Genomic DNA, 56,525 nt, shown 5'->3' on the forward strand with positions numbered 1-56,525 from the left:
CCGGGTGTCGTCGGCGGCAGCTCCTCCTTGTGCGAGTCGATGTAGATGCACCAGTCGGGACACTCCCGCGCACAGAGCATGCACGACGTGCAGTTCTCCTCCGTGAGCGCGATGACGCCGCGCGACCGCGGGGGCAGCGCCGGCGAGACGTCGGGGTACTCCGCCGTGTGCGTGTGCCGGGTCAGGGACCTCGCGGTCGTCGCGAGCCCCTTGACCAGCCCGGGCAGGATGCCGTCAGCCATGTGCAGTCACCATCCCTTTCGTCGCGTGGGTCATGGGAACACCACCACCCCGACGGCGGTGATCGCGACCTGGAGCAGGGCCATGGGCACGAGCCACACCCAGGCGAGGCGCTGGAGCTGGTCCTCGCGCATGCGCGGCCAGGAGACGCGCAGCCAGATGACGACGACGGCGACGAGGAAGCCCTTGAGCAGCGTCCACAACCAGCCGAACCAGCCCTCGAACGGACCGGCCCACCCGCCGAGGAAGAGCACGGCGAACAGGAGCGACAGCACGACGATGCCGGCGTACTCGGCGAGCAGGAAGAAGGCGAAGCGCAGCCCGGTGTACTCGGTGAAGGCGCCGAAGACGATCTCGGAGTCCGCGAGCGGCATGTCGAACGGCGGTCGCTGCAGCTCGGCGAGCGCCGACACGAGGAAGACGACGGCCCCGGGCGCCTGCCAGAGCAGCCACCACGGCGTCCACGCCTCGGCGATGCCGACGACGGAGAGCGTGCCTGCCGCGAGCGCGACCGATGCCACGGCGAGCACCATCGGCAGCTCGTAGGAGACGAGCTGGGCGGCGGCCCGCATCGCGCCGAGGAGGGAGTACTTGTTGGCCGAGGCCCACCCGGCCATGAGGGTGCCGACGACGCCGACCCCGATCACCGCGAGGACGAGCACGACGCTCGCGTCGACGCGGGCTCCGACGACCCTCGGCGAGAGCGGGATGACGGCGAGCGCCACGAGGTACGGGATCAGGGCCACGAACGGAGCGAGCCGGAAGACCCACCGGTCGGCCCGCGCCGGCGTGATGTCCTCCTTCTGCACGAACTTCACGCCGTCGGCGACGAGCTGCGCCCAGCCGTGGAAGCCGCCGGCATACATCGGCCCGAGGCGGCCCTGCATGTGCGCCATGACCTTGTGCTCGGTCTGGCCGACGAGGAGCGGGAGCACGAGGAAGGCCGCGAGGACGGCAGCCGCGCGCAGCACGACCTCGAGCCACGGAGCGAGGTCGCTCATCGAGGTCCCCATTCGGGGCCCGGCACGCCCGGCGCCTGCACCCGGCGACGGCCCGGGGCGCGCGCGGAGTCGTGGCCCTCGCCCGGCTCCTTGGCACCCGGCCACGCCTTCGACGCCCGCGCGGCGAGGACGAACGACTTGCGAAGCGGCGTCCCCTCGAAGCCGTCGGGCAGCAGGAGCGGACGCAGGCCGAGACCCGTGCCGTCGTCGAAGCCGTCGAAGTCGATGCCGAACATCTCGTGGGTCTCGCGCTCGTGCCACGCGGCGCCGCGGAAGATCCCGGTGAGCGACGGGACGGGCAGGCCCTCGGGGGCGCGCGTGCGCACCAGCACCGACGGCAGGCTTCCGGGCTCGTGCGTGTCGATGAGGTGGCACACGACGTCGAAGCCGGCGTCGTCACCCTCGCGGTCGGTCTCGTCGACCGCCGTCAGCCAGTCGAAGTACGCGTAGCCCTCCTCACGGAGTGCGAGCACAGTGCTCGACCACTCCCCGAAGGGCACGTCACGCACGTCGGTGACCTTCACCTGCCACCGTCCCCGGACCTCGCGCCACGCCGCACCAGCGGACGGCTGACGTCACCGGCGCTCGCGACCCGCGTGCCGGCATACCGGCCGCTCAGCCGGTGCGCCGAGAGCCGCTCGCTCGCGATCTGCTCCTGGAGGCGGATGATGCCGTGCAGCAGCGCCTCGGGGCGGGGCGGGCAGCCGGGCACGTAGACGTCGACGGGGACGATCTGGTCGACGCCCTTCGTCACGGAGTAGGAGTCCCAGTACGGCCCGCCGGAGTTGGAGCACGCGCCGAAGGAGATGACGTACTTCGGCTCGGGCATCTGGTCGTAGAGCCGCCGGATGGCGGGGGCCATCTTGTCGGTGACGGTGCCCGAGACGACCATGAGGTCGGCCTGGCGCGGGCCCGGTGCGAACGGGATGACCCCGAGGCGGATGAAGTCGTGCCGGCCCATCGACGCGGCGATGAACTCGATGGCGCAGCACGCGAGCCCGAAGTTGAACACCCACAGCGAGTAGCGCCGGCCCCAGTTGAGGACGACCTTGACCGGCTTGGGCGCATGGCCACCGAGGACACCCATCGACGCGGGCCCGATGGTGGGCATCGGCAGGCTGACCGGTTGGCTCGTGGGCTGACTCGTCGGCTGACTCGTCGGCTGGCTCGTCGGCTGGTCCATCACACCCACCTCAGCAGGCCACGCCGCGCTGCGTGCGCCAGCCCGAGCACGATGACGCCGATGAAGATGCCCATCTCGACGAGGCTGGCGCCGCCGAGGGCGGCGTCGCGGATCACCGTGGCCCACGGGAACAGGTAGATCGCGTCGACGGCGAAGATGACGTAGAGGAAGGAGAAGACGAAGTACCGGACCTTCGTCTGCGCCCAACCCTCGCCGACGGGGTCGACGCCCGACTCGTACGTCGTCAGCTTCGCCGCGTGCGGGGCGCGCGGAGCCAGCAGCCGTCGGGCGAGCATCGCGGCGGTGACGAGCAGGACGCCCGCCCCCAGCACCGCGGCGACGGCCACGTACCCGGACATGACAGTCAGCCTATCCAGACGCACCTTCCGTATGCCGTGTGGTGCCGTCCCGCTCCTGCGCCGGGACCCAGCGAGCGTCAGCGCCCGCGCGTGGCCTGCGCGGCACCGCGAATTGTCGCCGGGAATTGTCCACGTAATGGCAACCTCCGCAAATGTGAATTCGAGGCGATCTACCATGGAAATTGCCCGCCGCACAGGGCCCCGGGCAGTGAATCGTATGGAAGTTCGAGGACATCGCAGAGCATGAGCACCAAACTGGTCCAGAAGCTCGATCGCGTGGTCATCCGATTCGCCGGGGACTCCGGTGACGGTATGCAGCTCACGGGTGACCGCTTCACGTCGCAGACGGCGCTGCTCGGCAACGACCTGTCCACGCTGCCGAACTTCCCCGCGGAGATCCGGGCACCCCAGGGCACGCTGCCGGGTGTCTCGAGCTTCCAGCTGCACTTCGCCGACCACAACGTGCTCACGCCGGGCGACCGGCCGGACGTCCTCGTCGCGATGAACCCCGCCGCCCTCAAGGCCAACCTCGGCGACCTGCCCCGCGGCGCGACGATCATCGTCAACACCGACGAGTTCACGAAGCGCAACCTGTCGAAGGTCGGCTACGTCGCGAGCCCGCTCGACGACGGCTCGCTCGAGAGCTACCACGTGCACCCCGTCGCGCTGACCTCGATCGCCGTCGAGGCGCTCGCGTCGTTCACGGACCTGACCCGCAAGGAGAAGGAGCGCGCGAAGAACATGTTCGCGCTCGGCCTGCTCTCGTGGCTCTACACGCGCCCCATGGACGGCACCGAGTCCTTCCTCAAGGCGAAGTTCTCCGACAAGCCGGAGATCCTCGAGGCCAACCTCGCCGCGCTGCGGGCGGGCTTCCACTACGGCGAGACGACCGAGGACTTCGCCGTCTCCTACGAGGTCGCTCCCGCGCGGATGGATGCCGGCACGTACCGCAACGTCACCGGCAACGTCGCGCTGTCGCTCGGCCTGGTCGCCGCCGCGCACCGCGCGCACCTGCCGCTCTTCCTCGGCTCCTACCCGATCACTCCGGCCTCCGACATCCTGCACACGCTCGCCGGGCTCAAGCGCTACGGCGTCGCGACGATGCAGGCAGAGGACGAGATCGCCGGCGTCGGCGCGGCGCTCGGTGCGTCCTTCGGCGGTGCCCTCGGTGTGACGACGACCTCCGGTCCCGGCCTCGCGCTCAAGGCCGAGACGATCGGTCTCGCCGTGTCGCTCGAGCTGCCGCTGATCGTCTGCGACATCCAGCGCGGCGGGCCGTCGACCGGTCTGCCGACGAAGACCGAGCAGGCCGACCTGCTCCAGGCGCTCTTCGGCCGCAACGGCGAGTCGCCCGTCGCCGTCATCGCGCCGTCGACCCCGGCCGACTGCTTCGACATCGCCGTCGAGGCCGTCCGCATCGCCACGACCTACCGGACACCGGTCATCGTGCTGTCCGACGGCTACCTCGCCAACGGCTCCGAGCCGTGGCGGCTGCCGCGCACGGCCGAGCTGCCCGACATCACGGTCGAGTTCGCGACGGAGCCGAACGCCGTCGACGGCTCGGGCGCGCCGGTGTTCCACCCGTACCTCCGCGACCCCGAGACCCTCGCACGGCCCTGGGCCATCCCGGGGACGCCGGGTCTCGAGCACCGCGTCGGCGGCATCGAGAAGGCCGACATCACGGGCAACATCTCCTACGACCCCGACAACCACGACCACATGACCCGGCTGCGTCAGGCCAAGATCGACGGCATCGCCGACACGATCGACCCGCTCGGCGTCGACGACCCGACCGGCGACGCCGACGTGCTCGTGCTCGGCTGGGGCTCGACGTACGGCCCGATCGCCGCGGCCGTACGCCTCGCCCGCGCCACCGGTGCCCGCGTCGCCCAGGCGCACCTGCGCCACCTCAACCCGTTCCCGGCCAACACCGGCGACGTGCTGCGCTCCTACCAGCGCGTCATCGTGCCCGAGATGAACCTCGGGCAGCTCGCGATGCTGCTGCGCGCGAAGTACCTCGTCGACATCGAGTCGCACACGTCGGTGCGCGGCCTGCCGTTCCAGGCCGGCGAGCTCGCCGACGTCATCGCCGCCGCCGTGGCTTCCGTGTCGAACGCGCCCCTCGAGGAGGCCGCCAAGTGACCACCGACCTCGGTCTTCCGACCATCGGCCCGGATGCCTCGGGCACCGCGGGCGTCCCCCGACTCGCCGACGGCACCGCCCTGACGAAGAAGGACTTCACGTCCGACCAGGAGGTGCGCTGGTGCCCCGGGTGCGGCGACTACGCGATCCTCGCCGCCGTGCAGGGATTCCTGCCCGAGCTCGGCCTCAAGCGCGAGAACATCGTCTTCGTCTCGGGCATCGGGTGCAGCTCGCGCTTCCCGTACTACCTCGACACGTACGGCATGCACTCGATCCACGGCCGCGCCCCGGCCATCGCGACCGGCCTCGCCGCCACGCGCGAGGACCTCTCGGTATGGGTCGTCACGGGTGACGGCGATGCCCTGTCGATCGGCGGCAACCACCTGATCCACGCGCTGCGTCGCAACGTCAACCTCAAGATCCTGCTCTTCAACAACGAGATCTACGGCCTCACCAAGGGGCAGTACTCCCCCACGTCGCACGTCGGCCAGGTCACGAAGTCGACGCCGCTCGGCTCGCTCGACACGCCCTTCAACCCGGTGTCCCTGGCCCTCGGCGCCGAGGCGAGCTTCGTCGCACGCACCATGGACTCCGACCGCCAGCACCTGACCTCGGTGCTGCGCGCGGCCGCAGAGCACCGCGGTTCGGCGCTCGTCGAGATCTACCAGAACTGCCCGATCTTCAACGACGGCGTGTTCGACGTCCTCAAGGACCGCACCGAGGCGGCCGCCCGCATCCTGCACCTGACCGACGGCGAGGAGGTCGCCGCGGGCGACAACGTCGTGGTCCGCGACGGTCGCGGCTCGCTCGCGGTCGTGCCTCGCGCCGACGCCGACCCGGCACACATCGTCCGTCACGACGTCTCGGCCGACGACCCGTCTGCGGCCTTCGCGCTCTCGCGGCTCGACAGCCCTGACCTCGGCCACGTGCCGATGGGCATCTTCCGCAACGTGCAGCGTCCGACCTACGACGACGCCCTGCGCGACCAGATCGCCTCGGCCCGCACGGGCGAGGTCACCGACGCCGACATCGACGCGTTGCTCGCGGGTCGCGACACGTGGACCGTCGGCACGCCCGCCGGCGCGGGCGGGGTCGCGGAGGCGTGACCTCGACCGACCGCACCGACGCCGTCGTCACCACCGGGGCGCCCTCCGGCCTGCCCACGGCACCACACGGCGAGGTGGGGCGGGGCACCCTGCTCGGGTTCGCGGCATACGGGCTCTGGGGGCTCTTCCCGCTCTACTTCGACGTGCTCCGGCCGGCCGGGCCGTGGGAGATCCTCGCCCACCGCATCCTCTGGACCTTGCTCTGCTGCGTCGTCGTGCTCCTCGTCGTGCGCGACCTCGGCTGGGTCCGGCCGCTGCTGCGCCGGCCCCGGCTGCTGGCCGGCACCGCCGCCGCCGCCGTCCTCATCGCCGTCAACTGGGTCGTCTACGTCGCGGCGGTCACGTCGGGCAACACGTCAGAGGCGGCGCTCGGCTACTTCCTCAACCCGCTCGTCACGGTCGCGCTCGGTGTCGTCGTGCTCGGTGAGCGGCTGCGGCCGCTCCAGTGGGTGGCGGTCGCGACCGGCGTGGTCGCGGGCGTCTACCTCGCCGTCACGGGCGGTCGCGTGCCGTGGGTCGCGCTGACACTCGCCGTGTCGTTCGCGCTCTACGGGCTGACGAAGAAGAAGGTCGGCGTCAGCCTCGACGCCATCCACGGTCTCACCGTCGAGACGGTCGTGCTCGCGCCGGTCGCCGTCGTGCTGCTGCTCGTCGTCGGGGCGCAGGGTGGCCTCGAGTTCGGGCAGCACGGCCCCTGGCACACCTCGCTGCTCGTGCTCTCGGGGGTCGTCACAGCGGTGCCGCTGCTCTGCTTCGCGGCCGCGGCCCGTCGCATCCCGCTCGTCTCGATCGGGCTCATCCAGTTCATCACCCCGGTCATGCAGCTGCTCTGCGCGGTGCTGCTCCTCGGCGAGCACATGCCGCGCGAACGGTGGGTCGGCTTCGGCATCGTGTGGCTCGCACTCGTCGTGCTGACCGTCGACTCGCTCCTGGGCCTGCGCGGCGCCCGCGCCTCCCGCCGCGACCTGCCCGTCGACGACTGCCCGCGCTGAACCGTCGGCCAACAGGCGTGCACCGCGGCTGCGGTGACAGACTGCGGGGGTGAGCGTCATCGCCTCGGGGTCCACCACCGGCCGGTTCATCATCGCGGCCGCCGTGCTCGGGTCGGGGATGGCGCTGCTCGACGGGACCGTCGTCAACGTCGCTCTCGTCCGCATCGGTGAAGACCTCGACGCAAGCCTTGCCGACCTGCAGTGGATCACCAACGGGTACCTGCTCGCGCTCGCGTCGCTCATCCTGCTCGGCGGTTCACTCGGTGACCGGTTCGGCCGGCGCCGGGTCTTCCTGGTCGGCGTCGCGTGGTTCACGCTCGCGTCCGCCGCGTGCGGGCTCGCGCAGTCGCCCGGACAGCTCGTCGTCGCCCGGGTCCTCCAAGGTGTCGGAGGCGCGCTGCTCACGCCGGGCAGCCTCGCCATGATCCAGGCGTCGTTCAGACCGGAAGACCGCGGCAAGGCGATCGGCACGTGGTCGGGGCTCGGCGGGATCGCTTCTGCCATAGGCCCGTTCGTCGGCGGCTGGCTCGTGCAGTACGCGAGCTGGCGCTGGGCGTTCCTCGTCAACGTGCCTCTCGGGGTCGCGACGGTGTGGATCGCGTGGCTGCACGTCCCCGAGACGCGCGACGAGAGTGCCGACCACCACTTCGACGTGGCCGGTGCCTTTCTCGCCACGCTGGCCCTTGGCGTCACGACCTTCGCCCTGATCCAGTACGAGTCGCTCGGGCCGGGCCTGACAGCGGCGGTCAGTGCGGTCGGCCTCGCGATCGGTGCCGCCTTCGTCAACCGCGAGCGCCGCACCCGCCACCCGATGGTGCCTCCGGCGCTCTTCAGGTCACGCCAGTTCAGCGCCGCCAACGCGATGACGCTGCTGGTGTACGCCGCGCTCGGAGCGGTGTTCTTCTTCCTCACCCTGCAGCTGCAGACGGTGCTCGGCTACGGACCGCTGCTGGCGGGAATGGCCTCGCTGCCGGTGACGGTGCTCATGCTCTTCCTCGCGGCGCGCGGCGGGGAGCTGGCCTCACGCATCGGGCCACGCCTGCCGATGGCCGCCGGGCCGGTCGTCTGCGGACTCGGCACGGTGCTGCTCGCCTGGGTCGGCGCCGGCTCGACGTACGTGGCGGGCGTGCTCCCCGGCATCACGGTCTTCGGCCTCGGACTCGTGCTGCTCGTCGCACCGCTCACCGCGACGGTCCTCGCGGCTGCGCCCGACCGGTATGCCGGTGTGGCCAGTGGCGTCAACAACGCCGTCGCCCGCGCCGGCAGCCTTCTCGCGGTCGCCGCTCTGCCGGCCGTCGTCGGGCTCAGCGGCACGGACTACGCACGACCCGAGGCGTTCTCGGCGGCGTACCGCTTCGCGATGCTGCTCTGCGCCGGCCTGCTCGTCGCCGGTGGTGTCGTGTCGTGGCTGCTCATCCGCAACCCGGACGACTCGGAGGCGGTGACGGCCCAGGCGGCGGCCCAGGCGGCGGCCCGTGCGGAGGGTGGCGCCGCGGGCGAGGAGCTCGCGGCTGCCGGCACCGCGCGTGAGGCCGGGTCGGTCGCGAGGCCGGCCACCCGGCATATGCGCTCGGCTCCGGCGGGCTGGTCGTGCGCCGGCTCGGAGGGCTGCCCCGGCACGAGCCACGGCTACCACGACCACGCCGGCTCCCGCTCCTGACGCGCGCGTCGGGCCCGGCTGCCGGCTCGGAGGGTGGCCGCTGCCGGGCTGGCGCATGATGGAGGCATGAGCGACGCCGCCTCCCAGGACTTCCGGACCGAGCACGACTCGATGGGCGAGGTGCAGGTCCCCGCCGACGCCCTCTGGGGTGCCCAGACGGCACGCGCCGTCGAGAACTTCCCGATCAGCGGCCAACCGGTGCCCGCCGGGGTCGTTCACGCGCTCGCCCGGCTCAAGGCCGCCGCGGCTGAGGTCAACGCCGAGCTCGGCGTGCTCGACGCCGACCGCGCCGAGGCCATCGCCCGTGCGGCGGGCGAGGTCGCAGACGGTGACCACGACGACCACTTCCCCGTCGACGTCTTCCAGACCGGGTCGGGCACGTCGACGAACATGAACGTCAACGAGGTCGTCGCCCGGCTCGCACACCTCGCGAGCGACCTCGACGTGCACCCGAACGACCACGTCAACGCCGGCCAGTCGAGCAACGACACGTTCCCGAGCGCACTGCGGATCGCGGCCACGACGGCAGCCGTCACCGAGCTCGTGCCCGCGCTCGAGCACCTCGCGACCGCGCTCGGGCGCAAGGAGTCGGAGTTCGCCGACGTCGTCAAGGCCGGGCGGACCCACCTCATGGACGCCGTGCCGGTGACGCTCGGGCAGGAGTTCGGTGGCTACCGACGCCAGATCGAGCTCGGAGCGAGCCGGGTGCGCACCGCGGCAGACGCGACGAGCGAGCTGCCGCTGGGTGGCACCGCAGCCGGGACGGGTCTCAACGCGGCGCCGGGCTTCGCGCGCAAGGTCATCGAACGGGTGGCCGCCGTCACGGGCATTCCGTTCCGAGAGGCCGTCGACCACTTCGAGGCGCAGTCGGCACAGGACGCCGTCGTCGAGCTCTCGGGCGCCCTCAAGGTGGTCGCGGTCAGCCTGACGAAGATCTGCAACGACCTGCGCTGGATGAGCTCGGGGCCCCGCACCGGCCTCGGCGAGATCCACCTGCCCGACCTGCAGCCCGGCTCGAGCATCATGCCCGGCAAGGTCAACCCGGTCGTGCCGGAGGCGACGCTCATGGCGTGCGCGCAGGTCATCGGCAACGACGTCGTCATCACGACCGCGGGGGCGGCCGGCAACTTCGAGCTCAACGTCATGCTGCCCGTCATGGCCAAGAACGTGCTCGAGTCCATCGGGCTGCTCGCCAGCACGGCCCGACTGCTCGCCGACCGCTGCGTCGACGGCATCACGGCCGAGGTCGAGCACGCCCGGGCGCTGGCCGAGGGCTCGCCCTCTATCGTCACGCCGCTCAACCGCTACATCGGCTACGAGGCCGCAGCGGCCGTCGTCAAGCAGGCCGTCAAGGAGCGCCGGACGATCCGCGAGGTCGTCATCGAGCAGGGTCACGTCTCCGGCGGCAAGCTCACCGAGCAGCAGCTCGACGAGGCGCTCGACGTGCTGTCGATGACCCGGCCCGAGACGGAAGGCCGGCCCGCCGCAGCGACCTGAGCGGCTGGGTTCGTGCCCGGACCCGCGGCTCGGGACACAGGCTGCGGTTCGGGGCAGGGCCCGCCCGGCGCAGCGCAGTCCCCGCCCCGAAGCGCAGTCCCCGCCCCGAAGCGCAGTCCGTGCCCTCGGGCCGCCGGCGTCAGCCGAGAAACTGGCTGGCGGTGAAGACCGCACCCTGCGGGTCGCGCACCAGCGCGGTGCGGGTCCAGTCGCCGTCGTTGGTGCGCAGCACCGTGCCGCCGAGCTCGGCGACCCGGTCGGCGGTCACATCACGGTCGGCCACCGTGAACGTCACGTGCCAGCCCGGAGTCTCGCCGGGAGCCACCGGCCCGACCCAGCCGATCGCGTCGGCGAACCCGGGAGGCACGCCCGCACCGGACTGCCGCTCGTGGATACCGGGATCGACCGTGGCGGCCAGGTGGTCGCCGTATCCGGGCACCCGGATCATCGTCGCGAAGCCGACGTCGGAGAACTCCCAGCCGAAGACGGTCTGGTAGAACGGCTGCGCCGCCTCCGGGTCGTCGACGTGCAGGTCGCTGAAGTTCCACGCCCCGGGCGCGTTGGTGACCTGGGCACCGAGCCGCCGCCTGGCCTCCCACAACCCGAGCTGTCGTCCCTGCGGGTCACGCACGATGACCGATCGTCCGCCCTCCCCCGCGACCGTCGGTGGCTGAACGACGAGGCCCCCGGCCTGCTCGATGCGGGCGGCCGCCGCGTCGGCGTCGTCGACGGCGACGTAGGTGTTCCAGCCCGTCCGCGCCACGTCACCGCCGCCGGGCGAGGCGGGACCGCCGACAGCGCCGACGTCCTTGCCGTCGAGCTGTGCGACGAGGTAGCGGAAGGGCGCGCCCGGGGGCGTCGCCTCGGCGTACGACCAGCCCATGACGCCCCGGTAGAAGTCCGCGGCGGCCTCGACGTCGTGCTGCTCGGTGTCGACCCACGAGGTGACGCCCTCGGGATAGGTCCTCTGCTGGGGCACGGCATCCTCCTCGATCTCGACTGCATCTGCCCCCACGGTAGGGGCGGCCCCCGACACCCCGGCGCGCCCGGGAAGCCTCCCGTTCTGCTCGACGGCGCACGTCAGGCCCGACCGTCAGTCGCCGAGCACCCGCTCGAGGTAGGGGTTGCCGAAGAGACGTCGCGGGTCGACCCGGTCACGCACGGCCACGAAGTCGTCGAACCGCGGGTGGACCGACCGGAGGTAGCCGGCGCCCTGCGTGTGCATCTTGCCCCAGTGCGGGCGACCTCCGTGGTTGACCGCGATGGCCTCGAACGCGTCGAAGTACGCACCGCGCTCCTGCCGGTGGTACTTGTGGATCGCGATGTAGCAGCTCTGCCGTTCGTATGCCGTCGAGAGCCAGACGTCGTCGGCCGCCGCCACGCGGCACTCCACGGGGAACGAGATCCGCTCGTCGTGCGTGTTGACCCACTCGCGCAGCTCGAGCAGCACCTCGGTGAGGGCCGCGCGGGGGAAGGCCCACTCGGACTCCATGAACCGCACCTCGCGGGGGGTGACGAACACCTTGTCAGAGCTGTCGGTGTACTGGCGCTCGGTTAGCGCGCGCGAGGCGACGGCGTTGATGCCGCGCGTCGACCGCGGTAGGCGCGTCGCGACCCGGTTGGTCAGCTCGAAGAAGCGGTTGCTCAGCAGGTCGTCGTCGAGCTTCTCGCGCCACGTCGGCAGCGGCCGCCTGAGCGTGCCCTCGGGGACCCGGTTGTTGCGCTTCGTCTGGGTGCGGTCGGTGTGCGGGTACCAGTAGAACTCGAAGTGGTCGTTGGCCTCGGCCGTGACGTTGACGTGGTCGAGCAGGTCGAGGAGCGGCTCGGGCTTCTCGACGGCGTGAAGCAGGAACGCCGGCACGACTCCGATGGTGATCTCGGTGACGATGCCGAGCGCCCCGAGCCCGAGGCGCGCGGCCTGGAAGAGGTCGGGCTCCTGGGTCGGCGAGCACGTGACGACGGACCCGTCGGCGAGCACCAGACGCAACGCCCTGATGCCCGCCGAGAGTCCGGGCACGCGCAGGCCCGTGCCGTGCGTGCCGGTGGCGGTGGCGCCCGCGAGGCTCTGCCGGTCGATGTCGCCCAGGTTGGGCAGGGCGTAGCCGAACACCGCCAGCTCCTCGTTGAGGACATGGAGCGGGGTACCCGCCCGGACCGTCGCCTCCCCGCGGGTCGAGTCGATCGAGGTGACTCCCGTCAGGGCCCCGAGGCGCAGCTGCACGCCGTCGGTGACGGCAACACCGGTGAACGAGTGGCCGGCGCCGATGGCCTTGACCCGCAGACCGCGCGCGGCCGCGCGCTCGACCTCCTCGACGACCTCGGACTCGCTGCGAGGCGTCGCCACGCGGGCGAGCTTCGAGCGCTCGGTGCCGGACCAGTTGGACCACTCGACGCTGCGCACGACGCCTGCCACGCCATTGACGCGTTCAACCAAAACAGTGCCCTTCTCCACGATAGGTCGCGGCCACCCCGATGACCCGGTCGCCCCCGACCGCGCTGACGAGCGCGAACTGCGTGAAGCGCTCAGCCAGCTCCCCTGCCTTGGCGTGCCGGAACCATACCCGATCTCCCAGTGAGAGCCGGTCGGCGCCTGGGCCCGTGAGCGGCGTCTGGACCTCTCCGGCTCCCTCCCGGCGGATGAGGCCGAGGTCGTGCTCGGGCAGCGGGCTCGGCACGCGTGACCACCCGGGCGGACCGGACGCAACGTAGCCGCCGCCGTATGCCGTCACCATCCCCTCGCCGGGCCGGCGCACGACCGGGGCGGCGAAGTAGGCGGCCGGTCGCAGGGTCAGGTCGTCGTAGCCGTCGAAGAGGGTCGGGGCGAACAGACCCGAGCCGGCGGCGAGCTCGGTGAGGCAAGGGTCGAGGTGGGTGACGTGCAGGCTGCCGGTGCCGCCGCCGTTGACGAGCTCGAGGTCGGCCAGTGCGCGGGCCGCGGCGACGACCTCGCCGCGACGGCCGCTCAGCTCCTTGGCCGAGAACGCCTTCATCCGGCGCACGACCGGTGAGGTGTCAGGCAGTCCGGCGATCTGTGCGTCGTAGAACATCAGGCCGGAGACGACGAGGCCGCGCTCATGCGCGCGGCGAATGACGGCCTCGACGTCGGCGGGTGTGCGCACGGGCGAGCGACGCACGCCCAGGTGCGCCGGGCCGACCCGCAGTGAGGCGTCCACGTCGACCGCGACGCGCAGGCCCTCGTGTCCCGAGACCTCGCGGGCGAGGAAGTCGACGTGCTCGACGCTGTCGATCATGACCATGACGGCTCGCCGCAGGGCCGGGTCGGAGGCGACCTCCGTCAGCGCCGGGACGTCGACGCTGGGGTAGGCGACGAGCAGGTCCTCGTGCCCTTCTCGTGCCCACCACAGCGCCTCGCGTACGGCGTAGCACATGAGGCCCTCGAAGCCGTCGCGGCCGAGCGCGCGCTTGATGAGCGGCCGGCTGCGCAGCGACTTCGTCGCGATGCGGATCGGCAGGCCACCGGCGAGGGAGACGAGCGTGGCGGCGTTCGCGTCGAAGGCGTCGAGGTCGACGACGGCGAGGGGTCCGGGCAGGTCGGCGGTCGCCGCCGAGAGGCGCGCCGCGACGGGCGGCGACAGGCGGCGATGCATGCCCAGCACCCTACTGCCCGCCCTCACCACACCCCTCCCCCAGTCGAGTGGTCACTTCCGCACCGAGCCCCGGCCGCCCCACCGTCGAGTGGTCACTTCCGCACCGAGCCCCGGCCGCCCCACCGTCGAGTGGTCGATTCCGTACGCCATCCCGGCGTACGCAAGTGACCACTCGACGTGGCGGGGCGTACGGGAGTGACCACTCGACGTGACCGGGCGTACCGGAGTGACCACTCGACGTGGCGCTCGGGTGAAGTCAGCCGACGCGGGTGACGACGCTCATCGCGAGGGCCTGCAGGGCCGTCTTCGCGTCGCTGTCGGGCAGCGGGTCGAGCAGTGCCTGCGCCTCGCGGGCGACGGCATACGTCTCCGCGCGGGCCTGCTCGAGCGCCGGGTGGGCGCGAAGCAACGCGACCGCCTCGGCCAGGGCGGCGTCGTCAGCCGACAGGTCGCTGCCCAGCAGCTCGAGCAGACGGGCGTCGGCGGGCACCGTCGGGTCGGCCGAGCCACGGAAGCGCAGCACGGCCAGGGTGTCGACGCCCTCACGCAGGTCGGTGCCGGGAAGCTTGCCGCTGTCGTCGGCGTCGGACGCGATGTCGATCAGGTCGTCGGCGAGCTGGAAGGCCACCCCGACCTTCTCGCCGTACGCCCGCATGATCTCGACCGTCTCGGGCGCGCCGCCGCTGAACATGACGCCGTAGCGCCCCGCCGTCGCGATGAGCACGCCCGTCTTGTCGGCGAGGACGCCGAGGTAGTAGTCGACGGGGTCGACACCCTCCGGACACGGCCGGTCGTCACGGATCTGCCCGGAGCACAGGCGCACAAAGGTCTGCGCCTGGATGAGCACCGCCTCGGCCCCGAGGCCCGCGACGAGCTCGGAGGCCTTGCCGAACAGCAGGTCGCCGACGAGGATCGCCGTCGAGTTGTCGTAGGCCGCGTTGACCGAGGAGACGCCCCGGCGCACGGTCGCCTCGTCCATGACGTCGTCGTGGTAGAGCGAAGCGAGGTGGGTCAGCTCGACACCGGCCGCCGCCGCCACGACCTCGTCGGTGACGCCGTCGCCGAGCTCGGCCGCGAGCAGCGTGAGCATCGGCCGGAACCGCTTGCCGCCGGCCTCGACGAGGTGCCCCGAGGCGCGCGCGATGAACGGGTCGTCGTGATCGACGACCTCGGCGAGGAGCGCATCGACCCGGGCGAGCCCGTCGCGCAGGCGCGCCGACAGCTCCGCGGTGACGCCCGGGATCCCGAGCACCGGCGGGGTGGCGTGCGTCGTCATCGAACCTCGTGACCGTGCAGCGGCGAGCCGGCCGTCATCGGACGAACTGCGAGGCCCGGTCGGCCAGGTCGAGCAGGGCCGACGGCAGGACACCGAGGGCGAGCGTCACCAGCGTGCCGATGGAGATCGAGAACGTCGTCGACACCGACGGCGTGACGACCTCGACGCCGTCGTCGGGAGCCTCGCTGAAGAACATCAGCACGATCACGCGGGCATAGACGAAGACCGTGATCGCGCTGCACACGACACCGACGACCGCGAGCACCGTGCCCGTCGCGCCACCCGTGCCGACCGCTGCCGAGAAGACCGCGAACTTCGAGACGAAGCCAGAGGTCAGCGGGATGCCGGCGAAGGCGAGCATGAGGAAGGCGAACGCCCCGGCGACGACGGGGTAGCGCCTGCCGAGACCCGCCCACTGCGACAGGTGCGTCGCCTCGGCGCCGTTCTGGCGCACGAGGGAGATGATGGCGAACGCCGCGATGGTCGAGAAGCCGTAGGCGACGAGGTAGAAGAGCACAGCGCCGACGGCCTTGCGGTCGAAGGCGAGCACGCCGACGAGGATGAAGCCCGCGTGCGCGATCGAGGAGTACGCGAGCAGGCGCTTCATGTCGGTCTGCGTCACCGACAGGACCGCGCCGACGACCATCGTCAGCAGCGCGACGATGACGAGTGCGTTGGTCCACTCCCAGCGACCCGTGTCGAGACCGACGTACGCCAGGCGCAGGATCGCACCGAACGCTGCGGCCTTCGTGCACGCGGCCATGAAGCCCGTGACCGGGGTCGGGGCGCCCTGGTAGACGTCGGGCGTCCAGGCGTGGAACGGCACCGCGCCGACCTTGAAGAGCAGGCCGACGAAGACGAGGAACGCACCCGGCAGGAGCAGGCCGTTCATGGCGAGCGGACCGCTCGCGATGGCCTTGCTCAGGTCACCGAAGTACACCGAGCCGGCGTAGCCGTAGAGCAGGGCCGTGCCGAAGAGGAAGAAGGCCGAGCTGAAGGCGCCGAGCAGGAAGTACTTGAGCGAGGCCTCCTGCGAGAGCAGGCGCCGACGACGAGCGAGGCCGGACAGGATGTAGAGCGGCAGCGAGAGGACCTCGAGCGCGACGAACATGCCGATGAGGTCGTTCGTCGTGGGGAAGAGCATCATGCCGAAGATCGCGAACATCGTGAGCGGGAAGACCTCGGAGGTGAGCGCACCCGCCCGGACGGCCGCCGACTCGGTCGGCGAGCCCGGCGTCGAGGCACCGCTCGGCGTGAACGCGTCGGGACCCACACCACCGAACCGCTCGGCCATCGTCAGCACCCCTAGCACGCCCATGAGCAAGATCGCGCCCTGCATGAACAGTGCCGGGCCGTCGATGGCGAGGGCGAACAGCTGCCGGTTGGTAGAGCCGTCGGTCAGGCCCATCGTGACGCCCTGGTGCTTCGCCGCGAGGATGAGCGATGCGGCTGCCGCGAGCAGACCCACGACGGCGAGGCCGACCTGGATCGCGTGGCGCTTCTCGCGCGCGGCGAACGCCTCGACGAGGACGCCGACGAGCGCCGTGCCGAAGACGATGAGCAACGGCAGGATCGCGAGGTAGTCGACGTTCGACTGCTGGAACGCTGCGGGAAGAGCGGGCAGCGCCAGCGGAGCGACGGCGGTCACTTCGAGCTCCCTTCGGCCACGGTGCCGGCCGGGTTGAGGTTCGGGATGGCTTCCTGGACGAACGACAGGGTCTTGTCGACGGCCGGGTTGATGACGTCGAGCGCGAGGTTGGGCACGAAGCCGAGCACGAGGAACGCGGCCAGCAGCGGCGCGGCCACGAGCTTCTCCCGAGTCGTCAGGTCACGCACGACGGTGAGGCCGCGTCGGCCCGAGTCGTCGAGCCGGTCGTACTCCCGTGCGCCCACGAGGCCCTCGGGCCTCGGCCCCGTCGCGATCTTCTTGTACATGAGCAGGATGTAGAGCGCCGCGAGGATGATGCCGGACGTCGCGATGACGGCGGCCACTGGCTGCGTCGAGAAGCTGCCGACGAGCACGAGGAACTCCGAGACGAAGCTCGCCAGGCCCGGCAGGGCCAGGCCCGAGAGGCCGGCGACGAGGAAGATGCCGGCGAGAGCGGGCGTGATGCGCTGCCACCCGCCGAAGTCGGGGATGCGCTTGCTCCCGCGACGGCGCACGAGCATGGCCGCGAAGAGGAAGAGCGCCGCGGTCGAGAACCCGTGGTTGACCATGTAGAGGGTCGAGCCCGAGTGGCCGACGCTGGTGAAGGCGAAGATGCCGAGCACGATGAAGCCGAAGTGGCTCACCGAGGTGTACGACACGAGGCGCATCATGTCGGTCTGGCCGATGGCGAGCAGCGCGCCGTAGATGACCGACAGCACAGCGAGGGCGACGACGAGCGGCGTGGCCCACTGGCTCGCCTCCGGGAAGAGCTGGAGGCAGAAGCGGATCATCCCGAACGTGCCGACCTTGTCGAGGACGCCCACGAGGAGCGTCGCCGTGGCGGGCGAGGACTCGGTGGCGGCATCGGGCAGCCAGGTGTGGAACGGCACCATCGGCGCCTTGACCGCGAAGGCGAAGAAGAAGCCGAAGAAGAGCAGCCGCTCGGTGGTCGGGTCGAGCGAGAGGCCGGTGAGGCGGCTGATGAGGAAGCCGTCGGCGCCGCCCGGGCCCTGCAGGTAGAGCGCGATGACGGCGACGAGCATGATGAGCCCACCGGCGAGCGAGAAGAGCAGGAACTTCATCGCGGCGTACTGCCTGCGCGGCCCGCCGAAGCGGCCGATGAGGAAGTAGACCGGGATGAGCATCGCCTCGAAGAAGACGTAGAAGAGGAACACGTCGGTCGCGGCGAAGACGCCGACCATGAACGTCTCGAGCACGAGCAGCAGCGCGAAGTACGTCTTGGCGCGCTGCGCACCGCGCGGCCCGGCCTCCACCGGCACGTCGTGCCAGGCCGCGAGCAGGCAGACCGGTGTCAGGACGAGTGCCATGAGGATGAGCACGAGGGCGATGCCGTCGACGCCGAGGGCGTAGGAGACACCGAACTGCGGGATCCACGAGTGCTGCTCACCGAGCTGGAACTGCGCGCTCGACGCGCGGTCGAACTGCGTCGCCGCGACGATGCCGACGACGAGCGTGACGAGGGAGAACCCGAGCGCCATCCGCTTGGCGTTCTCGGCCGTGCCCGGCACGAAGGCGACGAGGAGCGCGCCGACGAGCGGGATGAGCCCGACAATCGTCAGCCACGGGACGCTGGACATGGTCGTCATCAGGAGATCACCCACAGTGCACCGAGGATGGCGACGACACCGGCGAGCATCGTCAGGGCGTAGGAGCGCGCGAAGCCGTTCTGCAGCCTGCGCAGGCGCGAGCTCGTGCCGCCGACGAGGGCGGCGAGCCCGCCGGCCGCACCGTCGACGCCCTTGCCGTCCGCGAAGACGAGCGAGCGCGTGAGGTGAATGCCGGGTCGCATGAGGAGGGCCTCGTTGACCTGGTCCTGGTAGAGGTCCTGGCGTGCGGCCTGCGTGGCGAGGCTGCCTGCGGGGGCCGTGACCGCGACGTCGTCGCGCCAGTAGCGCATCCACGCGTAGCCGGCTCCGGCGGCGATGAGCACCAGGGTCAGCACGATGAGCAGCCACGGCGGGAGCACCGGGTGCGCTCCCTCCGGCTCTGCCCCGGTCACCGGCTCGAGCCATGTGCTGATGCCGCCGGTGACGCCGAGGACCAGACCGAGGAAGGCCGAGCCGACCGCGAGGACCATCATCGGCACCGTCATCAACAGGCCGGACTCGTGCGGGTGCACGTCGTCGGTCCACCGCTTCTTGCCGTGGAAGGTCATGAAGAACAGGCGCGACATGTAGAACGCGGTGATGCCCGCGCCGACGAGCGCGGCCGTGCCGAACACCCACGGACGCCAACCCTCACCGATGAACGCGGCCTCGATGATCTTGTCCTTGGACCAGTAGCCCGAGAAGGGCGGCACACCGAGGATGGCCAGCCACCCCAGGCCGAACGTGGCCCAGGTGATCTTCATGGCGCCTGACAGGCCACCGAAGCGGCGCATGTCGACCTGGTCGTTCATGCCGTGCATGACGGAGCCCGCGCCGAGGAACATCCCGGCCTTGAAGAAGCCGTGCGTGAGCAGGTGGAAGATGGCGAACGCGTAACCGACCGGACCGAGGCCCGCGGCGAGCATCATGTAGCCGATCTGGCTCATCGTCGAGGCCGCGAGTGCCTTCTTGATGTCGTCCTTGGCGCAGCCGACGACGGCACCGAAGAGCAGCGTGATCGCGCCGACGATGACGACGACGAGCTGCGCGGTCGGGGCGGCCTCGAAGATCGGCGCGGAACGCACGACGAGGTAGACGCCGGCGGTCACCATGGTTGCCGCGTGGATCAGCGCCGAGACCGGTGTCGGGCCGGCCATGGCGTCGCCGAGCCAGCTCTGGAGCGGGAACTGCGCCGACTTGCCGCACGCACCGAGCAGGAGCATCAGGCCGATGGCCGTCATGAACCCCTGGTTCGCGTTGGTGCCGGCCTCGCCGAGCACGGTCGCGAAGTCGACGGCACCGAAGTGGAAGAACATGACGATGATCGCGATGGACAGGCCGAAGTCACCGACGCGGTTGGCGACGAAGGCCTTGTTGGCCGCGGTCGCGTAGGCCGGGTTGTAGTTCCAGAACCCGATGAGCAGATAGCTCGCGAGGCCGACGCCCTCCCAGCCGACGTACAGCAGCAGGTAGGAGTTGGCGAGGACGAGCAGCAGCATCGCCGCGACGAAGAGGTTGAGGTAGGCGAAGAAGCGCCGCTTGTCGACGTCGTGCTCCATGTACCCGATCGAGTACACGTGGATGAGCGAGCCCACGAAGGTGATGAGCAGCACGAAGGCCATCGACAGCTGGTCGACGAGCAGCCCTGCGCTCACCTTGAACGAGCCGGCGGCGACCCAGTCGAAGAGGTCGATGCCGACCGCGCGGTCCTCGGCGCCACGGCCGAGCATCGCGAAGAAGACGAGCGCGCCGACGACGAAGGCAGCCCAGGACAGGGCCGTCGCGAGCACGGGCCCGACCTTGTCGGTGCGGCGCCCGCCGAGGAGCAGGACGGCGGCACCGAGCAGCGGCAGCGCGACGAGCAGCCACGCGTATGCCGTCACGCCGGTGGCGGCGTGCGCCTCACCTGCGTGACCGGCGAGCCCGGTGGCATACGTGCTCAGCGTGCTCGACGAGCTCGCGAACGTCTGGACGAGAGTTCCCATTCTGGCCGGCGCTCCTTACAGCTTCAGCAGGTTGGCGTCGTCGACCGAGGCCGACCGGCGGGCGCGGAAGATCGCCATGATGATGGCGAGGCCCACGACGACCTCCGCGGCGGCGACGACCATGACGAACAGAGCCATGACCTGGCCGTCGAGGGAGCCGTGCATCCGGGAGAAGGTGACGAGGGCGAGGTTCGTCGCGTTGAGCATGAGCTCGACGCCCATGAAGACGATGATCGCGTTGCGTCGCGTCAGCACGGCGGCGGCGCCGATCGCGAAGAGCAGCACCGCGAGGTAGACGTAGTGCATCGGGCTCACTTGCTCCGACCCTCCTCGATCTCTCGCGCCATGTGACGCTCGACGTCCTGGATGCCGTCGGTGGTCGCGACCTGGTCGCGCGCGACGAGCACGCGCGAGACGGACAGGTCGCTGGGCGTGCCGTCGGGAAGCAGTGCCGGGGTGTCGACCGCGTTGTGGCGGGCGTAGACGCCCGGCGCGGGCAGGCCCGCGACGTTCGTGTTGTCGCGCACGCGCTTGGCGGCCCACTCGGCCTGCGTGATGCGTGGCGTGAGGCGCTCGCGGTGCGCGAGGACCATGGCGCCGAGCGCGGCCGTGATGAGCAGGGCGGAGGTGATCTCGAAGACCCAGACGTACTGGCCGAAGATCAGCTCGGCGACCCCGGTGACGTTGCCGGTCTCGGAGTTCGTCGAGACGAGCTTGTCCATCCCCGTCTGGACCGTCTGCTCGTCGATGACGGCGGCCCCGATCGAGAAGAGGAGCACGCCCGCGAGGCCGATGACGAGCAGGAACGAGGCCCAGCGGTGGCCCTTGATCGTCTCGACGACCGAGTCGGACGAGTCGACGCCCACGAGCATGAGGACGAAGAGGAAGAGCATCATCACGGCGCCCGTGTAGACGAAGATCTGCACGATCCCGAGGAAGTCGGCCTTCTGCATGATGTAGAAGACGCCGAGGATGCACATGACGAGCGCCATGCCCAGCGCGGCGTGCACGGCCTTCCTGGCGAAGAGCAGCCCCAGCGCCGCGATGACCGCGAGCGGGGCGAGCAGCCAGAAGCCGACGGCTTCGGCGGTGGAGGTCACGGGTTGGCCCCTTCCCGGGTGTGGGCGGCGGTCGGGTCGGCGGCGTGCACGACGTCGTGCTGACCGGGGACCGATGCCCCGACGTTGCCCGGCGCCTCGGCGAAGCCGCTCTCGTCGTCGTCGGCGTTGCCGGCGTCGTAGGCGTCGACGTACGCGCGCTGCCCGTCGGTCGGCCCGGTGACCTTGCCCAGGTAGTAGTCGCGCTCCTCCATGCCCTCGGCCATCGGGAACGGCGGCGGGAGCATGCCGCCCTGGAGCGGTGCGAGGAGCTGGTCCTTGGTGAAGATCAGCTTGCCGCGGTCGTTGTCGGCGAGCTCGTAGAAGTTCGTCATCGTCAGGGCGCGCGTCGGGCAGGCCTCGATGCACAGGCCGCAGAAGATGCAGCGCAGGTAGTTGATCTGGTAGACGCGGCCGTAGCGCTCGCCGGGGCTGAAGCGTCCGGCACCACCCGGGGTGTCGTCGTTGTCGGCGCCCTCGACGAGGATCGCGTCGGCCGGGCAGGCCCACGCGCACAGCTCGCAGCCGACGCACTTCTCGAGCCCGTCAGGGTGCCGGTTGAGCTGGTGGCGGCCGTGGAAGCGCGGCGCGGTGGGGCGCGGCTTCTCGGGGTACTCCTCGGTGGCGACCTTGCGGAACATCGTGGAGAACGACACCCCGAAGCCGGCGACGGGCGCGAAGAGCTCAGCGAGGAAGCCCTTCTCACGCTCCGAGCCCGGGCGCTGTTGGCGCGGCGAGCCCACCTCGGCCCCGTTCGGGCCCGTCGAGCCCTGGGGTGTGACGTCCTTGCCGACGGTGTCGTCAGCCATGGTCCTCCTCCTTGACGGCGGTCGAGGTGCGCGAGGTGCCGGCGGTCGTGAGGACCGGCTCGCGCGTGGCGCCGAGGCGCGGGCCCGGCTCGGCGAGGCGCTGGCCCGGCAGCGGCGGCACGGGGTAGCCGTCCTCGAACGGGTCGATCTCCTCCGGTGGGGCCTCGTCCTCGGCAGCGGCCTTGGCGGCCCGCTTGTCGTCCCAGATCCAGGCCGCGGCGAGCGCCATGACGGCGATGATGCTGACGATGACGACGGTGGCTACGGAGAGCTCCCGGCCGGCGATCGTCAGCTTGCTGTCGCCGAGGAAGCCGAGCTGCGCGCCACGGATGAAGGCGACGGCCACGACCCAGGCGAGGGTGATCGGGATGAGGAACTTCCAGCCGAAGCGCATGAACTGGTCGTAGCGCACACGCGGCAGCGAGCCGCGCAGCCAGACGAAGACGAACATGAACATCCACAGCTTGAGGGTGAACCACAGCAGGCCCCACCAGCCGCCGCCGAGCATGTTGTCGTTGATCGCCGAGACGAGCGGCGGGGCCTGCCAGCCGCCGAGGAACAGCGTCGTGGCGAGGGCCGAGACGGTGAACATGTTGACGTACTCGCCGAGGAAGAACATCGCGAAGCGCATCGAGGAGTACTCGGTGTGGAACCCACCGGTCAGCTCACCCTCGCCCTCGGCGAGGTCGAAGGGCAGACGGTTGGTCTCCCCGACCATGGTGATCACGTAGACGGCGAAGGAGAAGAACGCCGGCAGGATGTACCAGAGCGAGCTCTGGGCCGACACGATCGACGACGTCGACATCGAGCCGCTGTAGAGGAAGATGGCGACGAGCGAGAGGCCCATGGCGATCTCGTAGCTGATGACCTGGGCCGTCGAGCGCAGGCCGCCGAGCAGCGGGTAGGTCGAGCCGGAGCTCCAGCCCGCGAGGATGATGCCGTAGACGCCGACCGACGCCACGGCGAGCACGAGAAGCACCGCGACGGGGACGTCGGTGACCTGCAGAGGCGTCTCGTGGCCGAACATCGAGACCGTGCCGCCCAGCGGGATGATCGCGAACGACACGAAGGCCATCGTCGCGGCGATGAGCGGCGCGAGCGTGTAGATGAGCTTCTCGGCGTTGGCCGGCGTGATGTCTTCCTTGAGCATCGACTTCATGCCGTCGGCGAGGGTCTGGAGCAGGCCGAACGGGCCGTTGCGGTTGGGGCCGGGGCGCTGCTGCATGCGGCCGATGACTCGGCGCTCGAACCAGATCACGAGCAGCGTCGACAGCAGCAGGTAGACGAAGATGCCGACGGCCTTGATCAGGGCCACCCACCACGGGGTGTCGCTGAAGTCGGCCGAGGGGTTCTCGGTCATGGGCAGCGTCGCCGCCACCCCGTATGCGGTCAGGCCGAGGCTCATGCCGCACCACCCTTCGTGACGTGGACGCGGCCGCCGGCGTCGGTGCCGAGGCCCGTGCGGACGGAGACGTCCTGGTTGGTCGAGCGCGAGTTGGTCGGGAGCCAGACGACGCCGTCGACCATCGACTCGGTGACGGCCGCGGGCAGGGTGACGCTGCCGGCCGGTCCGGTCACCGTGACGTCGTCGCCGTCGACGACACCGAGCGCGGCGGCCGAGGAGACGGACAGGCGGGCGACGGCCTTCGGCGCGGTGCCGGCGAGGAACGGCTCACCGTCCTGCATACGGCCGGCGTCGAGGAGCGTGGCCCACGTGGACAGGACGAAGTCGCCGCTGCCGTCGGGAGCGGCCGCGGCCCGCTGGCCGGCGGGGGCGCTCGTTGCACGGGCGCCGCTCCACGGGCCGAGGGCCTCGAACTGGGCGTGGATCTCGCGCTGCGTGCGGGTCTCGAGGAAGAAGCCCATCTCGCCGGCGAGCATGTCGAGTGCACGGTGGTCGCTGACGGCGTTGGTCGTCAGGGCCTCGTCGAAGGCGCGGACGCGGCCCTCCCAGTTGACGTAGGTGCCGGCCTTCTCGGCCTGGGCGGCGACGGGGAGCACGACGTCGGCCACGGCCGTGACGGCGGACTCGCGCAGCTCGAGGGAGACGACGAAAGCCTTCTCGAGGGCCGCGACGGCTGCCGGGTCACCGAGGTCGGCCGTGTCGACTCCCCCGACGACGAGCGCGTCGACGTCGCCCGCGGCGGCCGCCGCGATGATGCCGGAGGTGTCACGGGCCGGCAGGGCGGGCAGCTGGTCGACGTCCCACGCGCGGGCCACCTCGGCCCGGGCCGCGGCGTCGGCGACGGGACGGCCACCGGGCAGGAGCGCGCCGAGCGCACCGGCCTCGAGGGCACCGCGCTCCCCCGCCCGACGCGGCACCCACGCGAGGCGGGCACCGGTCGTGGCTGCGAGGTCGGCCACGGCGCGCAGGGCGCCCGGCGACGTGGCGAGGCGTTCCCCGACGAGCACGATGCCGCCACCGGAGAGGGCCTCGCGGGCCTTCGCGCCGATCTCGGACGAGCCGAGGTCGGCGACGGCCACGGCCTCGTCACCGGGGACGGTCGGCAGCAGCGTGCCCCCGAGCTTGGTGAGGCCGCGCGTCGCGTGGGACGCGACGGCATACACCTGGGTCTTGTGCTTGCGGTACGCCTTGCGCAGGCGCAGGAAGACGATCGGGCTCTCGTCCTCGGGCTCGAACCCGACGAGCAGGACGGCGGGGGCCGTCTCGAGGTCCGCGTAGGTCACCGCGCCGCCCTCGGGGCCGGTCGCGGCCACGTGCTCGGCGAGGAAGGCGACCTCCTCGGCCGAGTGCGGGCGGGCCCGGAAGTCGACGTCGTTGGTGTTGAGCGCGATGCGCGCGAACTTGCCGTAGGCGTAGGCGTCCTCGGCCGACACGCGACCCCCGACGAGCACGCCGGCGGCCCTCGCGCGGGAGAGGCCGGCGGCCGCGGCGGCGAGAGCCTCGGGCCAGGCGGCGACGCGGAGCTCGCCGTCGGCGTCGCGCACCATCGGGAGCTGGATGCGGTCGGGCAGCGTGGCGTACGTGAAGGCCCAGCGACCCTTGTCGCAGTTCCACTCCTCGTTGACCGCCTGGTCCTCCGCGGCCATCCGCCGCAGCACGACGCCGCGGCGGTGGTCGGTGCGGATCGCGCAGCCGCTCGCGCAGTGCTCGCAGACCGACGGCGTCGACACCAGGTCGAACGGACGGCTGCGGAAGCGGTACGCCGCGCCGGTGAGAGCGCCGACCGGGCAGATCTGCACGGTGTTGCCGGAGAAGTAGCTCTCGAAGGGCTGCTCCTCGTAGATGCCGATCTGCTGGAGCGCGCCGCGCTCGACGAGGGCGATGAACGGGTCACCGGCGACCTGGTCGGAGAAGCGCGTGCAGCGCGCGCACAGCACGCAGCGCTCGCGGTCGAGCAGGACCTGCGAGGAGATGTTGACCGGCTTGGGGTAGGTGCGCTTGACGTCCTCGAAGCGCGACACCGGGCGGCCCGCGCTCATCGCCTGGTTCTGCAGGGGGCACTCGCCGCCCTTGTCGCAGACCGGGCAGTCGAGAGGGTGGTTGATGAGGAGCAGCTCCATGACACCCTGCTGCGCCTTGTCAGCGACCTTCGAGGTGTTCTGGGTGTTGACGACCATGCCCTCGGAGACGGTCATGGTGCACGAGGCCTGCGGCTTCGGCATCGGCCGCACGTTGCCCTCGCGGTCGGGCATCGCGACGTCGACGAGGCACTGGCGGCAGGCGCCCACCGGGTCGAGCAGCGGGTGGTCGCAGAAGCGCGGGATCTCGACGCCGATCTGCTCTGCGGCGCGGATGACCAGCGTGCCCTTGGCGACGCTGACGGGCACGCCGTCGATCGTCAGGCTGACCTGGTCGGGCTTCGTCTCCGTGGCGTTGGAGGCTGTGGCGGTCATGCGGACACCATCCCGCTGGACTCCTTGGTCGTGACCTGGGTCTGGACAGGGAAGAGCACCGACCGCTCCGGCGGGAAGAGCTCGTGCGCGGGGGTGTGCATGCCGGCCTCGAACTCGTCGCGGAAGTACTTCACGGCCGAGGTGATCGGGCTCGTGGCCGCGTCACCGAGGGCGCAGAAGCTGCGGCCGAGGATGTTGTCGCAGATGTCGACGAGCTTGTCGATGTCGTCCTGCGTGCCCTGGCCGTTCTCGATGCGGTTCATGATCTGGCGCAGCCACCACGTGCCCTCACGGCACGGGGTGCACTTGCCGCAGGACTCGTGGGCGTAGAAGTCGGTCCAGCGGGCGACGGCCCGCACGACCGAGACGGTCTCGTCGAAGACCTGCAGGGCACGCGTGCCGAGCATCGAGCCGGCTGCGGCGACCGAGTCGAAGTCGAGTGGCACGTCGAGGTGCTCCTCGGTGAAGATCGGCGTCGAGGAGCCGCCGGGGGTCCAGAACTTCAGCTTCTTGCCGCCGCGCATGCCGCCCGCGAGCTCGATGAGCTCGCGCATCGTGATGCCGAGCGGCGCCTCGAACTGGCCCGGGTTGGTGACGTGGCCCGAAAGGCTGAAGATGCCGAAGCCCGTGGACTTCTCGGTGCCCATGCCCTTGAACCAGTCGGCGCCCTCGAGGATGATCCCCGGCACGGAGGCGATGGACTCGACGTTGTTGACCGAGGTGGGGCGCGCGTACAGACCGGCGGCACCGGGGAACGGCGGCTTGAGGCGCGGCTGGCCGCGGCGACCCTCGAGCGAGTCGAGCAGAGCCGTCTCCTCACCGCAGATGTAGGCGCCGGCACCGGCGTGCACGGTGATGTCGACCTTGACGCCCTTGCCGCCGACGTTGTCGCCGAGGTAGCCCGCCGCACGGGCCTCCTCGACCGCGCGCAGCAGGCGGCGGTAGACGTGGACGACCTCGCCGCGCAGGTAGATGAACGCGTGCTCGCAGCCGATGGCATACGAGGAGATGGCCACGCCCTCGATGAGCGAGTGCGGGTTGGCCATCATGAGCGGGACGTCCTTGCAGGTGCCCGGCTCGGACTCGTCGGCGTTGACGACGAGGTAGCGCGGCCCGCCGTCGGGCGGGCTCATGAACGACCACTTCATGCCGGTCGGGAAGCCTGCGCCGCCGCGGCCGCGGATGCTGGAGTCCTTGACCGCGTCGATGATCGCCTGCGGCTGCATGTCGAGGGCCTTCTTGAGGGCCTTGTAGCCGTCGTGGCGCTCGTAGGTCGCGAGGGTCCAGGACTGCGGGTCGTCCCAGAACTTCGTGAGGATCGGGGTCAGCGTGTCGGTCACTTCGATCCGTCCTTCCGGTCCGCGTGCGACGTGCTCGAGCCGTTGCTGCCGGGGGCGACCCAGCCGCGCTCGTTGGCGATGTTGAGGCCGAGCAGCGACGCCGGACCGGCGCCCACGCCCTCGTCGGCGCGACCGTCCTCGAAACCGGCGAGCACCCGCGAGACCTCCTTGAACGTGCAGACCTTGCCCGCGCCGCGGGTCGGCGCGACGTCCTTGCCGGCGCGGAGGTCCTCGACGAGGCCGATCGTGCTCTCGGGTGTCTGGTTGTCGAAGAACTCCCAGTTGGCCATGACGACCGGCGCGTAGTCGCACGCCGCGTTGCACTCGACGCGCTCGAGGGTGATCCTGCCGTCCTCGGTCGTCTCGTCGTGGCCGATGCCCAGGTGCTCCGAGACACGCTCGAAGATGAGGTCGCCGCCCATGACGGCGCACAGCGTGTTGGTGCAGACGCCGACCGTGTAGTCACCGTTGGGGTGGCGCTTGTACTGCGTGTAGAACGTCGCGACCCCGCTGACCTCGGCCTCGGTGAGGTCGAGGACCTCGGCGCAGAAGCTGACACCGCGACCGGTGACGTAGCCGTCGACCGACTGCACGAGGTGCAGCAGCGGAAGCAGGGCCGAACGCTTCTGCGGGTAACGCGCGATGACCTCGGCGGCGTCGGCGTGCAGGCTCTCCAGGACGTCGGCGGCGTACGGCGCCTTGGACTCGGGGCTGACGTGCAGGTGCCCGGATGCGTCGTGACCGGCGCTCATCGGTCCACACCTCCCATGACGGGGTCGATCGAGGCGACGGCGACGATGACGTCGGCGATCTGGCTGCCTTCGCACATCGCGGCCACGGCCTGCAGGTTGTTGAAGCTCGGGTCGCGGAAGTGTGCGCGGTAGGGGCGCGTGCCCCCGTCGGAGACGAGGTGGCAGCCCAGCTCGCCCTTCGGCGACTCGACGGCCTGGTAGACCTGGCCCGGCGGGACCCGAAAACCCTCGGTGACGAGCTTGAAGTGGTGGATCAGCGACTCCATCGAGGTGCCCATGATCTCGCGGATGTGGTCGAGGCTGTTGCCGAGGCCGTCGCCGCCCAGCGCGAGCTGCGCCGGCCACGCGATCTTCTTGTCCTCGACCATCACCGCGTTGTTGGCGCCCTCGTCGGCCTGGAGGCGGTCGATGCACTGCTCGACGATCTTGAGCGACTCGTACATCTCGTCGATGCGGATGCGCAGGCGGCCGTAGGCGTCCTGGCTGGTGCGCGTGATGACGTCGAAGTCGTACGTCTCGTAGCCGCAGTACGGGTCGAGCTTGCGCAGGTCGTGCGGCAGCCCGGCCGAGCGGAGCACGGGGCCCGTGACGCCGAGCGCCATGCATCCGGCGAGGTTGAGCACCCCCACGTCGACGGTTCGGCCCTTGAGGACGGGGTTCTCGTTGAGCAGCGCCTCGAGCTCGCCGAGGCCACGGCGCACCTCGGGCACCATGTCGCGCAGCGCGTCGATGGCGCCGGGCGGCAGGTCCTGGGCGACGCCGCCGGGGCGGATGTACGCGTTGTTCATGCGCAGGCCGGTGACCATCTCGAAGATCCGCAGGACGCGCTCACGCTCGCGGAAGGCGACGGTCATGACGGTCGTCGCGCCCATCTCCATGCCGCCGGTGCCGAGGCAGACGGTGTGGGAGTTGATGCGCGAGAGCTCCATCATCAGGACGCGGATGACACTCGCCCGCTCGGGGATCTGGTCGGTGATGCCGAGCAGCTTCTCGATGGCGAGGCAGTACGCGGCCTCCTGGTACATGGACGTCAGGTAGTCCATGCGCGTGCAGAACGTGACGCCCTGCACCCAGGTGCGGTACTCCATGTTCTTCTCGATGCCGGTGTGCAGGTAGCCGATGCCCGCGCGGGCCTCGGTCACCGTCTCGCCGTCGATCTCGAGGATGAGGCGGAGCACGCCGTGCGTCGACGGGTGCTGCGGACCCATGTTGACGACGATGCGCTCCTCGCCGAGCGAGGTGGCCTCGTCGACGAGGTCGTTCCAGTCACCGCCCGCGGCGTTGAAGACGTGCGCGCCCTCGCTGGCCTGCTCGTCGGCCACGGAGGTGGCGTAGACGTCGTTGGCGCCGGAGTCCGGCAGCTCGGTCTGGGTGAACTCGGTGTGCGTGCTCATCAGGTGTACGACCTCCGCTGGTCCGGCGGTGGGATGGTGGCGCCCTTGTACTCGACGGGGATGCCGCCGAGGGGGTAGTCCTTGCGTTGCGGGTGGCCCGGCCAGTCGTCGGGCATGAGGATGCGGGTCAGGGCGGGGTGCCCGTCGAACTCGATGCCGAACATGTCCCAGGTCTCGCGCTCGTGCCAGTCGTTGGCCGGGTAGACCGAGACGACGGACGGGATGTGCCGGTCGTCCTCGGGGCAGGAGACCTCGAGGCGGACGCGACGGCCACCGTGCGTGATCGACAGCAGGTGGTAGACCGCGTGCAGCTCCTCGCCGCCCCGGTCGGGGTAGTGGACCCCCGAGACGCCGGTGCACACCTCGAAGCGCAGGGACGGGTCGTCGCGCATGACACGCGCGACGGCCAGCAGGTGCTCGCGGCGCACGTGGATGGTCATCTCGCCCCGGTCGACGACGACCGCCGAGACGGCCTCTGCGTAGGAGGCTGTGCCACCGACGAGTCCGCGCTCGAGGTTGTCGGCGATCTCGTCGAAGTAGCTCCCGTAAGGGCGCTCGGCGGCGCCCGCGACGAGGATGGGGCGGACGAGCCCGCTGTAGCCACTCGTGTCCGCGCCCTGCGTGGCTCCGAACATCCCCCGCCGGACCCCGACGACGACGGGCTCCGCGCCGGCGGCCGCCTGCTGGCGGACCTCGATCTCGTGCGGGGTCAGGCCGGAGGTCTGGTCCTTGGTCGTGTCGGCGTTCACGGCGGCCGTGTCGTCCTTCTTCTCGCCGTCGCTCATGCGAGCAGGCCCTTCATCTGGTGGGTCGGCGTCGCGGACAGCGCGGCGGCCTCGGCGGCCTTCGCGGCGGCCTCGCGGTTGACGCCGAGGGGCGAGGTCTCGATCTGGTGGTGCAGCTCGATGATCGCGTTGAGCAGCATCTGCGGGCGCGGCGGACAGCCCGGCAGGTAGATGTCGACGGGGATGATGTGGTCGACGCCCTGGACGATCGCGTAGTTGTTGAACATGCCGCCCGAGCTCGCGCAGACGCCCATCGAGATGACCCACTTGGGGTTGGGCATCTGGTCGTAGACCTGGCGCACGACGGGGGCCATCTTCTGGCTGACGCGGCCGGCGACGATCATGAGGTCGGCCTGGCGCGGCGTCGCCGAGAAGCGCTCCATGCCGAAGCGGGCGATGTCGTAGTCGGGCGTGCCGACGGCCATCATCTCGATCGCGCAGCAGGCGAGGCCGAACGTCGCCGGCCAGATCGAGGCCTTGCGCATGTAGCCGGCGAGGCCCTCGACGGTCGAGAGCAGGAACCCGGCTGGGAGCTTCTCTTCGAGACCCATTGCTTACTCCTTAGCTTTCCTGACGAACCCGGTGGACGCGTACCGCTGGTGCGGCGCTCCGGGCCTCAGTCCCACTCCAGTCCGCCGCGACGCCAGACGTACGCGTACGCGACGAACACCGTGATGATGAACAGGACCATCTCGACCAGCGCGAAGAGGCCCAGCTTGTTGAAGGCCACCGCGAACGGGTAGAGGAAGACCGACTCGATGTCGAAGATGATGAAGAGCATCGCCGTCAGGTAGTACTTGATCGGCACGCGCCCACCGCCGGCCGCGTGCGGCGTCGGCTGGATGCCGCACTCATAGGCCTCGAGCTTGGCGCGGTTGTAGCGCTTCGGGCCCACCACGAGCGAGGTGAAGACCGACAGCGCGGCGAACGCGAAGCCGAGCCCCAGCATGAACAGGATCGGGACGTAGGAGTTCATCCGAGGTCACGTGCCTTTCGGTCGTGCGAGACGTGCGTGGCGGGGGCATAGGTGCGCGGCGCACCCATCCTATGGGCGTCGGTGACGATTGTGCTCGGCGTCACAATGGCACCGACGAGGGGGTCGGCCAGTGGTCCGGTCATGCGTCCGGCGCCAGTCGCGAGAGGGCGTGGATGATCCGGTCGCTCGCACCCTTGCCGGCAGGATCGGCGAGGTTGGCCATGATCTTGAGCAGGAACGGCATGAGCTTCGTGCGGGGCAGGCCGTGCTTCGTGGCGAGGCGCATGACCTCGGGGTTGCCGATGGCGTGGGCGAACCAGCGGCCCAGCGTGAAGTAGCCGCCGAGCTCGTCCTTCATGACCTTGGGGTATGCCGCGAGGAGCCTCTCGCGGCCGGCGTCGCTCGGTCGGGCCATCGCCTGGGCGACGAGCTCGGCTCCGACGCGGGCGGCCTCGAGGGCGTAGTCGATGCCCTCGCCGTTGAACGGGTTGACCATGCCGCCCGAGTCGCCGACGAGGAGCAGCCCGTCGGCGTAGAGCGGCGTGCGGTTGAAGCCCATCGGCAGGGCCGCGCCGCGGATCGGGCCGGCCGACTCGTCGTGCTCGAGGTGCCACTCGGCGTCGATGTCCTCGACCCAGCGGCGCATGACGTCCTTGTAGTCGGTCTTCTGGAACGCCGCGGTCGTGTCGAGGGTGCCCAGGCCGACGTTGGTGCGGCCGTCCTCGAGCGGGAAGAGCCAGCCGTAGCCCGGCATGAGGATGCGGTTGCCGGCGTCGTCGCGGGTCCACAGCTCGAGGTGGCTCTCGAGGTAGTCGTCGCGCCGAGGCGTCGTGTAGTACGCGCGGACGGCCACCCCCATGACGCGGTCCTCGCGCTTGGGCCGGCCGACGGCCGTGGCGAGGCGGCTCGAGACCCCGTCGCTCGCGACGACGACGGGCGCACGGTAGGTGACGGTCTCGCCGGTCGTGCGGCCGGCGTCGTCGAGGCGCTTGGCCGAGACCCCGGTGACCCGACCGGCCCCGTTGCGGACCGGCGCGGTGACGCTCGTGCGCTCGTGCAGGCGCACCCCCTTGCGCTCGGCGTGGCGGGCGAGGGTCTCGTCGAGCTGGGAGCGCGTGCGCACCATGCCGTAGCCGGGAAAGGCGTCGGACTCGGGCCAGTCGAGCTGGAGCGTGTGCCCGCCGCCCTTGATGCGCAGGCCCTTGGTGCGCTGCCAGCCGGTCGTGTCGACGCCGAGGGAGATGAGCTCCTTCGTCGCACGCGGGGTCAGGCCGTCGCCGCAGATCTTGTCGCGGGGGAAGGCCGACTTCTCGAGGAGGACGACGTCGAGACCGTGGTCCGCGAGGTATGCCGCCGTCGCGCTGCCACCCGGACCGGCACCGACGACGACGACGTCGGCCCGCTCGACGGGTGCACCGCCAACCCCCGAGGGGCTGGGCGCGACGCTCGAACTGGTCATCTCTCCCTGCAGCTTCCGGACCGCTTGTGAAGAACTTCACGAACTCTTCCGGGAGTCTATTCCCGCGATTTCGCCCTTGTCAGATAAGGCATGCCTAACCCATCGTCGACAGGTCACGTCTTGCGCGACGTCGCGACCGGCATACGAGCTGCCGACAGAGGCTGTCGCTCAGCGCTTCGTGCCGTGGTGGAGCGCGACGATGCCGCCGGAGAGGTTGGTCCAGCCGACCTGCTGCCAGCCGGCCGTCTCGACGACGCGGGCGAGCTCGCCCTGCGGCGGCCAGGCCCGGATGGACTCGGCGAGGTAGACGTACGAGTCCGGGTTGCTCGACGTGCGACGGGCCACGGACGGCAGTGCGCGCATCAGGTAGTTCGTGTAGACGGTGCGGAACACCTTGTTGACCGGCTGGCTGAACTCGCAGACGAGCAGCCGCCCGCCGGGCTTGGCGACGCGGAGGAACTCGCGCAGGGCCGTCTCGGGATCGACCACGTTGCGCAGCCCGAAGCTCATCGTCACGACGTCGAAGCTCTCGTCGGCGAACGGCAGGTTCATCGCGTCCGCGGCCGTGAACGCCATGTCGGGGCGGCGGCGCCGGCCCACCCGGAGCATGCCCAGCGAGAAGTCGGCCGGAACGACGTCGATCTCCTGGTCGGCCCACGGCTCGCTCGACGTGCCGGTGCCGGCGGCGATGTCGAGGATGCGCTCCCCCGGCTTCGCGTCGACGGCCTTGACGACGGCCCGCCGCCACAGCCGGTCCTGGCCGAGCGAGAGCACGTCGTTGGTCACGTCGTACTTCTCGGCGACGGTGTCGAACATCGACGCGACGTCGACCGGCTTCTTGTCCAGCTGGGCACGGCTCATGCGCTCATCCTCCCACCCCGTGATCACCGGAACCCACCGGTGCGAAGTGCCCGCTCGACACTCGAGTGGCCAGTTTCACCCGCACCCGTGCCGACCACCGGGGCGGCCGGACCCGCGGGCAGCCGTAGAGTTGCACCCGATGTCAACGCTTCCCGCCTCCGAAGCGCCGTCCCCGTCCGCTGGACCGACGGTCGTCGTCCGCACGGTGCCCCTCGAGGCCGCGGACCCCCTGCTCTCCTACCTGCCTGCCGACCATCGACACGACGACCTCGTCTCGTGGGTGCGCCGCGGCGACGGCCTCGTCGGCTGGGGCACCGCACTGACGTTCGAGGCGAGCGGCGAGGACCGGTTCGTCCAGGCCGAGGCCTGGTGGCGTGAGGTGAGCCGGCACGCCGTCGTGCGCGACGAGGTCGAACGACCGGGCAGCGGACTCGTGTGCTTCGGCTCGTTCCCCTTCGCGGACGACTCCGCAGAGCAGGCGCGGCTCGTCGTGCCCTCGACGATCGTCGGACGCCGTGAGGGTCGGACGTGGCTCACCACCGTCTCGCTGGACCCGCAGCTGACACTTCTCGAGAAGCCTTCCGTCGCAAACGATCCCGAGCCGCCGCGTGGCGTGGCATTCGCCGACGGAGCCGTCTCGCCGGCCGCGTACGCGCATTCGGTCGCCGAGGCCGTCGAGCGCATCGGGGCGGGCGAGGTCGACAAGGTCGTCCTCGCCCGCGACCTCGTCGCGACGGCGGCCGGCCCCATCGACCCCCGCTGGCTCCTGCGCCGCCTCGCCGAGCGCTACGAGAACACCTGGGTGTTCTCCGTCTCCGGCCTCGTCGGCGCGACTCCCGAGCTGCTCGTCCGCCGCGACCAGGGCCTCATCACCTCACGGGTGCTCGCCGGCACGATCCGCCGCACGGGCGACGACGACAAGGACCTCGCGCTCGCCGCGTCGCTGGCCCGCTCGTCGAAGGACCTCGAGGAGCACGAGTACGCGGTGCGCTCGGTCGCCGAGGCCCTGGCCCCGCACTGTTCGTCGATGAACGTGCCCGAGGCCCCTTTCGTGCTGCACCTGCCCAACGTCATGCACCTCGCGACGGACGTCGCGGCCGTCAGCGCCGACGACGCGTCGTCCCTGACCCTGGCCGCCTCGCTGCACCCGTCGGCGGCCGTCGGCGGCACGCCCACCGCGCGCGCCGTCGCGCTGATCGCCGAGCTCGAGCACATGGACCGGGGCCGCTACGCCGGTCCGGTCGGCTGGATGGACGCCCACGGCGACGGGGCGTGGGGCATCGCCCTGCGCAGCGGCGCGTACGCCCCCGACGACCCGTCGCAGCTCACCCTGTATGCCGGGTGCGGCATCGTCGCGGGCTCGGACCCCGAGTCCGAGGTCGCCGAGTCGAACGCCAAGCTCATCCCGATGCGCGACGCGCTCGCGAGCGACTGACGAGACCACGGTGACCGGTCGACGCACGGCTCCCGAGCTCGCGCTGCGGGTCGTCCAGCAGCTGTGGCTAGCGGGCGTGCGCGACGTCGTCCTCGCACCGGGGTCGCGCTCCGCGCCCCTCGCCCTCACCCTCGACGCCGCGGACCGCGACGGCGACCTGCGCCTGCACGTGCGGGTCGACGAGCGGTCAGCAGCCTTCCTCGCCCTCGGGCTGGCCACGGGGTCACGCCGTCCGGTGGCGGTCGTCACGACCTCGGGCACCGCGGTCGGCAACCTGCTGCCCGCCGTCATGGAGGCGCACCACACGGGCCGACGGCTCGTCGTCGTCAGCGCGGACAGGCCGGACCGACTGCGGGGCACGGGCGCGAACCAGACGACGGAGCAGGCGGGCATCTTTGGCACCTTCGCACCGTGCCACGACCTGACCGCCGACGTGACGGATGACGACCTGGGCACCCTTGTCACACAGGCGTGCTCGCGGCCCGGACCGGCACAGCTCAATGTCCAGCTCGACGGCGACCTGCTCCCCCCGGACCCCGACCCCGACACGTGGTGGCAGAGCCCGGCCCCCAGGGACGAGCCGGACCAGCACGCCAACTCAGCCACGGCGAGACTCGCGCGCGCAGAGGTCGACGCCGAGCCGTCGGTGTCGCTGCCCACCGACGGTGAGGTGCTGCCCCTCGGTCCGCGCACCGTCGTCGTCGCCGGAGACGACGCCGGGCCGGCGGCCAGGTTGCTCGCGGAGGCGGCGAACTGGCCCCTGGTCGCCGAGCCCACCTCGGGGTCCCGCATCGGCCGGCAGGCCATGCGCACCGGACGCCTGCTCCTCACGACCGACCTGCGCGGAGACATCGACCGTGTCGTCGTCATCGGACACCCGACGCTCTCGCGGCCCGTCATCAACCTCGTCAGCGACCCCGACCTCGACGTGCTCTCGGTGCGCGGGCGAGACGGCGTCGCGACCGACCCGGGACGCATCGCCCGCGTGCTCGATGTCGCGCCCCGGGTCGAGGGTCCCGACGACGCGTCGTGGTTCGACGCGTGGCGCGACGCCGACGACCGGCTCTCAGCCCTGGTCGACGCGGGTTTGGCTGCCCCGGAAGCAGATCCGTCCCGGGCCCCCGGTCTCGAGGCCGGGATCTCACCGCTCTCCGTCGCCGCCGTCGTGGCCGACGCCGTCCGCGCCGACACGACGCTCGTGGTCGGCTCGTCCAACCCCGTCCGCGACCTCGACGTGATGGCCCGGCCGTGGCCGCCGCACGAGCACCGCTTCGTGGTCGGCAACCGCGGGCTCGCCGGCATCGACGGCATGGTGTCGACGGCCGTCGGCATCGCTCTGGGCCGTCCGCGCGCGGCGAGGACCATCGCCTACCTCGGCGACGTGACGTTCCTGCACGACACGAACGGGCTCCTCGTGGGCCGAGGGGAACGCCGACCAGACCTGACCCTCGTCGTCCTCAACGACGACGGGGGTGCGATCTTCAGCTCGCTCGAGCAGGGCGACCGCCGCTATGCGAGCGCCTTCGAACGGGTCTTCGCGACGCCGCACGGCACGGACCTCGAGGCGCTGTGCGCGGCGCACCACACGGCATACGAACGCGTCGACGACCTCGACCGGCTTCGCGGAGCCCTTGCCGAGTCATCGTCCGGCACAAGGGTTCTCGAGATTCCGGTGTCCCGCGTCGACCGCCGCGAGGAGGCCGCCTGGCTGCGCGGCCTCGCGCAGCGCGCCGTGCCGCACCGCGACGAGCAGCGCTGACCGCCCCCTACAGCGGGTCAGGCACGGGCCACTGTGAAGGCGTGCCGGGCTCGGACCGGGCCGCCACCGTGACGAGCTCGACGTTGTCGCGGGCTTCCTTGCCGGTCGGCAGGACGAGGGTGTCCTCGAGGCCGATGCGCACGTCGTAGCCGCTGGCCTGGGCCCACCGGAGCACCGGCCACGTCCAGCGTTCCTCACCGTGGACCAGGACCGGCGCCGGGGACATGCCGAGCGCCGCGAGGATCCGCTCCGCCGCCCACGGGCCGTCGGAGCCCGGTGTCACGCCGGGGATGAGCTCGACGAGCACCCGCTCGACCAGCCAGGGCCAGTTCATCGCGACGAACCGGCTCGCTGCACGCGGGGTCCAGATCCCGGCCTCGATGCCGGTTCCTTTGTCGCGCAGGGCTTCTGCCACCTCCGACGCGCCTTCCTCGTGCCAGTTCACGCTGGCACAGTCAGGCCAGCCGAGGTCAGGTGAGGGCCACTCCGAGACGTGCGCGACCTTGCGCCGGGCGGTGTCGACGATGCCGCCGCGGGTCGAGACGCTGACGCGCACTCCCGGCGTCGCCGCCCGTACCGCGAGGACCGCGTCGACGACATGGCGGGTCTCGAAGGTCTCGAGGCCCGAGTCGTCACGCGGGTGGACGTGGACCATGAACGCGCCGGCAGCGACGGCATCGGCCGCCGCGCCGGCGAGCTCACCGGGCGTGACGGGCAGGCGCCGGTGCTGCCCGCGGGTGCGGTCCCCGTTGAGGCACGCCACGATCACCGGGCGCCCCGGCTCGCGAGCAGTGCGTGGCAGCGGACGAGTCGGTCGCGCCACCACTGCTGGCGGTCGGGCGGGGCCGCCAGGGCAGCGAGGGCTTCGGCGTCGGGCACGGCGCGCCCGGTCGGCAGCACGCCCGCCCTCGGGCGAAGGGGGGTCGCCGAGACGTCCCGCTCGAAGAGGCCGACCGTGCCGAGGCCGCAGGCGTGGTCGAGGGTCGGCAGGGCTGCTGCGAGCGCGACCCCCGCCGCGATGCCGACGCTGGTGTCGAGTGCCGACGACACGACGGCCGGGAGACCACACGCCTCGACGACCTCGAGCGCGCGTGTCACGCCCGCGAGGGGTGCCACCTTGACGACGACGACGTCAGCCGCCCCGAGGCGCGCCACCCGGAGGGGGTCGTCGGCCTTGCGGATCGACTCGTCTGCGGCGATGAGGACGTCAGTGCCTTTGCGTGCCAGTGCCGTTCGCAGCTCGACGAGCTCCTCGACCGTGGCGCAGGGCTGCTCGGCGTACTCGAGCCCGTATGCCGCAAGGCGCGTGAGCGCGTCGGCGGCGGCGTCGACGTCCCAGCCGCCGTTGGCGTCGACCCGGATGCGCGCGGACGGACCCATGGCGGCCCGGACGGCGGCGACACGGTCGAGGTCGTCACCGAGCGCCTGCCTCCGCTCCGCGACCTTGACCTTGGCGGTGGTGCAGCCGTCGAACCGGGCCAGGACGTCCGGCACCCGGTCGGGCGGGACGGCCGGGACGGTGGCGTTGACGGGGACGGCGTCGCGCACGGGAGCCGGCCAGGCGGCATACGCGGCCTCGAGCGCGGCGGCCAGCCAACGCGCGGACTCGTCGTCGGCGTACTCGACGAAGGGCGCGAACTCGCCCCAGCCGGAAGGGCCGTCGAGGAGCACCGCCTCACGCACGTCGACGCCGCGGAACCGTACGCGCATCGGCAGGGCGACGACATGCGCCCGGTCGAGCAGCTCGTCGGCGGTGGGCAGGGGCGTCATGCCCCCATCATCACCGACGCAGGTCAGCGGGCGGGGAAGGCCTCGTGACGGTCATGGGTCGGGTCGGGCTGGGACGTCGCGGGTGGCCTGGTGACCACGTCCGGCTGCCGACGTCGGTCGTCGCGGGCACGACCGTGGCAGCCGACCGTGCGGCGGCCGGAGTGCGGCAGCACCCACAGGAGGGCGAAGAGCCACCAGAAGCCGTGGCCCGACGAGCCGAGGGCGACCGCGATGAGCACGACACCGGCGATCATGAAGGTGCGAGGCGAGAACACGTCGATCTCCTCCGTCAGGGGACCGGTCGGTCCCGTCACCTCGACGCTAGGCCGGCGGCAGGTCGGCTACCTCCGCCCTCTGTCAGGACGTGTCCCTGACAGATGTCATGACCCCCCGCCGGCGGTACCTCACCGGCCGAGGCGGACGTCGGCGGCGTTGTCGACGGCGGCAGCGATGCGGTCCCGGTGCACCTGCGACATCTGCGGCAGCGCGTCCAGCGGGAACCACCGAGCGTCGGTCGACTCGTCATCACCGGGCCGCGGGCTGCCCGACACCCACCGGCACCGGAACGTGTGGTCGAGGTACTGGGCGAGGTCGCCGTTGACGTGCGTGACGACGCCCGTCGCGGACACCCACACGAGCCGCTCGATCTCGGCGACGACGCACGCCTCCTCCTCGACCTCGCGCACGGCCGCCACGTGCGGGTGCTCACCCGGGTCGACGATCCCGGTCACCGGGGTCCACGCACCGTTGTCGGAGCGCTTGACCAGCAGCACCTCGTCGACGCCCGTGGCTGCGGTACGCAGCACCACGGCCGTGACACCCGGCATCCACAGCAGCTCGCGACCGACCATCGAACGCAGGTGGGAGACGTAGGGAGGGATCGGCATACGGCCGACCCTAACCCCGCCGATAGGGTCGGGCTCGTGAGCAGCGAGACCAGCCCTGGCGCCGTGTCCGAGGTCTTCGACCCGAGCGAGTGGGAGGCGGTCGAGGGCTTCGACCTCACCGACATCACGTACCACCGGCGTCGGCCCCTGCCCGGTCGACCCCACGCCGAGTCGGGTGTCGTGCGCATCGCGTTCGACCGGCCCGAGGTGCTCAACGCCTTCCGGCCGCACACCGTCGACGAGCTCTACCGTGCCCTCGACCACGCGCGCATGACGCCCGACGTCGGCGTCGTGCTCCTCACGGGCAACGGCCCGAGCCCCAAGGACGGCAAGAGGGCGTTCTGCTCGGGGGGCGACCAGCGCATCCGCGGCCGCTTGGGCTACCAGTACGCCGACGGCGACACAGCCGAGACCGTCGACGAGGCCCGGGTCAAGGCGCAGGGCGGACGCCTGCACATCCTCGAGGTGCAGCGCCTCATCCGGACCATGCCCAAGATCGTCGTCGCCGTCGTGAACGGCTGGGCGGCAGGTGGTGGGCACTCTCTGCACGTCGTCTGCGACCTGACCATCGCGAGCCGCGAGCACGCCCGCTTCAAGCAGACCGACGCCGACGTGGGCTCGTTCGACGCCGGCTACGGCAGCGCCTACCTCGCCAAGATGGTCGGGCAGAAGTTCGCGCGCGAGATCTTCTTCCTCGGCCGCACCTACTCCGCGGACGACATGCACCGGATGGGCGCGGTCAACATCGTGGCCGACCACGCGGACCTCGAGAAGGAGGCGCTGCAGGTCGCGACGGAGATCATGGGCAAGAGCCCGCAGGCGCAGCGGATGCTGAAGTTCGCCTTCAACCTCACCGACGACGGGCTGATGGGCCAGCAGGTCTTCGCCGGCGAGGCGACCCGCCTCGCCTACATGACCGACGAGGCCGTCGAGGGACGCGACCAGTTCCTCGAGAAGCGCGACCCCGACTGGTCGCCGTTCCCCTGGTACTTCTGACGGCTTGATCAGTATGCCGCCGGGTCCACCCTCTTGCTCATCCGCCGCCCCGTGTCCCTCCAGAGGAGCGGCGACCCCGTGCGCGAGGAGGTCCGATGAGCCGAGTCGTCCCGGACGCTGACGGGCCGCCCCGCCCCGACGGAGTCCGCTCCCTCGACGAGCTCGTCACGCGGCTGCAGACGCTGCGCTCTTGGTCCGGGACGTCGTACCGGGCCCTGCACCGCGAGATCCTCCGGGGCCGCAAGCAGCGCGGGATCGCTGAGCTGCCGGCCTTCGACACCGTCCACCGGTGTCTACAACCGGGCCGCACCCGGATCGACGCCGAGCTGGTCGTTGACGTCGCCGCGGCCCTGCTGGGCGACCGTGACCTAGCTGCCCCATGGCGGCAGGCATGCCAGGTCGTCGCGCAGACCCAGTACGAGGCACGGCTCGTGGACGTCTCTGACTCCCTCCCACCCGACGACGCCGACTTCGTTGGCCGCCGGGCCGAGCTCGACGCGGCCCTGGCCGCGGCTCGCGAGCCCGGCGCGATCGTGGCGATCATGGGGATGGGTGGGATGGGGAAGACGAGGCTGGCCGTGCGGGTCGCCCACCGGCTCGCTGCCGGGCTGGGCGAGGGGGTCCGCACGTACTTCGTGGACCTCAGGGGCTTTGACACCGAACGCCCACCTGCCGACCCGAATGCCGTCTTGGACGAGCTCCTGAGGCGTCTGGGCGTGCCGGCGGCCCGCCTCGTGCACCTCGACATGGACGCCCGTCGGGCGCTGCTCCGCGGACGCCTGTCGGGACGGCCGACGGTCCTTGTCCTCGACAACGCGTCGTCGGGCGAGCAGGTCCTGCCGTTGCTCACCGGCGAGGGCGCCTGCCGCCTCCTGGTCACGTCGCGCCACGCCCTCGAAGGAGTGCCCGGCCAGGAGATCGAGCTGGACCCGTTCGACGGCCATGACGCGCTCGACGCTCTCCGATGCGCTGCTCATCCCGTGCCGGTGGACGTTCGCGGCGCGGAGGCGCGCCAGATCGTCGAGCTGGTCGGGCGGCATCCACTGGCGCTGTCACTCGTCGGCGCCCGCGTGCGGTCGGCGCCCGGTTGGAGCATGGCCGACCACGCCGAGCGGCTCTCCGAGGCCCGCCGGGCCGGCCGACTGGACGTCGGCATCGAGGAGACCCTGAGCTTGTCGTACGACCGACTGCCCACGGGGAGCCGCCGCCTCCTCCGGATGATGGCGCTCCACCCCGGTGGCGACCTCGACCACTACCCGGCGGCAGCGCTCCTCGACGCGGCGCTGAGTGATGCGGACGAGGCGCTGTCCGAGCTCGTGGACGCAAGTCTCGTTCGCCGGTCTCCCCTCGGACGGTTCAGCCTGCACGACCTGGTGCGCACCTTCGCGTCCCATCGCGCACACGAGGAGGACCCCGCTTCGGCACGTCGAGCCGCGACGGCCCGCCTGCTCGACCACCACGGGGGTCCACCGCCGACGTTGCCGGTCTGCTCGAGACCTACCGGCCCGACCTCGTCATGTGCGGCATCGACCACCCCCTCGAGGTCGGCGGCTGGGTCAACGCCGCCTGCGTCCGGGCCGGGGTGCCGTTCATCCGCGCCGGCATGCGCGTGACCACAGGGCTGGTCCTTTCCGTCGACCCAGGCCGCAGCGCGTGCTGCACCTGCATCGGCACCGCGGCCGACCTGACGCCGGACGATGCTGCGGTCGCGGAGCTGTTCAGGTCTCGCACGTCGCCCAACCGCGGCATCGGCCCCGTCGCGGGCCTGCTCGGCTCGCTGTCGGCCTTCGAGGCACTTCGGTACCTCACCGGTTTCGAGCCACCGGCTTACGCCGCACGACAGCTCACCATCGACTTCGCGCACGGGTGCGCGACGACTGTCTCGCCGTGGACGAAGCGTCCGGACTGCCCGGACTGCGGGCCCGCCGCGGCAGCGACCCAGGGAGGAGGTGAACACCCTTGAAGATCGAGGTCAAGAAGATCGAGAACGTCCGCCTGACGATGTGCGTCGAGGACGGTGGCGGCTGCTCCAGCTGATCACGGACGGGCCGTCTCCGTACAGGGGCGGGGGCGGCCCCCAGCACTCTCATGAAGGGAACCACCAGAGGGCCCATGGCAGACCTGACCAACGCCAGCACGTCCGTCCAGGCCATGCACCTGCTCGTCGTCGGCCATGACGGCTCGGACTTCGTGCTCGGACGCCCCGATCTCGGCGTGTTCGTGGCGGTCCCGGAGCCGGGAGCCGTGTTCGTCAACGCCGTGAAGTCGGGCGCCTCCTTGGAAGAGGCGACGGAGCGGGCGACCGAGGTCGCCGGCGAGGTCGTCGACGGGCTGGACTTCGTGAAGAGCCTCGCGAACGCCGGCCTGCTCGATGCGCCGGCCGCCACTGGCCCGGGCGCGGGTCGTGGCCGGGCCATCCCATGGGTCGACGGGGTGCGCGCTGAGGTGGCCAGACCCTTCTTCAGCCGAACCGCGCACGCGATCTACGCCGCGGCGACGGCATTCGTCGTCGCCGTGATCGTGCTGGTCCCGGCACTGCGACCGCGCTTCCAGGACGTGTGGTGGGTCCCCGACCCGGTCACATCGGTGCTCCTGCTGCTTCCGATCACCGTGGCGCTCGGCGCGCTGCACGAGGCGTGGCACTGGCTCGCCGGGCGCGCCCTCGGCGTCCCGGCGACGTTCCGGGTCAGCCATCGCGGCGTCTTCCTCGTCTTCGAGACCGACCTGTCGCAGATCGTCGTCGTCGACCGCCGGCGGCGCTACATGGCGTTCCTCGCAGGCATGGCCTTCGACGTCACCCTTCTCGCCGTGATCCTCGCTGTGCGCCTGGCGGACCGCGCCGGAGTCGCAACTCTCCCCGGGTGGCTGGGACGGCTGCTCGCGGCCATCGCGCTCGGCCAGGTGTTTCGGCTTGTCTGGCAGTTCTGCGCCGTCGCGCAGAGGAGCGACATGTATGCCGTGCTCGCCAACGCCCTGCGCTGCCACGATCTGCACCGGGCGACCGTCCTCACGACCAAGAACCGCATGTGGAGCCTGACCGACGAGGAGCGCCGTGAGCTGGCGGCGATCAGCGCCCACGACCGCAGGGTGGCCTCGTGGTTCGGGGTGGTCTACCTCGCCGGCACGGTCGCGATGATGTGGTTCGCGGTGGCGTTCGCGCTGCCCGGTGCGCTGGGCCTGCTCGGTTGGGCGGGGGCCAACCTTGTCCATCCGGCAGTCGCGACCTGGACCTTCTGGTCCTCGGCAGCGGTGGCCGTCTACGTCGCGACCCGGTGGTTGCTGCCTCCCGTCCTGGCCATTCGCGAGCGCCGGATGCGGAAGGCGGGGGTGCTCCGATGACCCGCTCCCCCCGCCGGTGGATCTGGCGCATCGCCCTGGCGGTCACCGTGGTCGCGATCGCGGCGCTCGCCACGACGCAGTACCGCACGGTGCTCGGGGCGCTGGCAGGCTCGACGGCCGAGCAGCGAGAGGACTCCTGCCTACCGGGCAGGTCCGTGCCCCTCCTCGACAGCCCACATGTCAGTGAGGAGCAGGCCGCCCGCACCCGATACAACTCCGTGCCCGCGACGTCCGGGCCGCACTACGCCTTCGCGGCCAACACCGGCATCTACTCCAGCCCGGTCCCGGAACCGTCGTTCGTCCACACGATGGAGCACGGCCATGTCGTCATCGCCTACTCGCCGACGCTGGCCGCCGCGGACGTGCACGTGCTGGAGGAGATCACGCGTCGACACTCGGACGACGTCCTGCTGACGCCGTACCCCGGTCTGGAGCACGGGGTTGCGCTGGCGGCCTGGGGCCGACTCCTCACCCTCGACGACGCCGATGAGCCGACCGTCGTGGCCTTCGTCACGACCTTGGCCGGGCGGTACGACCACGGGTGGCTGGCCGACCCCTGCCACTGAGGAGTCCCGTGCCTGGACGCTGTCAGCTGGGCGTGCCGTCGCCCGGCTCGTCGCGGTAGTCGCCGAAGAACGGGGTGCACCGCTCCCTCGACCCGGGCGTATGCCGTGCCGCCCGGCCGCAGGACCCGGCTCGTCTGGACGTCGGCGGGCGTCGCGAAGCCGTCACGGCCGCCGCTCACGGACGCGACCGCGAGCTCGCTCCTCCCGGCGAGGCTGGTCGCGACCCGGGCAACCGCCCGGCACCCGGAGAAGGCAGGATGTTGGAGTGGACCCGAGCGACGACCGCCGCAGCAGTGCTGGCCGTCCTGCGCCCGGGACCGCCGAGCCGGACACCTCGGGCGTGCCGGCGGGCGGTCGCCCCGCCGGCTACCGGCAGCCGCCGCGGACGACGGCGGCCAACGGCGCGAAGGCCGTGGGCCGCGGTGTCGGGCGGGTCGCCGCCGCCACGGCCCGGCTGACCACGCGCACCGGCCGGTTCGCCGCGGCGAAGGCCCACGCGTACACCAACTCCGGTGGCGCCGGCGAGACCGGCCTGGCCCGAGTCACCGAGCTGCACGCCAGCCACACCGCCGGCGACACGATCATGACCCTGGCTCTCGCCGGCACGCTCTTCTTCAACCCGCAGACCGCGCAGGCCCGCAGCGCCGTCGCGACCTTCCTGCTGCTGACCATGGTCCCGTTCGTCCTCGTCGCTCCACTCATCGGACCCCTGCTCGACCGGTTCTCGCACGGGCGCCGCTGGGCCATCGGCACGACCCTCGCACTGCGCGGGTTCCTCTGCTGGGTCCTCGGCGAGGCGATCAACACCGACAGCAGCTGGCTCTTCCCGACGGCCCTCGGCTGCCTCGTCGCCTCCCGCGCCTACACGATCACGCGCGCGGCTGCCGTGCCACGGCTCCTGCCGCCCGGCACGACCCTCGTCAAGGCCAACTCCCGCGTCTCGATGGCGGGCATCGTGGGGGCGGTCCTCGGCGGCATCCTCGGCGGGGTCGCCATGCTCGCCGGTTCGTCGTGGGCCCTGCGCGTCGCCTTCGTCGTCTTCGTCTTCGGCACCGTCCAGGCGATCCGGCTCCCAGCGCGGGTCGACTCGTCGGCGGGCGAGGTGTCGATCGAGGACACGAGTCCCATCGCGGTCGCCGGCGCCCACGCGCGGACCGACGGCGCGGAAGACAAGCACCAGGCTGCGGTCGACCGGCGGGGCGGCGATCGTCCGGTGCGGGCGTCCTCGCTGCGCGGCACCCAACGCGGCTGGACCGCCGACCCCGTGCGGCGGCATACGCCCTCGGGCGGTGAGGCGCTCACCGTCGACTCGTCCGGCCCGCTCGGTCGTCTCCGCCGGAGGCGGCAGGCGATCCCGTGGCCGGTGATGCACGCGATGTGGTCGACGGGCGGCACCCGGGTGCTGACCGGCTTCCTCATCATGTTCATGGCGTTCCTCGCCAAGGAGCACCCCATCGACGGCCTGCGCGGCGAGCTCGTCCTCGCCTTCGTCGCGGCCGGCATCGGGGTCGGCAACGGCCTGGGCAGCATGGTGGGCAATGTCGTGCGCGACCAACGGCCCGAGCGCATCGCGATGGTGTCGGTGCTCGCCGCCACGCTGTGCTGCATCGCGACGGGGATCTGGTACGGCGTGTGGACGCTCGTGCTGCTCGGTCTCGTCCAGGGCATGTCGGCGCAGCTCGCCAAGCTGTGCTTCGACGCCCTCGTGCAGCGGGAGGTCCCGGAGAACGTCCGCACGTCGGTCTTCGCGTGGTCCGAGACGATGCTCCAGGTGCTGTGGGTCGTCGGCGGCGCCCTGGGCATCGTGCTGCCGCTCAACCCCTACATCGGCTTCCCCGTGTGCGCCGTCGCGCTCGTGTGGACCGTCGTCATGGCGGCGCGCCAGCGACAGCGTGCCGTCGCTGCACCGACCCCGAGGCGCGCCGGATGAGCGCGACGTCCCCGCGCCCCCTCGCCGTGCCGGCCGGGCCTGCCGTGCTCGACGTCCTGCCCGACCTCGTGGCGGCGCTGACCGGGCGCTCCCCCGTGCTGCCGTATGCCGCGGGCGACCCGGCGCCGTCCGTGCCGTCGCACGACCCCGACGAGCTGCCCGACGGGCTGGCCCTGGTGATCGGCACGTCCGGATCGACCGGCCGGCCCAAGCGGGCACTGCTCACGGCCGAGGCGCTCGAGCGGTCCGCGTGGGCGACGCACCAGGTGCTCGGCGGGAGCGGCGGGTGGCTGCTCGCGATGCCCGCCCACCACATCGCGGGCGTGCAGGTGCTGGTGCGCTCGCTCGCGTCAGGCGTCGCGCCGGCCGTGCTCGACCTGCGCCGCGGCTTCAGCGCCGAGGCCTTCGCTGCGGCCGCCCCGACGGTGCGCACGAGCCGCGCCGCGCCGCGCCGCTACACGGCGCTCGTGCCGACCCAGCTCGCGCGGCTCGTGGACGACCCCGCCGGACGAGAGGCGCTGATCGGCTTCGACGGCGTGCTCGTGGGGGGCGCCGCGACGCCGCCTGCGCTGGTGGAGCAGGCCCACGGCCTCGGAGTCCGGCTGTGCCTGACGTACGGCATGAGCGAGACGGCCGGCGGCTGCGTCTACGACGGCGTCCCGCTGCCCGTGAGCCGGGTGCACGTCGACAACGACCGGCACGTCGTGCTCGGCGGCGACACCGTCGCCCACGGCTACCTCGGGGAGGACGCGCCGGGCCGCGACGCGTTCAGCGTCGACCCCGACGGCGTGCGGTGGTTCCGCACCGACGACCTCGGCCACTTCGACGACGACGGTCTGCTCGTCATAGACGGCCGCGCCGACGACGTCATCAACAGCGGCGGCCTCAAGATCAACCCCGGTGTCGTCGAGGACGCCCTGACCCGCCACCTCGACGACGTCCTCGACGTCGTCGTGCTCGGCCTGCCCGACCCTGAGTGGGGCGAGGCCGTCTGTGCCGCAGTCACGCTCGTCGACCCCACGGGCCGGCTGACGACTCGAGAGGTGCGCGACCGGCTGCGAGGCATCCTGCCCGACGCGGCACTCCCGCGACGCGTGCTCGTCCTCCCCGCGATCCCGCAGCGCGGGCCCGGCAAACCCGACCGGGCGGCGATCCGCAGAGCGGTGCAAGGCCTCGACTGAGCGGTGGCAAGATAGTGGTGTCCCGTCCCGTCGCCGACAAGGAGACCGCCGTGCTGCGCGTCGTGCTCGCCGCTCTGGTGGTCTTCGCGACGATCTACGCGTTCGTCGACTGCGTGCAGACCGACCGCCGACTCGTGCGCATCATGCCGAAGCCCGTCTGGCTCCTCGCCGTACTCGTGCCCGTCATCGGACCGATCTTCTGGCTGGTGGCCGGCCGCACCGACGCGCGGGGTGGTCCCGCGCCGCGCGGGCCGGGCCGCCCGCCCGGGCCCCGCGGCCCCGACGACGACCCCGACTTCCTCCGCAAGCTCTAGAAGGGCTCCCCCAGAACTCCATGGCCACCCTGTCCCAGTGGTTCGAGGGCGCTCGCCCCCGCACGCTCCCCGCCGCTGTCTCGCCCATCCTCGTCGGCACGGGTGCCGCCTACCAGACCGGTCACGTCGTCTGGGCGTATGCCGTCCTGGCCCTTGTCGTGGCCCTCGCCCTGCAGGTCGGCGTGAACTACGCGAACGACTACTCCGACGGCATCCGCGGCACCGACGAGGTCCGCGTCGGGCCCGTTCGCCTCGTCGGCCAGCGGCTCGCCGCGCCCCGCTCGGTCAAGATCGCCGCCTTCGCCTGCTTCTTCTTCGCCGGGCTCATGGGTCTGGCGCTCGTCGGGCTCTCCGGCCTCTGGGTGATGATCCCCATCGGAGCGGCCGCCGTCGCCGCCGCCTGGTACTACACCGGCGGTTCCCGGCCCTACGGCTACCTCGGTCTCGGTGAGATCTTCGTCTTCGTCTTCTTCGGGCTCGTCGCGACGCTCGGCACCATGGCGACCATGACCCCGCCGACGTCGGCGGGCTGGTGGGGTGCCGTCGGTGTCGGGGCCCTCGCCTCGGCGATCCTCGTCGCCAACAACCTGCGCGACATCCCGACCGACCGCGAGCACGGCAAGCGGACGCTCGCGGTCCGGATGGGCGAGGGCGGCACGCGCATCTTCTACGTGGCGCTCGTGGCCGTCGCGTTCGTCATGACGGGCCTCGCCTCGTTCACGTCGCCCTGGGCGCTCCTCGCCGTCCTCGCGGCCCCGCTCGCCCTGCGTCCCATGCAGGCCGTCGTCGGCGGCGCGTCGGGCCCGGGCCTCGTCCCGGCTCTTGCGGGCACGGGCCGCTTCCAGCTCGCCTGGTCGCTGCTGCTCGCCGTCGGCCTCGCTCTCGGCCGCACCTGACCCGCGTACACGATCCACCGCGGCACGCGGCGGGGAAGCCCACTCGGCCAGAGGGGGCGTCAGCGCGGGTCGAGGCGGGTGTCCAGGCGGGACGCGACGCGGGCTGCGGTTGCCGCGGCGTCGTCGCCTACCCCGAAGAGCAGCGACGACCGCCGCCGACGAAGGAAGTGCACGCCGACGAAGTGCAGGTCGGGCGCGACGAGGCTCTCGCCGTCGTGGTGCACCGGGAAGCCCAGCTCGTCGACGACGTCCGGGATCTCGATCCACTCGGTGTAGCGCGTCCGGAAACCGGCGGCGACGACGACGGCGCCCAGCTCGCGCAGCGGTACCGCCTCGAGCCGGGCCGGCTCGAGCGGGGTCGGGTCAGCCAGGTCGGGAGCCTCCGCCCCGGTGGTCTCGCAGAGGTCGAGCACGAGCCCGCGCAGCATGACGTAGGCCGCGTCGCCCGCCGCGATCGACTCGGCGACGTCCGGGACGAGCCGCACGGCCCCGTCGTCGACGCCGGCAAGGTGCCCACCGAGGCGGACTCCCAGCGCGTGCAGGGTGCGGTAGTTGAGGTCGTGGCCACCTGAGGCACCACTCACCTGCGGGTTGGCCCCCAAGCGGGCCGAGGGGGAGGAAAGCTGGTCCGGTCGCTGCTCGAAGAAGGGCGTCTCGAGGAACCAGTCGAACAGGTCGCGGCCGGCCGGACGACGCGGGAACCAGGGCGCGCGACCGCAGGCCATGACCACCTCTCGGCCACTGAGGACGAGCTCCTCGGCGATCTGGCACGCGCTCTGTCCGCTGCCGACGACGAGCACGCCGCCATCGGGCAGGGAGTCCGGGTTGCGGTACTGCGTCACGTCCACGCAGGTGATGCCCGGCGGGATGGACCGTGCGGCAGGCGGCACGTGCGGTTGCTGGTAGGCACCCGTGGCAACGATGACGACGCGGCTCCTGACCGGCCCGTCATCGGTGTCGAGCAGGTAGCCACCCCCGTCGCGAGGTGCGAGCCGGTGGACCGGGCGCCCGTGCCGGACGGTGGCGGAGAGGTGGGCGGCATATGCCTCGAGGTGGCCGGTGATCTCTTCACGCGACATGAACCCGTCCGGCTCGTCACCGTCGTAGACGGCCCCGGGCAGACGCACGAGGTGGTTCGGTCCGACGAGCGTGAAACTGTCCCACCGGTGGCGCCAGGACGACCCCGGGGTCTCCGCCTCGAGGACGACGTGGTCGACCCCACGCGCCTGCAGCTCATAGCTCGTCGCCAGCCCGGCCTGCCCGGCCCCGATGACGACGACGTCGATCTCCTCCGCCATGCTCCGCCACCTCGCTCGCCCCGGCCTGGGCGTCACCACCACGGTGGCACCGCGACCGGGGTCGTGTCAGCGGAACGCGAGCCTTGGCGTGTGGTCCGAGGTGTTCCGTCCCGCCGGGCCGCGAGCTCAAACCCTCGACCTATCCCACGGTCGAGGGGGCACTTTCACCCGCCCGACGCCGGTGCACACGGCCCTCGACTCGGCTGGCCGGACTCGGCCCAGGTCAGCGGTCGACGTTGCGCGGGTCGTCGACCCCGTCGACCTCGGCGTCCTCGGCGGCCTCGTCGCTGTCGGGGTCGGTCGTCTGCTTCGCCTCGAGCTTCGCCTCGTGGCGCTCGAGGAGCTTCGCCGTGATCTCGTCACGCATGCCGCGCAGCAGGATGTAGGACGCGGCGGCGGACGCGAGGGCGGAGGCCCCGAGCAGCAGCACGGTGTTGTCGCGCAGGCCGATGAGCCAGAAGAGGAAGACGAACCCGAAGAAGATCAGGATGCGCAGCACGGAGTAGCGGACCACGTCAGACCACCCTCACATGCCCGAGTAGTTGTGCATGCCGACGAAGGTCGACACGAGGTTGACGAGCGTGAAGTTCACGATGACGCAGACGTAGCCGGCGAGCGCGATGTACATCGACTTGCGGTGGTCGACGCCCGCGGTGGCCCGGCCGTGCATGTACGCGGCGTACACCGTCCAGATGACGAAGGTCCACACCTCCTTGGGGTCCCACTGCCAGTAGGCCCCCCACGCCTGCTTGGCCCAGATGGCGCCCGCGATGAGCGTGAACGTCCACAGGATGAAGGCGACCATGTTGAGGCTGTAGGCCGTGCGCTCGAGTGTGGCCGACGAGGGCAGCGACTCGATGAAGTTCGGCTTCGCGGGCGGCGACTCCTCACGGCGCAGGCGCACGAGGTAGAGCAGACCGACCGCGAAGGCCAGGGTGAAGAAGGCCACGGCGATGAAGGCGACCGACACGTGGATGCCGAGCCAGTAGGACTTGAGCGCGGGCATGAGCTCGCCGGCCTCGGTGTAGAGCACGGCGAGCGACAGACCGAGCACGAGCAGGATCGGCGTGACGATGAAGACGCCGAGCCACTGCCACCGGTTGCGCTTGGCGAGGACGCTGTAGGCCACGCCGACGGCCGCGGACGCGGCCGTCGCGAACTCGAACATGTTGCCCCACGGCGGTCGCGCCACCGCGATGCCCCGCATCGCCACCGATGCGACGAGCAGCGCCGAGGCGAGGTAGGTGAGCATCAGCGCGATGTTGCCGCGCTGGCGGCTCTGCAGGCTCTCCTCGAAGCCCGGCCCGGCGGCATACCGGCTCCCCTGGCGGCGCTCGGGCGTGTGCGGGGCGGCGGCCCCGACGAGCGCCTCCTCACGCTCCTCGACCCGGGACGCGGCCACCTTCGGCGCTCGTGCGGCGAGGTGCCACGCGAAGGCGAGCATGGCGAGCGTGTAGACGATCATCGACGCGTAGAGCGCGGCGTTGGCGTTGGCGGCGAGCGTGGTGGGCACTAGCGGTCGGTCCGTTCTGCAAGGCGGTCGGGCACAGCGGTGGCGATCGCGGAGATGATCGCGGCGAGCCCGGGGTCGGAGTCCTTCGAGAGGCCACCGATGGTCACCACGGTAGCCGGTCGGCCGTCGCCCCCCACAGTCTCGGGGGCCGGGGCGACGCGCACGAAGACGCGGCGGCGCTTGATGGTGAGTCCGAGGATCAGCCCGAGGGTCGCGAGGATGGCACTGACGAGGCTGACCGACGCACCGGGATCGGTCCGGACCGAGAGGCCGGCAAACCGCCTGACGCTGTCGAACGTGATCGAGCCCCGGTCGCCGGGCAGCTCGTACGTCTGGCCCGGCTTGAGGCGGATGAGGGCGGGCGAGCCGTCGGCCTTCGTCACCTGCTTCATCTCGTCGGTGTTGAGCGTGTAGACCGACTGGGGGGCGCCGCCCGGGAAGAGGTTGCCCTCCCAGACGGACAGGGCGAGCTCGGGGTTCTTCGTGTCGGGGAAGAGCGAGACCGGCCCGTCCTGGAACGTCGGCTCGGCGGTCGGCAGGAAGAAGCCGGTGAACCCGAGCTGCTTCGGAGCGGCCGACGGCACCTTGACGACGCCGACCGAGCGGTAGTTGCCGTCCTGGGGCAGGAACGGTGTGGCCTCGCGGTAGAGGACCGCGCCTTTCGCGTCGCGGACCGTGATGACGGGCGTGTAGCCGTTGCCGAGGAGGAAGATGTCGGCGCCGTCGACGGTGATCGGGTGGTTGACCGACACGGTCTCCCGGCTGGCGGACGACTCCGGGTCGCGCTGCAACGTCGTCTGGGCGTCGAAGAGGCGGGGTGTGCCGAAGGACCGGCCGGGCGTCTCGTTGAACTCGACGTCGAGCTTGTCGAGCGAGAGCACGAACGGCGGGAGCGTCTCGGTGTCGACCCACGGCCCCGGGGAGATCGTGTTGTACGTGCCCGCGGACGACGCGAACTTCTGGCCCTCGGCGAGGATGATGTCGCCGCGCCAGCCGAGGAGGTGGCCGACGGCCATGCCCACGATGATGCCGGTCAGGGCCAGGTGGAAGAGCAGGTTGCCGGTCTCGCGAAGGTGCCCCGACTCCGCCGAGAGACTTGTCGTGTCGTGCGAGTGCAGCCGGAAACGCTTGCGCCGCAGCGCGTCCCGGGCCGCGTCGAGCGCCTCGTCGGGCGGCAGCGAGGTCGTGACCTCGGCGTGCTCGTCGAGGCGGTGCAGCCGGGCGGGCGCGCGCGGCGGCCTCGCGCGGAGGGCCGCGACGTGCACTCTCGTGCGCGGCACGATGCAGCCGACCAGCGAGACGAAGAGCAGCAGGTAGATGGCGGAGAACCACACCGACGCGTAGACGTCGAAGAAGCCGAGGCGGTCGAGCCACGGGCTCGTCGTCGGGTTCTGCGCGATGTAGTCGGCGACGCGGCCGGCGTCGATGTTGCGCTGCGGGAAGATCGAGCCGGGCACGGCCGCGATCGACAGCAGCAGGAGCAGGAACAGCGCCGTGCGCATGCTCGTCAGCTGGCGCCAGCCCCACCGCAGCAGCCCGAGCGGGCCGAGCTCGGGCAGGGCCGGCTCGGGACGCGGCGCCTGCTGCTTCAGCGGGGTGTCGGTTGCCATGTCAGATCGCCACCTGGAAGCCGTTGACGAGCTGAACCTGGACCCACACCACGACGGTCTCCCAGACCCCCGTCAGCATGAGGAGGCCGACGACGACGAGGAGCAGCCCGCCCACCGTCTGGAGCACGCGACGGTGCCGGCGCAGCCAGTCGCTCGCGCGCCCCGCCCGCTCCCAGAGCGCGGCCATGAGCACGAAGGGCAGACCGAGCCCGAGCGAGTAGATCGCGGCCAGGATGAGCCCTCGCCCGATCGAGCCGGACTGCGCCGAGATCGGGGCGGCCATGGCCTGGATCGCGCCGAGCGTCGGGCCCATGCACGGCGACCAGCCCACCGCGAACGCAGCACCGAGCAGCGGTGCGCCCGCGAGCCCCGCGCGCGGTCGCCAGCTGACCGGGACGGCATACGAGCGGCCGACGCCGAGGAAGAGCACACCCATGACGAGCACGACCGCACCCCCGACCTTCAGCAGCAAGCTCTGGTGCTCGCGGAAGGCGAGCCCCACGGCCGAGACCGCCGCGGCTGCGACGAGGAAGACCGCGGTGAAGCCGAGGACGAAGAGCAGGGCGCCGAGCACGAGCCGGCCCCGCGAGCGCTGCTCGAGCGTCGTGTCGGACAGGCCGGTCACGTAGCCGAGGAAGCCGGGCACGAGCGGCAGCACGCAGGGCGACGCGAACGAGACGAACCCGGCCGCGAGCGCGACGACCGCGGCGACGAGAAGCGACCCGGAGGCGAGCTCGGCACCCACGCGGCCTCAGGCCTTCTCGGCGAGGACGTCGTCGATGAGCCCGATCAGCGTCGTCGTGGAGACAGGGCCCGACACGCGCGCCGCGATGCGGGCCTCGTGGTCGAGCACGAGGGTCGTCGGCGTCGCCGAGGCCTTGCCCTGCAGCGCGAGGAGCGGCACGCCGCCGTCGTAGGCGAGCGAGGGGTAGGTGACCTTGTTGGCGGTCTGGAAGGCGAGGCCGGTCTCGGCGCCCTCGAGCTTGTCGAGGCCGACGAACTCGACCTTCTTGCCCGTGGCCTGCACGCTCTCCCAGGCCTTCTGCAGGGCCGGGGTCTCCTCGATGCACGGCGGGCACCACGAGCCCCACACGTTGACGACGAGGACGGTGCCGACGCGCTCGGCGAGGCTCCACGGCTTGCCCTCGAGCGTCGTGCCGCTGAGCGTCACCGGCTCGCCGCGGTCGGTGGCGGGCAGCTGCTCGATCGAGCCGTCGCCCGCGACGTAGCCCTTGCGGTCGCCCGAGCGCGCTTGGTCGGCAACGGAGTTGGGGTCGGACGAGCAGGCCGAGACGGCGGCTGCGAGGCCGCCGGCCACGGCTACGGCGCCCCACCGCAGCGCGGTGCGTCGGTCGAGGTGCTCCATCAGGCGCCCACGCTCTTGCTCGCCCTCGCGAGCAGCGCGACGGCCGGCTCGGAGTACGTGATCGAGGCGAGGTCGTCGCCGTCGTAGGTCAGCGACGTCAACGAAGCGAGCGTGCACTCGCGCTTGCGGGGGTCGTGCCACAGCCGCCGGCCCACGAGCCTGTTGCGCACCGTCCACACGGGCAGCTGGTGGCTGACGATGACGGCCTCGTGGCCACGCGCGGCATCGCGGGCGTCGGCGATGGCGGCCAGCATGCGGGCGGCGATGTCCTCGTACGGCTCGCCCCACGACGGCTTCGTCACGTCGGTGAAGAGGCGCCAGTTGCGCGGGTGGAGCAGGTCCCTGGTGCCCACGGTGCGACCCTCGAAATGGTTGACCGACTCGATGACGCGCGCGTCGGTCGTGATCTCGACCGAGTGGTCGGCGGCGATCGGGGCGGCCGTCTCCTGGGCGCGCTCCAGGGGCGAGGCGACGACGTGGGTGATGTCGTTGGCCTCGAGGTGCGCGGCGACGAGCTGCGCCATCTCACGGCCGAGGTCGGAGAGGTGGAAGCCGTCGAGACGCCCGTAGAGGACACCACCGGGGTTGTCGACCTCGCCGTGCCGCATCAGGTGCACGACCGTGAGGTCGCCGACCTCGCGCGACGTCGCCCCGTCCGTGCTCTGGCCCATGGGCGACAGTCTCTCAAACGTCGTGCTCAGGACCGAATCGCGTCTGGGCCTGGGGACCCTCCTACACTCGTCACCGTGTCGTGGTCGCTCTGGCTCACCCTCGTCGTCACGGGGGCGCTCATCTCGCTGACCCCGGGCGCGGGCGCGATCAACACCATGGCCAACTCGCTCGGCTCCGGGTGGACCCGCTCGATCTGGGGCATCCTCGGACAGCAGCTGGCCCTCGTCGCGCACATCGCCGTCGTCGCGGCCGGTGTCGGGGTCGTCGTCGCCGGGTCCCCACTGCTCTACGACGTCATCCGGTACGCCGGTGCGGCCTATCTGGTCTTCCTCGGTGTGCGCCAGCTCCTGTCGCGAGCGGCCGGCGCTCAGGTCGGACCGGTGGCCGGTGAGTCCGCGTGGTCGATGTTCCGCCGCGGGCTGCTCGTCAACCTCACGAACCCCAAGGCCGTGGTCTTCCTCCTCGCCTTCACGCCGCAGTTCATCCGACCGGAGCAGCCGCTCCTGGTGCAGTACGCCGTCTTCGCGGCGACCGTCGTCGCGATCGACGTCGTCGTCATGTGGTTCTTCTTCGCTGCTGCCGCTCGTGGCCTGGGCCGGCTGACGCAGCGCGAAACGGGCCGCCGTGCCGTCAACCGGATCTTCGGCGGCCTGTTCGTCGGTGTCGGCGTCCTGCTCGCGGCGGTGCACTAGCCGCGTCCCCGGCACACGCCGAGGACGCGGCCGGCACGGTGGTTCAGACGAGCTCCGGCACGTCCAGGTGCGCGATGGCGAGCGAGAACTCGCCCACCTCGACGATGCGGGTGCCGGTGTCCTGCGCGAGGTCCGCCCGAAGGCCCATCGCTGCGTTGCGGGTCGTCGTCATGGCCTCGACGGAGTCGTAGGTCGCGGTCACGCAGGCTCGACCCGAGGCTCGGTCGACGAAGAGGCTCGCGCTGCAGAACCCCTCGAGCTGCTCGACGCGCGGCATGATGCCCATCTTGAAGGCGTCGAGGACGCGGTCGACGGACCCGGGGTCGGACTCGGTCCAGGTCACGCGCGCGCAGCACCCGTCGGCGGCCCGGTGGTCTCGGTGCAGGTAGGCGATCTCCCACTCGTCGACGGTCGCCTCCCCGCCCAGGAGCTTCGCCGCCTCTGAACGCAGGGGCTCCACGGCGTCGGCCGTTGCCCGCATGGCGGCCTCGTCGCGCCACGCGGTCGTGACGATGCACCGACCGCTGACCCGGTCGGCGACCATCGAGAGCCCGATGCAGCCGTCCATCTCTCTGACCTGCGGCATCACCACGTCCTGGACATGTGAGATGCCGGTCTCGATCATCCCGGGACGGCCCATGACTGTCGTGGATCGTGCGTGCACGG

The 56,525-nt window shown here is 71.5% G+C and carries 54 protein-coding genes (1 of these 54 only partly in view); 17 read left to right on the forward strand and 37 right to left on the reverse strand.

Annotated elements, in window-relative coordinates; translation table 11 throughout:
* The 5 genes in view from H9I49_RS13145 to H9I49_RS13165 are tightly spaced (at most 30 nt apart) and all read right to left on the reverse strand, a layout consistent with a single transcriptional unit that may run on beyond the window.
* Positions 1-242 carry the start of an NADH-quinone oxidoreductase subunit I gene (locus tag H9I49_RS13145; RefSeq protein ID WP_188030819.1) on the reverse strand. It extends 670 nt beyond the left edge of the window, so only the first 242 of its 912 coding nucleotides appear in the window; the start codon lies at positions 240-242; its stop codon lies off the left edge, out of view.
* A 30-nt stretch (positions 243-272) separates the two neighbouring features.
* The gene (locus H9I49_RS13150; protein WP_188030820.1) at positions 273-1,241 is read right to left on the reverse strand and encodes a complex I subunit 1 family protein; all 969 of its coding nucleotides are present in this window, start codon (positions 1,239-1,241) and stop codon (positions 273-275) included.
* A complete protein-coding gene (locus H9I49_RS13155) occupies positions 1,238-1,765 on the reverse strand; it encodes an NADH-quinone oxidoreductase subunit C (RefSeq protein ID WP_188030821.1) in 528 nt (175 codons plus the stop codon). Before H9I49_RS13155 ends, H9I49_RS13150 begins: the two co-directional genes overlap by 4 nt.
* The gene (gene nuoB, locus H9I49_RS13160; RefSeq protein WP_188030822.1) at positions 1,762-2,424 is read right to left on the reverse strand and encodes an NADH-quinone oxidoreductase subunit NuoB; all 663 of its coding nucleotides are present in this window, start codon (positions 2,422-2,424) and stop codon (positions 1,762-1,764) included. Before nuoB ends, H9I49_RS13155 begins: the two co-directional genes overlap by 4 nt.
* Positions 2,424-2,783, reverse strand: coding sequence for an NADH-quinone oxidoreductase subunit A (locus H9I49_RS13165; protein ID WP_188030823.1), 360 nt, complete (start codon positions 2,781-2,783; stop codon positions 2,424-2,426). Before H9I49_RS13165 ends, nuoB begins: the two co-directional genes overlap by 1 nt.
* Before the next feature lie 243 nt (positions 2,784-3,026).
* Between H9I49_RS13165 and H9I49_RS13170 the strand changes: the two genes are divergently transcribed.
* The 5 genes from H9I49_RS13170 (at position 3,027) to H9I49_RS13190 (ending at position 10,180) form a co-directional block, all read left to right on the forward strand.
* Positions 3,027-4,925: a 2-oxoacid:acceptor oxidoreductase subunit alpha gene (locus H9I49_RS13170; RefSeq protein ID WP_188030824.1), complete on the forward strand. Its 1,899-nt coding sequence runs from the start codon at positions 3,027-3,029 to the stop codon at positions 4,923-4,925.
* Positions 4,922-6,031 carry a 2-oxoacid:ferredoxin oxidoreductase subunit beta gene (locus H9I49_RS13175; RefSeq protein ID WP_188030825.1) on the forward strand — a complete coding sequence of 370 codons (1,110 nt, stop codon included), beginning with the start codon at positions 4,922-4,924 and terminating at the stop codon, positions 6,029-6,031. Before H9I49_RS13170 ends, H9I49_RS13175 begins: the two co-directional genes overlap by 4 nt.
* Before the next feature lie 50 nt (positions 6,032-6,081).
* Positions 6,082-7,023, forward strand: coding sequence for an EamA family transporter RarD (rarD, locus tag H9I49_RS13180; protein ID WP_223128744.1), 942 nt, complete (start codon positions 6,082-6,084; stop codon positions 7,021-7,023).
* A gap of 49 nt (positions 7,024-7,072) precedes the next feature.
* Positions 7,073-8,683 carry an MFS transporter gene (locus H9I49_RS13185; RefSeq protein WP_188030826.1) on the forward strand — a complete coding sequence of 537 codons (1,611 nt, stop codon included), beginning with the start codon at positions 7,073-7,075 and terminating at the stop codon, positions 8,681-8,683.
* Between the two features lie 66 nt (positions 8,684-8,749).
* Entirely contained in the window at positions 8,750-10,180 is a 1,431-nt protein-coding gene (locus tag H9I49_RS13190; RefSeq protein ID WP_188030827.1) for an aspartate ammonia-lyase, read from the forward strand.
* Between the two features lie 139 nt (positions 10,181-10,319).
* Here H9I49_RS13190 and H9I49_RS13195 read toward each other — a convergent pair whose 3' ends face one another.
* From H9I49_RS13195 to H9I49_RS13290, 20 genes are all read right to left on the reverse strand, one after another.
* Positions 10,320-11,159: a VOC family protein gene (locus H9I49_RS13195; protein ID WP_188030828.1), complete on the reverse strand. Its 840-nt coding sequence runs from the start codon at positions 11,157-11,159 to the stop codon at positions 10,320-10,322.
* Positions 11,160-11,273: 114 nt separating this feature from the next.
* Positions 11,274-12,593 (reverse strand): D-arabinono-1,4-lactone oxidase, encoded by a 1,320-nt coding sequence (locus H9I49_RS13200; RefSeq protein WP_188030829.1) that lies wholly within the window; start codon positions 12,591-12,593, stop codon positions 11,274-11,276.
* 13 nt (positions 12,594-12,606) lie between these two features.
* Entirely contained in the window at positions 12,607-13,788 is a 1,182-nt protein-coding gene (locus H9I49_RS13205) for an alanine racemase (RefSeq protein WP_188030830.1), read from the reverse strand.
* 256 nt (positions 13,789-14,044) lie between these two features.
* Positions 14,045-15,064, reverse strand: coding sequence for a polyprenyl synthetase family protein (locus H9I49_RS13210; protein WP_188030831.1), 1,020 nt, complete (start codon positions 15,062-15,064; stop codon positions 14,045-14,047).
* Positions 15,065-15,098: 34 nt separating this feature from the next.
* On the reverse strand, positions 15,099-16,712 hold the full coding sequence (nuoN, locus tag H9I49_RS13215; protein ID WP_188030832.1) for an NADH-quinone oxidoreductase subunit NuoN: 1,614 nt from the start codon (positions 16,710-16,712) through the stop codon (positions 15,099-15,101).
* Positions 16,709-18,310 (reverse strand): NADH-quinone oxidoreductase subunit M, encoded by a 1,602-nt coding sequence (locus tag H9I49_RS13220; protein ID WP_188031218.1) that lies wholly within the window; start codon positions 18,308-18,310, stop codon positions 16,709-16,711. Before H9I49_RS13220 ends, nuoN begins: the two co-directional genes overlap by 4 nt.
* Positions 18,311-18,318: 8 nt before the next feature.
* On the reverse strand, positions 18,319-20,304 hold the full coding sequence (nuoL, locus tag H9I49_RS13225; RefSeq protein ID WP_223128665.1) for an NADH-quinone oxidoreductase subunit L: 1,986 nt from the start codon (positions 20,302-20,304) through the stop codon (positions 18,319-18,321).
* A 15-nt stretch (positions 20,305-20,319) separates the two neighbouring features.
* The gene (nuoK, locus tag H9I49_RS13230) at positions 20,320-20,610 is read right to left on the reverse strand and encodes an NADH-quinone oxidoreductase subunit NuoK (RefSeq protein ID WP_223128747.1); all 291 of its coding nucleotides are present in this window, start codon (positions 20,608-20,610) and stop codon (positions 20,320-20,322) included.
* A gap of 5 nt (positions 20,611-20,615) precedes the next feature.
* Complete coding sequence (locus H9I49_RS13235) at positions 20,616-21,404, reverse strand: NADH-quinone oxidoreductase subunit J (RefSeq protein WP_188030834.1); 789 nt, start codon at positions 21,402-21,404, stop codon at positions 20,616-20,618.
* Positions 21,401-22,210 carry an NADH-quinone oxidoreductase subunit NuoI gene (gene nuoI / locus H9I49_RS13240; protein ID WP_188030835.1) on the reverse strand — a complete coding sequence of 270 codons (810 nt, stop codon included), beginning with the start codon at positions 22,208-22,210 and terminating at the stop codon, positions 21,401-21,403. Before nuoI ends, H9I49_RS13235 begins: the two co-directional genes overlap by 4 nt.
* Positions 22,203-23,615 (reverse strand): NADH-quinone oxidoreductase subunit NuoH, encoded by a 1,413-nt coding sequence (gene nuoH / locus H9I49_RS13245; protein ID WP_188030836.1) that lies wholly within the window; start codon positions 23,613-23,615, stop codon positions 22,203-22,205. Before nuoH ends, nuoI begins: the two co-directional genes overlap by 8 nt.
* Positions 23,612-26,068, reverse strand: coding sequence for an NADH-quinone oxidoreductase subunit G (locus tag H9I49_RS13250; protein WP_188030837.1), 2,457 nt, complete (start codon positions 26,066-26,068; stop codon positions 23,612-23,614). The genes nuoH and H9I49_RS13250 overlap by 4 nt, the downstream gene beginning before the upstream one ends.
* A complete protein-coding gene (gene nuoF, locus H9I49_RS13255) occupies positions 26,065-27,408 on the reverse strand; it encodes an NADH-quinone oxidoreductase subunit NuoF (protein ID WP_188030838.1) in 1,344 nt (447 codons plus the stop codon). The genes H9I49_RS13250 and nuoF overlap by 4 nt, the downstream gene beginning before the upstream one ends.
* On the reverse strand, positions 27,405-28,160 hold the full coding sequence (gene nuoE / locus H9I49_RS13260; protein WP_188030839.1) for an NADH-quinone oxidoreductase subunit NuoE: 756 nt from the start codon (positions 28,158-28,160) through the stop codon (positions 27,405-27,407). Before nuoE ends, nuoF begins: the two co-directional genes overlap by 4 nt.
* A complete protein-coding gene (locus H9I49_RS13265; protein WP_188030840.1) occupies positions 28,157-29,554 on the reverse strand; it encodes an NADH-quinone oxidoreductase subunit D in 1,398 nt (465 codons plus the stop codon). The genes nuoE and H9I49_RS13265 overlap by 4 nt, the downstream gene beginning before the upstream one ends.
* Positions 29,554-30,339, reverse strand: coding sequence for an NADH-quinone oxidoreductase subunit C (locus tag H9I49_RS13270; protein WP_188030841.1), 786 nt, complete (start codon positions 30,337-30,339; stop codon positions 29,554-29,556). The genes H9I49_RS13265 and H9I49_RS13270 overlap by 1 nt, the downstream gene beginning before the upstream one ends.
* Positions 30,336-30,890 carry an NADH-quinone oxidoreductase subunit B family protein gene (locus H9I49_RS13275; RefSeq protein WP_147067641.1) on the reverse strand — a complete coding sequence of 185 codons (555 nt, stop codon included), beginning with the start codon at positions 30,888-30,890 and terminating at the stop codon, positions 30,336-30,338. Before H9I49_RS13275 ends, H9I49_RS13270 begins: the two co-directional genes overlap by 4 nt.
* A 65-nt stretch (positions 30,891-30,955) precedes the next feature.
* Complete coding sequence (locus tag H9I49_RS13280; protein ID WP_188030842.1) at positions 30,956-31,315, reverse strand: NADH-quinone oxidoreductase subunit A; 360 nt, start codon at positions 31,313-31,315, stop codon at positions 30,956-30,958.
* 139 nt (positions 31,316-31,454) lie between these two features.
* Complete coding sequence (locus H9I49_RS13285; RefSeq protein WP_188030843.1) at positions 31,455-32,774, reverse strand: geranylgeranyl reductase family protein; 1,320 nt, start codon at positions 32,772-32,774, stop codon at positions 31,455-31,457.
* 168 nt (positions 32,775-32,942) lie between these two features.
* Positions 32,943-33,635 carry a demethylmenaquinone methyltransferase gene (locus H9I49_RS13290; protein WP_188030844.1) on the reverse strand — a complete coding sequence of 231 codons (693 nt, stop codon included), beginning with the start codon at positions 33,633-33,635 and terminating at the stop codon, positions 32,943-32,945.
* Positions 33,636-33,774: 139 nt separating this feature from the next.
* On the opposite strand from H9I49_RS13290, the gene H9I49_RS13295 reads away from it, so the two are divergent.
* Entirely contained in the window at positions 33,775-35,070 is a 1,296-nt protein-coding gene (locus tag H9I49_RS13295; RefSeq protein ID WP_188030845.1) for an isochorismate synthase MenF, read from the forward strand.
* A 10-nt stretch (positions 35,071-35,080) separates the two neighbouring features.
* Positions 35,081-36,829: a 2-succinyl-5-enolpyruvyl-6-hydroxy-3-cyclohexene-1-carboxylic-acid synthase gene (menD, locus tag H9I49_RS13300; RefSeq protein WP_370587563.1), complete on the forward strand. Its 1,749-nt coding sequence runs from the start codon at positions 35,081-35,083 to the stop codon at positions 36,827-36,829.
* 7 nt (positions 36,830-36,836) lie between these two features.
* Here the strand turns inward: menD and H9I49_RS13305 are convergent, their stop codons facing one another.
* From H9I49_RS13305 to H9I49_RS13320, 4 genes are all read right to left on the reverse strand, one after another.
* Positions 36,837-37,598 carry a 3-keto-5-aminohexanoate cleavage protein gene (locus H9I49_RS13305; RefSeq protein ID WP_188030847.1) on the reverse strand — a complete coding sequence of 254 codons (762 nt, stop codon included), beginning with the start codon at positions 37,596-37,598 and terminating at the stop codon, positions 36,837-36,839.
* Positions 37,595-38,599, reverse strand: coding sequence for an o-succinylbenzoate synthase (locus H9I49_RS13310; RefSeq protein ID WP_188030848.1), 1,005 nt, complete (start codon positions 38,597-38,599; stop codon positions 37,595-37,597). Before H9I49_RS13310 ends, H9I49_RS13305 begins: the two co-directional genes overlap by 4 nt.
* A gap of 23 nt (positions 38,600-38,622) precedes the next feature.
* Complete coding sequence (locus H9I49_RS13315; protein WP_188030849.1) at positions 38,623-38,874, reverse strand: SdpI family protein; 252 nt, start codon at positions 38,872-38,874, stop codon at positions 38,623-38,625.
* A gap of 129 nt (positions 38,875-39,003) precedes the next feature.
* A complete protein-coding gene (locus tag H9I49_RS13320; protein WP_188030850.1) occupies positions 39,004-39,486 on the reverse strand; it encodes an NUDIX domain-containing protein in 483 nt (160 codons plus the stop codon).
* Positions 39,487-39,522: 36 nt separating this feature from the next.
* Here H9I49_RS13320 and H9I49_RS13325 point away from each other — a divergent pair, with 36 nt between their 5' ends.
* The 9 genes from H9I49_RS13325 (at position 39,523) to H9I49_RS13365 (ending at position 48,708) form a co-directional block, all read left to right on the forward strand.
* Complete coding sequence (locus H9I49_RS13325) at positions 39,523-40,482, forward strand: 1,4-dihydroxy-2-naphthoyl-CoA synthase (RefSeq protein WP_188030851.1); 960 nt, start codon at positions 39,523-39,525, stop codon at positions 40,480-40,482.
* Between the two features lie 95 nt (positions 40,483-40,577).
* Positions 40,578-42,095 carry an NB-ARC domain-containing protein gene (locus tag H9I49_RS13330; protein ID WP_188030852.1) on the forward strand — a complete coding sequence of 506 codons (1,518 nt, stop codon included), beginning with the start codon at positions 40,578-40,580 and terminating at the stop codon, positions 42,093-42,095.
* Positions 41,999-42,445, forward strand: a complete 447-nt coding sequence (locus tag H9I49_RS13335; RefSeq protein WP_188030853.1) for a ThiF family adenylyltransferase — start codon at positions 41,999-42,001, stop codon at positions 42,443-42,445. The genes H9I49_RS13330 and H9I49_RS13335 overlap by 97 nt, the downstream gene beginning before the upstream one ends.
* A gap of 149 nt (positions 42,446-42,594) precedes the next feature.
* Positions 42,595-43,821, forward strand: a complete 1,227-nt coding sequence (locus tag H9I49_RS13340) for a hypothetical protein (protein WP_188030854.1) — start codon at positions 42,595-42,597, stop codon at positions 43,819-43,821.
* Positions 43,818-44,387 carry a DUF3105 domain-containing protein gene (locus H9I49_RS13345; RefSeq protein ID WP_188030855.1) on the forward strand — a complete coding sequence of 190 codons (570 nt, stop codon included), beginning with the start codon at positions 43,818-43,820 and terminating at the stop codon, positions 44,385-44,387. The genes H9I49_RS13340 and H9I49_RS13345 overlap by 4 nt, the downstream gene beginning before the upstream one ends.
* A gap of 265 nt (positions 44,388-44,652) precedes the next feature.
* The gene (locus H9I49_RS13350) at positions 44,653-46,317 is read left to right on the forward strand and encodes an MFS transporter (protein WP_370587564.1); all 1,665 of its coding nucleotides are present in this window, start codon (positions 44,653-44,655) and stop codon (positions 46,315-46,317) included.
* Entirely contained in the window at positions 46,314-47,498 is a 1,185-nt protein-coding gene (gene menE / locus H9I49_RS13355; protein WP_188030856.1) for an o-succinylbenzoate--CoA ligase, read from the forward strand. Before H9I49_RS13350 ends, menE begins: the two co-directional genes overlap by 4 nt.
* Before the next feature lie 17 nt (positions 47,499-47,515).
* Positions 47,516-47,812, forward strand: a complete 297-nt coding sequence (locus H9I49_RS13360; RefSeq protein WP_370587565.1) for a PLDc N-terminal domain-containing protein — start codon at positions 47,516-47,518, stop codon at positions 47,810-47,812.
* Between the two features lie 20 nt (positions 47,813-47,832).
* Positions 47,833-48,708 carry a 1,4-dihydroxy-2-naphthoate polyprenyltransferase gene (locus tag H9I49_RS13365; RefSeq protein WP_188030857.1) on the forward strand — a complete coding sequence of 292 codons (876 nt, stop codon included), beginning with the start codon at positions 47,833-47,835 and terminating at the stop codon, positions 48,706-48,708.
* 59 nt (positions 48,709-48,767) lie between these two features.
* Here the strand turns inward: H9I49_RS13365 and H9I49_RS13370 are convergent, their stop codons facing one another.
* From H9I49_RS13370 to H9I49_RS13400, 7 genes are all read right to left on the reverse strand, one after another.
* On the reverse strand, positions 48,768-50,006 hold the full coding sequence (locus H9I49_RS13370) for an NAD(P)/FAD-dependent oxidoreductase (RefSeq protein ID WP_188030858.1): 1,239 nt from the start codon (positions 50,004-50,006) through the stop codon (positions 48,768-48,770).
* A gap of 223 nt (positions 50,007-50,229) precedes the next feature.
* Positions 50,230-50,520 (reverse strand): DUF4229 domain-containing protein, encoded by a 291-nt coding sequence (locus tag H9I49_RS13375; protein ID WP_188030859.1) that lies wholly within the window; start codon positions 50,518-50,520, stop codon positions 50,230-50,232.
* Between the two features lie 12 nt (positions 50,521-50,532).
* On the reverse strand, positions 50,533-51,519 hold the full coding sequence (gene ccsB / locus H9I49_RS13380) for a c-type cytochrome biogenesis protein CcsB (RefSeq protein WP_370587566.1): 987 nt from the start codon (positions 51,517-51,519) through the stop codon (positions 50,533-50,535).
* The gene (locus tag H9I49_RS13385) at positions 51,519-53,129 is read right to left on the reverse strand and encodes a cytochrome c biogenesis protein ResB (RefSeq protein ID WP_188030860.1); all 1,611 of its coding nucleotides are present in this window, start codon (positions 53,127-53,129) and stop codon (positions 51,519-51,521) included. Before H9I49_RS13385 ends, ccsB begins: the two co-directional genes overlap by 1 nt.
* A 1-nt stretch (position 53,130) precedes the next feature.
* Entirely contained in the window at positions 53,131-53,874 is a 744-nt protein-coding gene (locus tag H9I49_RS13390; protein ID WP_188030861.1) for a cytochrome c biogenesis CcdA family protein, read from the reverse strand.
* Positions 53,875-53,880: 6 nt separating this feature from the next.
* Entirely contained in the window at positions 53,881-54,495 is a 615-nt protein-coding gene (locus tag H9I49_RS13395) for a TlpA disulfide reductase family protein (RefSeq protein WP_188030862.1), read from the reverse strand.
* Complete coding sequence (locus H9I49_RS13400) at positions 54,495-55,166, reverse strand: histidine phosphatase family protein (RefSeq protein ID WP_188030864.1); 672 nt, start codon at positions 55,164-55,166, stop codon at positions 54,495-54,497. The genes H9I49_RS13395 and H9I49_RS13400 overlap by 1 nt, the downstream gene beginning before the upstream one ends.
* Positions 55,167-55,241: 75 nt before the next feature.
* Between H9I49_RS13400 and H9I49_RS13405 the strand changes: the two genes are divergently transcribed.
* Positions 55,242-55,859, forward strand: a complete 618-nt coding sequence (locus H9I49_RS13405) for a LysE family transporter (protein ID WP_188030865.1) — start codon at positions 55,242-55,244, stop codon at positions 55,857-55,859.
* Positions 55,860-55,902: 43 nt separating this feature from the next.
* Here H9I49_RS13405 and H9I49_RS13410 read toward each other — a convergent pair whose 3' ends face one another.
* Positions 55,903-56,523 carry an antibiotic biosynthesis monooxygenase gene (locus H9I49_RS13410; RefSeq protein WP_188030866.1) on the reverse strand — a complete coding sequence of 207 codons (621 nt, stop codon included), beginning with the start codon at positions 56,521-56,523 and terminating at the stop codon, positions 55,903-55,905.
* Positions 56,524-56,525: the final 2 nt, after the last annotated feature.

The sequence above is a fragment of the Terrabacter sp. MAHUQ-38 genome, assembly GCF_014518425.1.
In the GTDB taxonomy this organism is placed as follows: domain Bacteria; phylum Actinomycetota; class Actinomycetes; order Actinomycetales; family Dermatophilaceae; genus Terrabacter.

Bases quoted from the DNA above. Each gene is read 5' to 3' on its own strand.
- menE (WP_188030856.1), top strand. From the start codon at position 46,314: ATGAGCGCGACGTCCCCGCGCCCCCTCGCCGTGCCGGCCGGGCCTGCC.
- H9I49_RS13285 (WP_188030843.1), bottom strand. From the start codon at position 32,774: ATGACCAGTTCGAGCGTCGCGCCCAGCCCCTCGGGGGTTGGCGGTGCA.
- H9I49_RS13165 (WP_188030823.1), bottom strand. From the start codon at position 2,783: ATGTCCGGGTACGTGGCCGTCGCCGCGGTGCTGGGGGCGGGCGTCCTG.
- H9I49_RS13190 (WP_188030827.1), top strand. From the start codon at position 8,750: ATGAGCGACGCCGCCTCCCAGGACTTCCGGACCGAGCACGACTCGATG.
- nuoH (WP_188030836.1), bottom strand. From the start codon at position 23,615: ATGAGCCTCGGCCTGACCGCATACGGGGTGGCGGCGACGCTGCCCATG.
- H9I49_RS13170 (WP_188030824.1), top strand. From the start codon at position 3,027: ATGAGCACCAAACTGGTCCAGAAGCTCGATCGCGTGGTCATCCGATTC.
- H9I49_RS13280 (WP_188030842.1), bottom strand. From the start codon at position 31,315: ATGAACTCCTACGTCCCGATCCTGTTCATGCTGGGGCTCGGCTTCGCG.
- H9I49_RS13275 (WP_147067641.1), bottom strand. From the start codon at position 30,890: ATGGGTCTCGAAGAGAAGCTCCCAGCCGGGTTCCTGCTCTCGACCGTC.
- nuoB (WP_188030822.1), bottom strand. From the start codon at position 2,424: ATGGACCAGCCGACGAGCCAGCCGACGAGTCAGCCGACGAGTCAGCCC.
- H9I49_RS13295 (WP_188030845.1), top strand. From the start codon at position 33,775: ATGTCAACGCTTCCCGCCTCCGAAGCGCCGTCCCCGTCCGCTGGACCG.
- H9I49_RS13335 (WP_188030853.1), top strand. From the start codon at position 41,999: ATGTGCGGCATCGACCACCCCCTCGAGGTCGGCGGCTGGGTCAACGCC.
- nuoL (WP_223128665.1), bottom strand. From the start codon at position 20,304: ATGGGAACTCTCGTCCAGACGTTCGCGAGCTCGTCGAGCACGCTGAGC.
- H9I49_RS13150 (WP_188030820.1), bottom strand. From the start codon at position 1,241: ATGAGCGACCTCGCTCCGTGGCTCGAGGTCGTGCTGCGCGCGGCTGCC.
- nuoK (WP_223128747.1), bottom strand. From the start codon at position 20,610: ATGCACTACGTCTACCTCGCGGTGCTGCTCTTCGCGATCGGCGCCGCC.
- H9I49_RS13340 (WP_188030854.1), top strand. From the start codon at position 42,595: ATGGCAGACCTGACCAACGCCAGCACGTCCGTCCAGGCCATGCACCTG.
- H9I49_RS13250 (WP_188030837.1), bottom strand. From the start codon at position 26,068: ATGACCGCCACAGCCTCCAACGCCACGGAGACGAAGCCCGACCAGGTC.
- H9I49_RS13370 (WP_188030858.1), bottom strand. From the start codon at position 50,006: ATGGCGGAGGAGATCGACGTCGTCGTCATCGGGGCCGGGCAGGCCGGG.
- H9I49_RS13320 (WP_188030850.1), bottom strand. From the start codon at position 39,486: ATGCCGATCCCTCCCTACGTCTCCCACCTGCGTTCGATGGTCGGTCGC.
- nuoE (WP_188030839.1), bottom strand. From the start codon at position 28,160: ATGAGCGCCGGTCACGACGCATCCGGGCACCTGCACGTCAGCCCCGAG.
- H9I49_RS13270 (WP_188030841.1), bottom strand. From the start codon at position 30,339: ATGAGCGACGGCGAGAAGAAGGACGACACGGCCGCCGTGAACGCCGAC.
- H9I49_RS13210 (WP_188030831.1), bottom strand. From the start codon at position 15,064: ATGACGACGCACGCCACCCCGCCGGTGCTCGGGATCCCGGGCGTCACC.
- H9I49_RS13385 (WP_188030860.1), bottom strand. From the start codon at position 53,129: ATGGCAACCGACACCCCGCTGAAGCAGCAGGCGCCGCGTCCCGAGCCG.
- H9I49_RS13205 (WP_188030830.1), bottom strand. From the start codon at position 13,788: ATGCATCGCCGCCTGTCGCCGCCCGTCGCGGCGCGCCTCTCGGCGGCG.
- nuoI (WP_188030835.1), bottom strand. From the start codon at position 22,210: ATGGCTGACGACACCGTCGGCAAGGACGTCACACCCCAGGGCTCGACG.
- H9I49_RS13345 (WP_188030855.1), top strand. From the start codon at position 43,818: ATGACCCGCTCCCCCCGCCGGTGGATCTGGCGCATCGCCCTGGCGGTC.
- H9I49_RS13395 (WP_188030862.1), bottom strand. From the start codon at position 54,495: ATGGAGCACCTCGACCGACGCACCGCGCTGCGGTGGGGCGCCGTAGCC.
- H9I49_RS13220 (WP_188031218.1), bottom strand. From the start codon at position 18,310: ATGTCCAGCGTCCCGTGGCTGACGATTGTCGGGCTCATCCCGCTCGTC.
- H9I49_RS13365 (WP_188030857.1), top strand. From the start codon at position 47,833: ATGGCCACCCTGTCCCAGTGGTTCGAGGGCGCTCGCCCCCGCACGCTC.
- H9I49_RS13290 (WP_188030844.1), bottom strand. From the start codon at position 33,635: ATGAGCCGTGCCCAGCTGGACAAGAAGCCGGTCGACGTCGCGTCGATG.
- H9I49_RS13310 (WP_188030848.1), bottom strand. From the start codon at position 38,599: ATGACGCCCCTGCCCACCGCCGACGAGCTGCTCGACCGGGCGCATGTC.
- H9I49_RS13400 (WP_188030864.1), bottom strand. From the start codon at position 55,166: ATGGGCCAGAGCACGGACGGGGCGACGTCGCGCGAGGTCGGCGACCTC.
- H9I49_RS13265 (WP_188030840.1), bottom strand. From the start codon at position 29,554: ATGAGCACGCACACCGAGTTCACCCAGACCGAGCTGCCGGACTCCGGC.
- H9I49_RS13330 (WP_188030852.1), top strand. From the start codon at position 40,578: ATGAGCCGAGTCGTCCCGGACGCTGACGGGCCGCCCCGCCCCGACGGA.